Origin of the sequence: Neobacillus sp. NPDC058068 (assembly GCF_042885335.1) — a bacterium.
In the GTDB taxonomy this organism is placed as follows: Bacteria; Bacillota; Bacilli; order Bacillales; family Cytobacillaceae; genus Neobacillus.
Genome location: NZ_JBHVSI010000021.1, coordinates 1 through 57671 on the forward strand (window position 1 = coordinate 1; position 57671 = coordinate 57671).

The 57671-nt window shown below is 40.4% G+C and carries 51 protein-coding genes and 1 tRNA gene (1 of these 52 running past the window's edge); 43 read left to right on the plus strand and 9 right to left on the minus strand.

The window, feature by feature from the left end; translation table 11 throughout:
- The first annotated feature begins 415 nt into the window (after positions 1-415).
- The 9 genes from rny to ACFVSW_RS21895 all read left to right on the plus strand — a co-directional run bounded on the left by rny (position 416) and on the right by ACFVSW_RS21895 (position 9838).
- Positions 416-1978, plus strand: coding sequence for a ribonuclease Y (rny, locus tag ACFVSW_RS21855; protein ID WP_387318731.1), 1563 nt, complete (start codon positions 416-418; stop codon positions 1976-1978).
- A gap of 108 nt (positions 1979-2086) precedes the next feature.
- Positions 2087-2884 carry a TIGR00282 family metallophosphoesterase gene (locus ACFVSW_RS21860; RefSeq protein ID WP_387318732.1) on the plus strand — a complete coding sequence of 266 codons (798 nt, stop codon included), beginning with the start codon at positions 2087-2089 and terminating at the stop codon, positions 2882-2884.
- 157 nt (positions 2885-3041) lie between these two features.
- Entirely contained in the window at positions 3042-3302 is a 261-nt protein-coding gene (spoVS, locus tag ACFVSW_RS21865; protein WP_003211281.1) for a stage V sporulation protein SpoVS, read from the plus strand.
- Between the two features lie 447 nt (positions 3303-3749).
- Entirely contained in the window at positions 3750-5486 is a 1737-nt protein-coding gene (locus ACFVSW_RS21870; RefSeq protein ID WP_387318733.1) for a 2-oxoacid:acceptor oxidoreductase subunit alpha, read from the plus strand.
- On the plus strand, positions 5487-6353 hold the full coding sequence (locus ACFVSW_RS21875) for a 2-oxoacid:ferredoxin oxidoreductase subunit beta (RefSeq protein ID WP_387318734.1): 867 nt from the start codon (positions 5487-5489) through the stop codon (positions 6351-6353).
- 191 nt (positions 6354-6544) lie between these two features.
- Positions 6545-8089 (plus strand): tRNA (N6-isopentenyl adenosine(37)-C2)-methylthiotransferase MiaB, encoded by a 1545-nt coding sequence (miaB, locus tag ACFVSW_RS21880; protein WP_387318735.1) that lies wholly within the window; start codon positions 6545-6547, stop codon positions 8087-8089.
- 1 nt (position 8090) lies between these two features.
- Positions 8091-8546 carry a YlbF/YmcA family competence regulator gene (locus ACFVSW_RS21885; protein WP_387318736.1) on the plus strand — a complete coding sequence of 152 codons (456 nt, stop codon included), beginning with the start codon at positions 8091-8093 and terminating at the stop codon, positions 8544-8546.
- A gap of 449 nt (positions 8547-8995) precedes the next feature.
- Positions 8996-9541 (plus strand): outer spore coat protein CotE, encoded by a 546-nt coding sequence (locus tag ACFVSW_RS21890; protein ID WP_024028281.1) that lies wholly within the window; start codon positions 8996-8998, stop codon positions 9539-9541.
- 96 nt (positions 9542-9637) lie between these two features.
- Positions 9638-9838: a hypothetical protein gene (locus tag ACFVSW_RS21895; protein WP_387318737.1), complete on the plus strand. Its 201-nt coding sequence runs from the start codon at positions 9638-9640 to the stop codon at positions 9836-9838.
- A 12-nt stretch (positions 9839-9850) separates the two neighbouring features.
- Here the strand turns inward: ACFVSW_RS21895 and ACFVSW_RS21900 are convergent, their stop codons facing one another.
- Positions 9851-10405: a GNAT family N-acetyltransferase gene (locus ACFVSW_RS21900; RefSeq protein ID WP_387318738.1), complete on the minus strand. Its 555-nt coding sequence runs from the start codon at positions 10403-10405 to the stop codon at positions 9851-9853.
- A 210-nt stretch (positions 10406-10615) separates the two neighbouring features.
- Between ACFVSW_RS21900 and ACFVSW_RS21905 the strand changes: the two genes are divergently transcribed.
- From ACFVSW_RS21905 to ACFVSW_RS22030, 26 genes are all read left to right on the plus strand, one after another.
- Positions 10616-11359: a prolipoprotein diacylglyceryl transferase gene (locus tag ACFVSW_RS21905; RefSeq protein WP_387318739.1), complete on the plus strand. Its 744-nt coding sequence runs from the start codon at positions 10616-10618 to the stop codon at positions 11357-11359.
- A complete protein-coding gene (locus ACFVSW_RS21910; RefSeq protein ID WP_387318740.1) occupies positions 11352-12773 on the plus strand; it encodes a radical SAM protein in 1422 nt (473 codons plus the stop codon). The genes ACFVSW_RS21905 and ACFVSW_RS21910 overlap by 8 nt, the downstream gene beginning before the upstream one ends.
- A gap of 27 nt (positions 12774-12800) precedes the next feature.
- Positions 12801-13082: a hypothetical protein gene (locus ACFVSW_RS21915; RefSeq protein WP_387318741.1), complete on the plus strand. Its 282-nt coding sequence runs from the start codon at positions 12801-12803 to the stop codon at positions 13080-13082.
- A gap of 16 nt (positions 13083-13098) precedes the next feature.
- On the plus strand, positions 13099-13563 hold the full coding sequence (locus ACFVSW_RS21920) for a flavin reductase family protein (protein ID WP_387318742.1): 465 nt from the start codon (positions 13099-13101) through the stop codon (positions 13561-13563).
- Between the two features lie 458 nt (positions 13564-14021).
- On the plus strand, positions 14022-15218 hold the full coding sequence (locus ACFVSW_RS21925) for an MFS transporter (protein ID WP_387318743.1): 1197 nt from the start codon (positions 14022-14024) through the stop codon (positions 15216-15218).
- Between the two features lie 416 nt (positions 15219-15634).
- Positions 15635-16480, plus strand: coding sequence for an alpha/beta fold hydrolase (locus ACFVSW_RS21930; RefSeq protein ID WP_387318744.1), 846 nt, complete (start codon positions 15635-15637; stop codon positions 16478-16480).
- Positions 16481-16636: 156 nt separating this feature from the next.
- Positions 16637-17290, plus strand: a complete 654-nt coding sequence (locus ACFVSW_RS21935) for a GntR family transcriptional regulator (RefSeq protein WP_387318745.1) — start codon at positions 16637-16639, stop codon at positions 17288-17290.
- 54 nt (positions 17291-17344) lie between these two features.
- Positions 17345-18538 carry an acyl-CoA dehydrogenase family protein gene (locus ACFVSW_RS21940; protein WP_387318746.1) on the plus strand — a complete coding sequence of 398 codons (1194 nt, stop codon included), beginning with the start codon at positions 17345-17347 and terminating at the stop codon, positions 18536-18538.
- Positions 18539-18605: 67 nt separating this feature from the next.
- Positions 18606-19559 carry a VOC family protein gene (locus ACFVSW_RS21945; RefSeq protein WP_387318747.1) on the plus strand — a complete coding sequence of 318 codons (954 nt, stop codon included), beginning with the start codon at positions 18606-18608 and terminating at the stop codon, positions 19557-19559.
- A gap of 60 nt (positions 19560-19619) precedes the next feature.
- Positions 19620-20099 carry a flavin reductase family protein gene (locus tag ACFVSW_RS21950; RefSeq protein ID WP_387318748.1) on the plus strand — a complete coding sequence of 160 codons (480 nt, stop codon included), beginning with the start codon at positions 19620-19622 and terminating at the stop codon, positions 20097-20099.
- Positions 20100-20187: 88 nt separating this feature from the next.
- A complete protein-coding gene (locus ACFVSW_RS21955) occupies positions 20188-21177 on the plus strand; it encodes a fumarylacetoacetate hydrolase family protein (RefSeq protein WP_387318749.1) in 990 nt (329 codons plus the stop codon).
- Between the two features lie 29 nt (positions 21178-21206).
- Entirely contained in the window at positions 21207-23075 is a 1869-nt protein-coding gene (locus ACFVSW_RS21960; RefSeq protein ID WP_387318750.1) for a V4R domain-containing protein, read from the plus strand.
- 204 nt (positions 23076-23279) lie between these two features.
- Positions 23280-24602, plus strand: a complete 1323-nt coding sequence (locus ACFVSW_RS21965; protein ID WP_387318751.1) for an MFS transporter — start codon at positions 23280-23282, stop codon at positions 24600-24602.
- A gap of 226 nt (positions 24603-24828) precedes the next feature.
- Positions 24829-25668 carry an alpha/beta fold hydrolase gene (locus ACFVSW_RS21970; RefSeq protein WP_387318752.1) on the plus strand — a complete coding sequence of 280 codons (840 nt, stop codon included), beginning with the start codon at positions 24829-24831 and terminating at the stop codon, positions 25666-25668.
- A 14-nt stretch (positions 25669-25682) separates the two neighbouring features.
- A complete protein-coding gene (locus ACFVSW_RS21975) occupies positions 25683-26636 on the plus strand; it encodes a VOC family protein (protein WP_387318753.1) in 954 nt (317 codons plus the stop codon).
- Between the two features lie 60 nt (positions 26637-26696).
- Entirely contained in the window at positions 26697-28202 is a 1506-nt protein-coding gene (gene tcuA / locus ACFVSW_RS21980; protein ID WP_387318754.1) for an FAD-dependent tricarballylate dehydrogenase TcuA, read from the plus strand.
- Positions 28203-28265: 63 nt separating this feature from the next.
- Positions 28266-29438 carry an acyl-CoA dehydrogenase family protein gene (locus tag ACFVSW_RS21985; RefSeq protein ID WP_387318755.1) on the plus strand — a complete coding sequence of 391 codons (1173 nt, stop codon included), beginning with the start codon at positions 28266-28268 and terminating at the stop codon, positions 29436-29438.
- Positions 29439-29501: 63 nt separating this feature from the next.
- On the plus strand, positions 29502-30371 hold the full coding sequence (locus tag ACFVSW_RS21990; protein ID WP_387318756.1) for an adenylyltransferase/cytidyltransferase family protein: 870 nt from the start codon (positions 29502-29504) through the stop codon (positions 30369-30371).
- Between the two features lie 49 nt (positions 30372-30420).
- Positions 30421-31308 carry an isocitrate lyase/PEP mutase family protein gene (locus ACFVSW_RS21995; RefSeq protein ID WP_387318757.1) on the plus strand — a complete coding sequence of 296 codons (888 nt, stop codon included), beginning with the start codon at positions 30421-30423 and terminating at the stop codon, positions 31306-31308.
- 24 nt (positions 31309-31332) lie between these two features.
- Positions 31333-32754, plus strand: coding sequence for an FAD-binding protein (locus tag ACFVSW_RS22000; RefSeq protein ID WP_387318758.1), 1422 nt, complete (start codon positions 31333-31335; stop codon positions 32752-32754).
- Between the two features lie 28 nt (positions 32755-32782).
- Positions 32783-33520 carry an SDR family NAD(P)-dependent oxidoreductase gene (locus ACFVSW_RS22005; RefSeq protein WP_387318810.1) on the plus strand — a complete coding sequence of 246 codons (738 nt, stop codon included), beginning with the start codon at positions 32783-32785 and terminating at the stop codon, positions 33518-33520.
- A 23-nt stretch (positions 33521-33543) separates the two neighbouring features.
- On the plus strand, positions 33544-33981 hold the full coding sequence (locus tag ACFVSW_RS22010; RefSeq protein ID WP_024028305.1) for a GlcG/HbpS family heme-binding protein: 438 nt from the start codon (positions 33544-33546) through the stop codon (positions 33979-33981).
- Positions 33982-33996: 15 nt separating this feature from the next.
- Entirely contained in the window at positions 33997-35370 is a 1374-nt protein-coding gene (locus ACFVSW_RS22015; RefSeq protein WP_387318759.1) for an FAD-dependent oxidoreductase, read from the plus strand.
- 37 nt (positions 35371-35407) lie between these two features.
- The gene (locus tag ACFVSW_RS22020; RefSeq protein WP_387318760.1) at positions 35408-36253 is read left to right on the plus strand and encodes an aspartate/glutamate racemase family protein; all 846 of its coding nucleotides are present in this window, start codon (positions 35408-35410) and stop codon (positions 36251-36253) included.
- Positions 36254-36310: 57 nt separating this feature from the next.
- Positions 36311-37105 (plus strand): electron transfer flavoprotein subunit beta/FixA family protein, encoded by a 795-nt coding sequence (locus ACFVSW_RS22025; protein WP_387318761.1) that lies wholly within the window; start codon positions 36311-36313, stop codon positions 37103-37105.
- 11 nt (positions 37106-37116) lie between these two features.
- On the plus strand, positions 37117-38097 hold the full coding sequence (locus tag ACFVSW_RS22030) for an electron transfer flavoprotein subunit alpha/FixB family protein (protein ID WP_387318762.1): 981 nt from the start codon (positions 37117-37119) through the stop codon (positions 38095-38097).
- 159 nt (positions 38098-38256) lie between these two features.
- On the opposite strand, the gene ACFVSW_RS22035 is transcribed toward ACFVSW_RS22030, so the two are convergent.
- On the minus strand, positions 38257-38892 hold the full coding sequence (locus tag ACFVSW_RS22035; protein WP_387318811.1) for a LysE family translocator: 636 nt from the start codon (positions 38890-38892) through the stop codon (positions 38257-38259).
- Positions 38893-39004: 112 nt separating this feature from the next.
- Positions 39005-40474: a 4-hydroxyphenylacetate 3-monooxygenase, oxygenase component gene (gene hpaB / locus ACFVSW_RS22040; protein WP_387318763.1), complete on the minus strand. Its 1470-nt coding sequence runs from the start codon at positions 40472-40474 to the stop codon at positions 39005-39007.
- A gap of 270 nt (positions 40475-40744) precedes the next feature.
- Between hpaB and ACFVSW_RS22045 the strand changes: the two genes are divergently transcribed.
- Positions 40745-41626 (plus strand): SCO family protein, encoded by an 882-nt coding sequence (locus ACFVSW_RS22045; RefSeq protein ID WP_387318764.1) that lies wholly within the window; start codon positions 40745-40747, stop codon positions 41624-41626.
- Positions 41627-41757: 131 nt separating this feature from the next.
- Here ACFVSW_RS22045 and ACFVSW_RS22050 read toward each other — a convergent pair whose 3' ends face one another.
- The gene (locus ACFVSW_RS22050; RefSeq protein WP_387318765.1) at positions 41758-42657 is read right to left on the minus strand and encodes an NADPH:quinone reductase; all 900 of its coding nucleotides are present in this window, start codon (positions 42655-42657) and stop codon (positions 41758-41760) included.
- Positions 42658-43935: 1278 nt separating this feature from the next.
- On the opposite strand from ACFVSW_RS22050, the gene ACFVSW_RS22055 reads away from it, so the two are divergent.
- A complete protein-coding gene (locus tag ACFVSW_RS22055) occupies positions 43936-44559 on the plus strand; it encodes a hypothetical protein (RefSeq protein ID WP_387318766.1) in 624 nt (207 codons plus the stop codon).
- Between the two features lie 53 nt (positions 44560-44612).
- Here ACFVSW_RS22055 and ACFVSW_RS22060 read toward each other — a convergent pair whose 3' ends face one another.
- The gene (locus ACFVSW_RS22060) at positions 44613-44834 is read right to left on the minus strand and encodes a hypothetical protein (RefSeq protein ID WP_387318767.1); all 222 of its coding nucleotides are present in this window, start codon (positions 44832-44834) and stop codon (positions 44613-44615) included.
- Between the two features lie 362 nt (positions 44835-45196).
- Here ACFVSW_RS22060 and ACFVSW_RS22065 point away from each other — a divergent pair, with 362 nt between their 5' ends.
- From ACFVSW_RS22065 to ACFVSW_RS22075, 3 genes are all read left to right on the plus strand, one after another.
- On the plus strand, positions 45197-46426 hold the full coding sequence (locus tag ACFVSW_RS22065; RefSeq protein ID WP_387318768.1) for a YHYH domain-containing protein: 1230 nt from the start codon (positions 45197-45199) through the stop codon (positions 46424-46426).
- A 248-nt stretch (positions 46427-46674) separates the two neighbouring features.
- Positions 46675-48393, plus strand: coding sequence for an alpha-keto acid decarboxylase family protein (locus ACFVSW_RS22070; RefSeq protein WP_387318769.1), 1719 nt, complete (start codon positions 46675-46677; stop codon positions 48391-48393).
- A 245-nt stretch (positions 48394-48638) separates the two neighbouring features.
- The gene (locus ACFVSW_RS22075) at positions 48639-49274 is read left to right on the plus strand and encodes a GDSL-type esterase/lipase family protein (RefSeq protein ID WP_387318770.1); all 636 of its coding nucleotides are present in this window, start codon (positions 48639-48641) and stop codon (positions 49272-49274) included.
- Positions 49275-49325: 51 nt separating this feature from the next.
- Here the strand turns inward: ACFVSW_RS22075 and ACFVSW_RS22080 are convergent, their stop codons facing one another.
- Complete coding sequence (locus ACFVSW_RS22080; protein ID WP_387318771.1) at positions 49326-50705, minus strand: catalase; 1380 nt, start codon at positions 50703-50705, stop codon at positions 49326-49328.
- 198 nt (positions 50706-50903) lie between these two features.
- The gene (locus ACFVSW_RS22085; protein WP_387318772.1) at positions 50904-51749 is read right to left on the minus strand and encodes an SDR family oxidoreductase; all 846 of its coding nucleotides are present in this window, start codon (positions 51747-51749) and stop codon (positions 50904-50906) included.
- Between the two features lie 293 nt (positions 51750-52042).
- Between ACFVSW_RS22085 and ACFVSW_RS22090 the strand changes: the two genes are divergently transcribed.
- On the plus strand, positions 52043-52324 hold the full coding sequence (locus ACFVSW_RS22090; RefSeq protein WP_387318773.1) for an FAD-dependent oxidoreductase: 282 nt from the start codon (positions 52043-52045) through the stop codon (positions 52322-52324).
- Positions 52325-52599: 275 nt separating this feature from the next.
- Here ACFVSW_RS22090 and ACFVSW_RS22095 read toward each other — a convergent pair.
- Positions 52600-52673: transfer RNA gene (locus ACFVSW_RS22095), tRNA-Arg, on the minus strand.
- Positions 52674-52746: 73 nt separating this feature from the next.
- Complete coding sequence (locus ACFVSW_RS22100; RefSeq protein WP_387318774.1) at positions 52747-53484, minus strand: YwaF family protein; 738 nt, start codon at positions 53482-53484, stop codon at positions 52747-52749.
- Between the two features lie 279 nt (positions 53485-53763).
- On the opposite strand from ACFVSW_RS22100, the gene mutS reads away from it, so the two are divergent.
- Together mutS and mutL are read left to right on the plus strand one after the other, a co-directional pair.
- Positions 53764-56352 (plus strand): DNA mismatch repair protein MutS, encoded by a 2589-nt coding sequence (gene mutS / locus ACFVSW_RS22105; RefSeq protein WP_387318775.1) that lies wholly within the window; start codon positions 53764-53766, stop codon positions 56350-56352.
- 13 nt (positions 56353-56365) lie between these two features.
- On the plus strand, positions 56366-57671 hold the 5' portion of the coding sequence (gene mutL, locus ACFVSW_RS22110) for a DNA mismatch repair endonuclease MutL (RefSeq protein ID WP_387318776.1). The gene runs 632 nt beyond the window's last position; only the first 1306 of its 1938 coding nucleotides appear in the window; its start codon is at positions 56366-56368; its stop codon lies off the right edge, out of view.

The window sequence follows — 57671 nt, forward strand, 5'->3', positions numbered from 1 at the left end:
CCCCGCAGGCGCTTTAGCGCCGAGGAGGCTCACCGCCCGCCCCGCGGAAAGCGAAGCGCCTGGAACGGAAATCAACATTCACTTTTAACAGAGCCATTAATTTAAGCAAAGCCCGAAATTGGGTTTTGCTTTTTTAATAAAAAGAATATTTATAAGCTATAATTAATAATTATTCACAAAAAGGTAATTGAACCAACGAATTTATAAAGGGATTTCTAAATATTTGAAAAAGCCAATTGGACAAAGCCTTGACAATGAATATTCCCACCTTTACAATTAAACATGTATATTTTACATTTTTGGAAATATTACAATTCGAAAAAGCCTTGGTGCTTGCTGTATGTTGAGTCTAAACAATGTACATGCCGACACTTAAAAAATGTAACACAAGTTCATAGCAAGAGGAGGTGTAACGATGGACACAATTACTATTATCATCTCCATTTTGCTTGGCCTATTCGTCGGTGCCGTTGTTGGCTATTTTATTCGTAAATCCATTGCTGAAGCAAAGATAGCAGGAGCAAAGAATGCTGCAGAGCAGATTCTAGAAGATGCGAAACGTGATGCTGATGCATTAAAAAAGGAAGCCCTGTTAGAGGCAAAGGATGAAATTCACAAGCTTCGAACAGAAGCTGAACGTGAGGTTCGAGAACGAAGAAATGAACTGCAAAAACAAGAAAACCGTTTACTGCAAAGAGAAGAGAATTTAGATCGAAAAGAAGAAATGCTTAATAAGCGTGAAAATCTTTTAGAAAAGAAGGATGATTCTCTAAACCAAAGACAACAGCATATTGAAGAGATGGAAAGCAAAGTGGACGAGTTGGTAAGAAGGCAACAAACTGAACTCGAACGAATATCGAGCCTAACGCGCGAGGAAGCGAAAACAATCATTATTGACAAGATGGAGCAGGAACTTACTCACGACACGGCGATAATGATTAAGGAAAGCGAAAATCGTGCAAAAGAAGAAGCCGACAAGAAAGCAAAGGAAATTCTTTCGCTGGCAATCCAGCGTTGCGCTGCTGACCATGTAGCGGAAACGACTGTTTCTGTCGTCAACCTTCCGAATGACGAAATGAAAGGCCGGATCATTGGCCGTGAAGGACGTAATATCCGTACACTTGAAACGTTAACGGGAATTGATTTGATTATTGATGATACTCCTGAAGCTGTTATTCTATCAGGCTTTGACCCTATTCGTCGCGAAACTGCCCGCTTAGCACTTGAGAAATTGGTCCAAGATGGGCGCATCCATCCTGCACGAATCGAGGAAATGGTAGAAAAATCACGACGCGAAGTGGATGAGTACATCCGTGAAGTGGGTGAGCAAACCACCTTTGAAGTGGGGGTACATGGACTTCATCCAGATCTGATTAAAATTCTTGGCCGCTTGAAATTCCGTACTAGCTACGGACAAAACGTCTTAAAGCATTCAATGGAAGTGGCACAGCTTTCGGGCTTGCTAGCCGCTGAACTTGGTCAAGACGAAACGTTAGCTCGTCGCGCAGGCTTACTACACGATATTGGGAAAGCAATTGACCATGAAGTGGAAGGAAGCCATGTAGAAATCGGGGTTGAACTTGCAACGAAATACAAGGAACACCCAGTGGTAATCAATAGTATCGCCTCCCATCATGGAGATACAGAACCAACATCGATTATCGCCGTTCTTGTTGCTGCAGCAGATGCCTTATCAGCTGCAAGACCAGGTGCACGAAGCGAGACTCTTGAGAACTATATTCGCCGACTTGAGAAGCTGGAAGAGATTTCTGAATCCTATGAAGGCGTTGAGAAATCCTTTGCAATTCAAGCTGGACGTGAAGTGCGTATTATTGTAAGACCAGATACGGTAGATGATCTTGCCGCACATCGATTAGCACGCGATATCCGTAAGCGAATCGAAGAAGAGCTTGATTATCCTGGACATATTAAAGTAACAGTCATCCGCGAGACACGGGCTGTTGAATACGCGAAATAAAGCGGTGCGAAAGCACCGCTTTATTTGTTGGGCTCTGATTCGGTTAAAGACCGGGGATTTGTGATACAATTTAAACAAATAAATATTTTTTTGACGAAAGGAAATCAAATGAATCTACTTTTTATCGGCGATGTCGTCGGCTCACCAGGCCGTGACATGGTGAAGGAATATCTGCCAAAATTAAAAGAGAAATACCGGCCGCATTTTACAATTATTAATGGGGAAAACGCAGCTGGAGGCAAAGGAATTACGGAGAAAATTTACCGGGAATTTTTAGGGTATGGAGCACAAGCTGTAACCCTTGGAAACCATGCCTGGGATAATCGCGAGATTTTTGAATTTATCAATTCGGCGAAAAATATGGTCAGACCGGCGAATTTTCCAGAAGGAACTCCTGGTAAAGGATTGGCATTTTTTAAAGTAAATGAGCTGGAAGTGGCGGTTATTAATCTGCAGGGGCGAACATTTATGGCTCCTTTGGATTGCCCGTTTAGAAAGGCTGACGAATTAGTTGAAATAGCTAAAGAAAGAACACCATTCATTTTTGTCGATTTTCATGCGGAAGTGACGAGCGAAAAGCAGGCAATGGGTTGGTATCTTGATGGCAGAGTATCTGCTGTTGTCGGGACACACACACATGTACAAACAGCCGATAGCCGGATCTTGCCTGGGGGAACAGGCTATTTAACTGATGTAGGGATGACGGGGCCTTACGATGGCATTCTTGGAGTAGAAAGAGAGGCAGTATTGACCAAGTTTCTTACTAGCCTTCCTGTACGCTTTGAGGTCGCAAAATCGGGCCGTAATCAGCTAAGTGCAGTTTATATCGAACTTGATAGAAAAAGTGGACAGTGTAAGAAAATGGAGCGCATTTTAATCAACGACGATCATCCATTATATAGTTAAGAGAAACCTTCCAATGGAAGGTTTCTTTTGCTTTTTTTTGTCCAAGCCGGAATATGTCACTTGACAACTGAATATAGTAGCAGTGGAATGTTATAACCTGATTTGTGTTCATGAAACTGCTCATGCGGGATCGGGATTTTCTAAGGGGGAGCTAGGAATGGAAATATTAAAAGTTTCAGCAAAATCTAATCCTAATTCTGTAGCTGGTGCACTTGCCGGAGTTCTGCGTGAAAGAGGTGCAGCAGAAATACAGGCAATTGGTGCGGGTGCATTGAATCAAGCCGTAAAGGCAGTAGCAATTGCACGAGGATTTGTAGCACCTAGCGGAGTTGATTTAATCTGTATCCCTGCGTTTACCGATATTTTAATTGATGGGGAGGAACGCACAGCCATTAAGCTTATCGTAGAGCCGCGGTGAAAGAGATAGACTATTGATAAGTCATTTAAAACGATTTCTTAATCTCCTGCTTGTTGTGTATCTACAAGCGGGTTTTTTCTCGTTATTTAATTATAAATATACTATTCTGATATATAATGAAAAATTGCGAAAAAGGAAAATTCATTGCCGGCTAATAAGGTTAAATAGCATTAGACCGTATGTTCAAACCCCTATGCTGCCTTACTTTTTCGAATTGAAAAAAAGCTGATTTCAAATAATAAAAAAATATTCATATTTTAGACAATATTTCGCTCCAAAGGGTTGCAATTTTAAGAGCATAGGTCTAGAATTGTAAGCGTTTAGTACATATCTGAGGAATTGCTTTTAGTCTTTAAAGCGTAAAAAATAGCGATGTACTCGGAAAAGTGCTACACTATAAGAAGATTCAAACTACTTATTTTTTACATATCCAAAGGGGTGTAAGTCATGATCAATCAACTTTCGTGGAAAGTTGGCGGACAACAAGGGGAAGGTATTGAAAGTACGGGGGAAATCTTTGCAATCGCACTGAATCGAATGGGATATTACTTGTATGGTTATCGGCACTTTTCGTCTCGAATTAAAGGCGGTCATACAAACAATAAGATCAGAGTAAGTACAACAGAGATTCGTTCGATTTCTGATGATCTGGATATACTTGTTGCGTTTGACCAAGAAACCATCGATGTAAATTACCAAGAGCTTCATAGCAAAGGAGTAATCCTAGCTGATTCAAAATTCAATCCAAAAAAACCAGAAGATACTTTGGCATCGTTGTATGCGGTTCCATTTACGGAAATTGCCACTCAACTAGGAACTTCTTTAATGAAGAACATGGTAGCAATCGGTGCAACTTCTGCAGTATTAGACCTAGATATTCAGGTATTTGAAGTAGTAGTCCGCGAGATTTTTGGCAAAAAGGGCGACAAAGTTGTTGCGAAAAATATGGAAGCCATTCAAGCTGGCTATGATTATATGAAAGAGCAAATGGAGGCAAATGTGCCAACAATGGTTCTTGAAAAAGCCGATGGCAAGCGCCGTATGTATATGATTGGTAATGATGCCATTGCACTGGGCGCGCTAGCTGGCGGCTGCCGTTTCATGGCTGCATATCCAATCACACCTGCTTCTGATATTATGGAATATTTGATTAAGAAGTTACCTGCACTTGGCGGGACTGTTATCCAAACAGAAGATGAAATTGCAGCGTGTACCATGACAATTGGAGCTAGCTATGGCGGCGTTCGTGCGATTACAGCTTCTTCAGGTCCTGGCTTATCTTTAAAAATGGAAGCAATCGGCTTGGCTGGTATTACGGAAACTCCGCTTGTTATTGTTGATACACAGCGTGGCGGTCCTTCAACAGGGCTACCTACAAAACAAGAACAGTCAGATTTAATGGCAATGATTTATGGTACACATGGAGAAATTCCGAAGATTGTTATGGCTCCAAGTACTGTACAAGAAGCTTTCTATGATACGGCTGAAGCGTTCAACCTAGCTGAAGAATATCAGTGTCCAGTTATTGTATTATCCGACCTTCAATTATCTCTAGGAAAACAAACAGTTGAGCCGCTTGATGCTTCTAAAGTGGAAATTAGACGCGGTAAGCTCGTAACTGAAGAACTTCCAGAGATTGATAACAAAGGTTATTTCAAACGTTATGAAGTAACGGAAGATGGTATTTCACCACGGACGATCCCAGGGATGAAAAATGGTATTCACCATGTTACTGGTGTTGAGCACGCTGAAACGGGTAAACCATCTGAATCGGCAGCAAATCGGATTGCCCAAATGGATAAACGTTTCCGTAAAGTTGAAAGTATTCGTTTTAATACACCTGTATATAAGAATGCACCACACGAAGAGGCCGATTTGTTAATCGTTGGTTTTAACTCGACTCGTGGGGCGATTGAAGAAGCAATGATTCGCTTAGAAAAAGACGGCTTGAAAGTAAATCATGCACAAATTCGCTTAATTCATCCATTCCCAACCGACGAGGTGCTTCCACTTGTTCGTTCTGCGAAAAAAGTAATTGTCGTGGAAAACAATGCAACAGGTCAGTTGGCAAATATTATGAAAATGAATGTTGGACATGCTGAAAAAATCACTAAATACCTTAAATATGATGGAAATCCATTTCTACCACACGAAGTTCATTCAAAATGTAAGGAGTTGTTCTAAATGGCCACTTTTAAAGACTTTCGTAACGATGTGAAACCGAACTGGTGCCCTGGCTGTGGCGACTTCTCCGTACAAGCGGCAATGCAGCGTGCGGCAGCAAATGTTGGTTTAGAACCACAAAATTTAGCAGTAGTTTCCGGAATTGGCTGTTCAGGCCGTATCTCTGGTTATATTAATTCATATGGCTTCCATGGCATTCATGGTCGCTCACTTCCAATCGCCCAAGGGGTTAAAATGGCCAACCGTGATTTGACAGTTATTGCTTCAGGCGGTGACGGTGACGGTTATGCAATTGGGATGGGGCATACCATTCATGCGATTCGTCGTAATATTGACATCACTTACATTGTCATGGATAACCAAATCTACGGGTTAACAAAGGGGCAAACATCTCCTCGTTCCGCGGTAGGATTTAAAACAAAGTCCACGCCAATGGGATCAATCGAACAATCGATTTCCCCAATGGAAATGGCTTTAACAGTAGGAGCAACCTTTGTTGCACAAAGTTTCTCGACCGATTTAAAAGACCTAACAGCATTAATTGAAGCGGGTATCAACCACAAAGGTTTCGCTTTAATCAATGTGTTCAGCCCATGTGTAACCTATAATAAGGTCAACACATATGATTGGTTTAAGGAAAATCTAACAAAGCTTGGTGATGTAGAAGGATATGACTCGTCAAACCGTGAAATGGCGATGCAGACATTAATGAAGCATAACGGCTTAGTTACTGGACTTATTTACCAAAACAATGAGCGTCCTTCTTATCAAGAATTATTGACTGGATACTCCGAAGAACCGTTGGTAGATTCAGAATTAAACCTTGATCAAGCACACTTTGATAAATTAGTTGCTGAATTTATGTAATCATAAAAAGCTAAACATCCCGGGGATCAATTCCCCGGGATTTTCTATTGTTTTCACCCGCTGAAACCTTTATACTATTATAATGTGCAGATAGGGCACATACTCCTTTACTTTTATAGTAAAGGTAATAAATTACATTATTTATTTTAATAGAAGCTTACGTTAATTCGGTTGAAAGGAGATTTATCCCAATGAATGAAAAACAACGTTTAGATAGTAACCTAGTTGAAGCTGCCAATTCTTCGGACAAAAAATCCGCCAAGGATTACAGCAAATACTTTGAGCAGGTTATAACTGCACCTTCTTTAAAAGAAGCGAAAAAACGTGGTAAAGAAGAAGTAAAATATCATAATGATTTTGCGATTCCTGAAGAATTCCGTGGAATGGGTGAAGGTCGAAAGTTTTATATTCGTACCTATGGCTGCCAAATGAACGAACATGATACGGAAGTGATAGCGGGGATCTTTTTAGCTCTAGGCTATGAGCCGACAGACAGCACGGAGGATGCGAATGTTATTCTCTTAAATACTTGTGCGATTCGTGAAAATGCCGAAAACAAAGTTTTTGGTGAGCTTGGCCACTTAAAGTCATTAAAACTGGAAAAGCCTGATTTACTTATAGGTGTTTGCGGCTGTATGTCACAAGAAGAATCTGTTGTCAACAAGATTTTAAAAACGTACCAGCAGGTGGACATGATTTTCGGTACCCACAATATACACCGCTTACCAAACATTTTGAATGAGGCATATATGTCAAAAGAAATGGTTGTTGAAGTGTGGTCAAAGGAAGGCGATGTCATTGAAAACCTTCCAAAAGTACGCCGTGGCAAGATTAAAGCCTGGGTTAATATCATGTATGGCTGTGATAAATTTTGTACGTACTGTATCGTCCCTTTCACACGTGGGAAGGAACGAAGCCGTCGTCCTGAAGAAATTATCCATGAAGTACGTCAATTAGCAGCACAAGGCTACCAGGAAGTCACTCTCCTTGGGCAAAATGTTAATGCGTATGGTAAAGACCTAGAAATTGAAAACTATGGTCTCGGTGAGTTGATGGATGATTTACGTAAAATCGATATCCCGCGGATTCGTTTCACCACTAGCCATCCACGAGACTTTGATGACCGATTAATTGAAGTCCTTGCTAAAGGCGGCAATTTAATGGATCATATCCATTTACCAGTTCAATCAGGGTCAACAGATGTGTTAAAAATTATGGCTCGTAAATATACAAGAGAACAATATTTAGAGCTTGTGAGAAAAATTAAAGCTGCGATTCCGAATGTTGCCTTAACAACAGATATTATCGTTGGCTATCCAAACGAAACGGATGAACAGTTTGAAGAAACGATGTCCCTCTATCGTGAGGTTGGTTATGAATTGGCGTATACCTTCATTTACTCACCGCGGGAAGGTACTCCAGCTGCAAAAATGGAGGATAATGTCCCAATGGAAGTAAAGAAAGCACGCTTACAGCGTTTAAATGCGCTTGTAAATGAACTTTCTTTAGAGGCTATGAAAAAGCATGAAGGTCAAATCGTTGACGTTCTTGTTGAAGGGGAAAGCAAAAACAACCCTGAAGTCCTTGCTGGGTATACCAGTAGAAGCAAGCTGGTAAACTTTGCTGCTCCAAAGTCAGCAATTGGCAAAATTGTCAAAGTGAAAATTACCCAAGCAAAAACATGGTCATTAAACGGAGAAATGGTCGAAGAATTACAACCGGTAGAGGTGAAATAAAGTGGCGAAGTATACAAAAGACGATATCGTCGCTCGTGCTGCGGATTTAGCACGGATGATTGCAGAAACTGAGGAAGTGGACTTCTTCAAACGGGCTGAAGCTCATATTCATGATAATCAAAAGGTGAAGACGTTAATTGCTGATATTAAAGGATTACAAAAACAAGCGGTAAATCTGCAGCACTACGGAAAACCGGAAGCATTAAAAAAGGTAGAAGACAAAATCGCTTCCATTGAGCAGGAGTTAGATGAAATTCCTGTTGTTCAGGATTTCAAGCAATCTCAATTAGAAGTAAATGAACTGCTGCAGTTGATTGCTTCAACCATTTCTAATACGGTTACCGATGAAATTATTGTTTCAACGGGTGGAGACGTATTAATGGGTGAAACAGGTTCTAGCATGAAGAATGGCGGCGGGGCATGCGATGGCCACGACGATTGCGATCACGAACATTAAAATCTTGAGCCAGGCTTTTAACGAAGCCTGGTTTTTCTTTTTATTAGGCTGTGTTAAAAGTGAATGTTGATTTCCGTTCCAGGCGCTTCGCTTTCCGCGGGGCGTGCGGTGAGCCTCCTCGGCGCTAAAGCGCCTGCGGGGTCTCACCTGTCCCGCTGCTCCCGCAGGAGTCTCGCGCCTTCCACTCCAATCAACATTGTGCTCAAAATCAAGCATGTTCTTTAACACAGCCTTTTATTAATTAAACCTTTCTAAGCAAATCCCTAAAGAGTACTTCTAATCATGGTTCCCTCCGTTTTAAGTACAGGCATACAAGGCACACACCATTAAATCCCGCATAAAATGAACTATGACTAAACATTTAACCAGTATTCACAAAAATATTTTTCACACTAGTCTACAAATTAGCATAGGATGAAATGAAACTGAATGAGGAGGGTTCGCGCGTAATGGGAGAATATAGAGAGATATTAGCAAAGGCGGTAGTAGCGAAAGGACAGAAATTCACCCAGTCCAATCATACGATAAGCCCGGCACATAGTCCGACAAGTATTCTTGGCTGTTGGATCATCAACCATAAATATAACGCGAAAAAAGTCGGCAAGACTGTAGAGATACATGGCTCGTATGACATCAACGTTTGGTACTCATTTAATGATAATACCAAAACAGAAGTGGTAACTGAACGTGTTCAATATACAGATGTCATTAAGTTAAAGTATCGTGATCCAGACTGTATCGATGACAATGAAATTGTTGCGCGGGTTCTGCAACAGCCAAATTGTTGCGAAGCAGTCATCTCCCCAAATGGTAATCGAATCATCGTCCATGTCGAAAGAGAATTTCTTGTTGAAGTAATCGGTGAGACAAAGATTTGCGTTCGCGTCAATCCTGAAGGACTCAAAGACGATGACGATGAATGGGGAATGGATGTAGACGACGAAGAATTCGAAGAACTAAATCCCGATTTCTTAGTCGGCTCAGAAGAGGAATAACATGAACTAGGAGGTTTTTACTTCCTAGTTTTTTTCTTTTATTCAGCGAATTTTTTTACGGAAAACAAGCACCTTAACTTTAGGAGGTGTTTAACATTGGAACCAAGACAGCCTGGAAGTAGAAAGATGCCTGATTTTGATAAATTAAATGATCGAATGATTGCAGAAAGTCCGACTTCCCCCATGTTAGTCATTAAAACGAATCTTGACCCAAAGGATGCTGTAGAAAATAACCCCTACTATCATGAAAAAGAACCGCAAGATCCAAAAGAGTTTAAAGCATATTTTGAACAGTAAAAAGCCAGGATATCATTCTTCCTGGCTTTGTTCCCATTCTGGCCGCAATAAAGACAACACATGGGTATCATGAAATTGTTCATTTTGCTGGATATAACCGCGCAGTAAACCTTCGTTTGTGAACCCCAGCTTCATAAGCAAATTGATGGAGGCCTGATTTTCCGGGTAAACCACGGCCCCGATTCGATACAATTCCAATTGATGAAAGCTAAAGCGGAGCACTTCTTTTATTGCCTCTGAGGTATACCCCCTCCTCCAAAAAGAAGGATGGAGTTCATAGCCAATCTCGGCGCGTTTATTTTTTAGCTGCAAGCCATTCAGACCAATCGTTCCAATGATTCTTTGATTTTCTTTTAACTTGATTCCCCAGCGGATTCCTCGCTTTTCAAGGAAGTTCTTGTGAAACATGTCAATTAATCTGGATGCTTCAACATGTAAAGTGAACCGATCGGTGCCATAAAACCGCGTCACCTCTTCTAAAGAGAAAATCTCGTAAAGGCTATTAGCATGTTGATCTGTTAATTCAATTAATTTTAGTCTTTTTGTTTCTAAAACAGGAAAATTCACGGTATCAGCTCACTTTTAATCATAATGGTTGGTATTAACTTTATTTTCCTCATAGAAAGGAATCTAAGTCAATAGCAAATTATCATTAATGTGTTTATCAGCTGTATTTCGTTTCTATGAAAGGTAAAAAAAGTTAATTAAATAGAAGTTTTCTTTCTAATATTCTGATAATATAGAAACATAGCTCGATTTTAGAAAGGAGAGACAAAGATGAATTTCCCTTTCTATATATTTGGAATCCATCCGCATCTGTTATTAGAAGCACTAGCTTACTTTATCGGCTTCCGAGTGTATTTATTTACGAGAAATAAGGAACGAATCCCGATGGATAAAGCACTTTGGGTGGTGGTTGGAGCCACATTAGGCGCAGCCTTTGGTTCGAAGATTCTTTATTGGTTCGAGGACCCCGGAAAGACAATAGAAAATTGGAATAACTTTATCTACCTTCTAGAAGGCAAAACGATTGTCGGCGGGTTATTAGGTGGACTAATTGGTGTAGAAACAGCCAAAAAACTAATTGGCTGGACACGTTCGACCGGAGATGATTTTGTTCTGCCCTTAGCAGTGGGGATGATGATTGGGAGAATCGGCTGTTTTTTAACGGGGTTAGATGATCATACATACGGTGTGGCTACTACTTGGTTTACAGGTGTTGACTTCGGCGATGGAATTAAACGGCATCCCACCCAGTTATACGAAAACTTCTTCTTGCTTGTTCTCATTATTGTCCTCTATCAAATGAAAAGAAAACAAGTTGGATGGGAAGGGCTATTATTCCAGTTATTCATGCTAAGTTATTTATCGTTTCGCTTGATGATTGACTTTATAAAGCCAACGCCGCACCCTTACTGGATACTTAATAACATACAGCTTGCAAGTTTGCTGGGTATCACGTATTACCTCTGGTTGATTAATAAAAAACAAACAGAAAGAAGGAGAGAAGTCCATGCCTAACCGTCCTTATTTATTTTATGAATTAACGAACAGTATTTGTTCAACCTGCTTGCGTAAAGTCGAAGCAAAGGTCATTATCGAAAATGAAAAAGTCTATTTGGTAAAGAATTGTATGCAGCACGGGCGGGAGAAAGTGTTGATTTCGACTGATGTTGATTATTATAAATGGTGCCGCGAGTTTATTAAGCCTTCGGAAATGCCTTATCGCTGGAATACACCGATTAAGTATGGCTGCCCATATGATTGTGGACTATGTCCCGACCATGAACAGCATAGCTGCTTGACGCTTTTAGAGATAACCGAGAGATGCAATTTAAAATGCCCGATTTGCTATGCAGAATCCTCCCCGCAAAAAGGGAGCTTCCGCAGTCTGGAAAAAATTGAATTTATGCTCGATAATATTATAAAAAATGAACGGCATGCAGATATCGTTCAAATCAGCGGCGGCGAGCCAACGATTCACCCGCAGTTTTTTGACATTCTCGATATGGCAAAATCAAGACCGATCCGGCATATAATGGTGAATACGAATGGACTTCGAATTGCCAATGATAAGGAATTTGTGAAACGGCTTGCCAATTACTCTCCGGGCTTTGAAATTTACCTGCAATTCGATAGCTTTGAAAAGGTAGCCCTTGAAGAATTAAGAGGTGTAGATTTACGAGACATCCGCCAAAAAGCGATCGAGAACTTAAATGAGTATAATATTTCCACTACCCTGGTGGTGACACTGAAAAAAGGATTAAACGATCATGAAGTTGGAAAGATCATTCAGTATGGCCTGCAGCAGAAATGTGTGCGAGGAGTAACCTTCCAGCCCATCCAAGCGGCCGGGAGATTGGAAGAATACGACCCATCGACGAATCGCTTAACACTGAGTGAAGTGCGGCAGATGATTATTGACCAATCGAATGTATTTGGACCAAAGGATATCATCCCTGTTCCCTGCCACCCAGATTGCCTGGCGATGGGATACGCCTTAAAACAAGATGGTGACGTCACACCGTTAACAGGTTTAATTGATCCGAAAATACTTTTAGAAGGGGAACGGAATACGATTGTATTTGAGCAGGATGACAATATTAAAAATATGATCTTCAAACTGTTTTCGCTAAATCACTCACCAGATTCGTCGGCATTATCATTGCAGGATTTATTATGCTGTCTGCCGAAAGTCGCTATGCCTAGCCAAATTGGCTATGACAATGTATTCCGTGTAATTATCATGCAGTTTTTAGACGCCTACAATTTCGATGTCCGCTCTGTGAAGAAATCATGTGTTCATATTGCCCATCCAGATGGCCGCATCATTCCGTTTGATACGTACAATTTATTTTATCGCGATGAAAAAGAACAGGAGCTTAAGAAAATTCAGGCAGAGCTTGAAGGGCGAACTTTCATGCAAGTGGAATAGTATTTATTCGGATAGGAGGGATATTTATTGGATCAGAATAAGGGGAAAGATGGATCATTAAAAGACCTTTGGCTTGGGATTGGAATCTCTCTTGGAATTTACTTATTAGGTATATTAATATTATTTATGTTTGCATCTATCTTTTTTGCTTATTTGTGTATTGCAATCATTGGTTTAATTCTGATTCCTATCATAAGCTTCGCGAAGAAAAGGAACCGGTTAGGGCAAGGGGCATTAATTGGTCTCGGGTTAAATATATTGTTATTTACCGCCTGCTTTGGAATCTTAATCACAAATCTGGGTGGATGAAAAGGAGGTTATCATGTTGGATGATCGTCAATTTCGAGATGCGATGGGCAAATTTGCGACAGGGGTAACAGTCGTGGCGACAGAGGTTGACGGAAATATTCATGGTATGACCGCCAATGCCTTCATGTCCGTTTCACTCAATCCGAAACTTGTCGTGGTCTCGATTGCGGAAAAGGCACATATGCTGGGAAAAATAATGCAGAGCGGGACATTCTCCGTTAATATCCTTGCTGCTGACCAGCAAGAGCTATCAATGATTTTTGCCGGGCAGGTAAAAAATCACCAAGAAGTGGTGTTCGAACATCTAAACGGAGTTCCGGTGTTGCCAAATTCAATGGCGCAAATTTCCTGTGAAGTCTCGGCTGCACATGTTGAAGGGGACCACACGTTGTTTATTGGCAAGGTTAGGGACATTCGGGTTGAAGATTCTGAACCACTTATTTATTATCGTGGAAAATATCGACGGTTGGCAGGGGATTAATCGAAGAATCAAGACAGTTAGATAGTTTTTTATGGTTTTTTAATTGCGATTTTACAAAAGCTATCCATTTTTTTAAGATTAGTAGTAAAATTTTACTTGAATTAGGATTACAAAAAAATGCGCTGAATTTTTCAGCGCATTTTTCTGTGTTTTCGTAAAATAATACTTAATTTTTAAAAATAAAAAATATTCAGAATACGTTGACAAGTAATATTTACCTATGTAGAATTACAGTTAGTAAAGAAAGGCGCCTTTTTTACCGAAAACGGATTCAAAATTGTAAAATTTATTATGTTAAAATTTTACTAGGATTTCAACTGGAATTTTAGTCTATTGTTTTTGATGGCCAACAAAAGCGATAGACCCGGTTCAGACATTTGATTTTTATGAAAGCGGATTCATTTGTTATTTTCCACATTCACCGTTTTGATTTTATTGAATAAAGGGAGGTTTATTCATTGGCAGTAAAAACAATCAGCAGAAATTTCCTCAAGTTTTTGGTTGTCATTCTTGCATTCCAGGATGTAGCTGCAGGGGTAGCCGGATCAATAATGGCGGACATTATTGAGGCATTTCCACAATATGACCCGACCATCGTTATGCTAGTTGCGACCTTTCCTGGATTAATTCAAATATTTCCGGCACTCTTTTACGGCAAACTCACCAAAATTTTCAAGAAGCGGACACTTTTGTTTATCGGCTTAAGCCTATTTATTATCGGTGGAGTACTCCCTACATTTATTGATAGTTTACCATTGATTATTGTAATGAGAGGTATTTTAGGGCTTGGTGTTGGAATCACTATGCCATTATCGGTAGATGTGATTACCGATTTCTTTGATGGCAGAGAAAGGGATTTCTTAATCGGCTTTGGAACTTCAACTATCGCATGTATTGGAGCGATCTTCTTTCAATTAGTTGGTGGAATTTTAGCAGATTCTTTTGGCTGGCACTATGGTTTCTTAACCTATCTATTCCCAATCTGGATACTAGCTGTTACAATCCTTTATCTTCCAGAGCCTGAAAAGAAACAGCATACTAAAACAGAAGGATCAGCGCCTAGCCAAAAGGTTAAATTACCGAAAGCAATCTATTGGGTATGCTTAGGACAGGTATTATATTCCGGTTTGATTTTTGGCTATGTCACGAATATTTCCGTTGTCATTCAAGCCGATAAATTGGGTAATGCAACCGAGGCTGGTCTGGCAATCTCAGTTTTTACATTTGGAACACTGCTTGCGGGGTTCTTATTTGGAAAAATAAAACACAGACTTACAAACTATTACTTACCGGTCGCTGTTTTAGTAACGGGAATAGGCATGGCCGTCTGTTATTTTTCCCCAAATTTAACGATGATTTTTGTTGGAAGTCTTGTAGGAGGCTTTGCAATGGGAATCGGTCTCCCAGGTGTTTTTACTAAAGTTTCTGAACTTTCCCCTGTTGGTGCATCAGCCGTGGGATTAGTCGTTGTAGGTCAAGGTCTCGGTGGAATCTTGGGCCCTTTTGGATTTCAGCTTATCCAAACCTTATTTAAACAGGATATTGGTAGATTTCCGTTAGCTGTAAGTGCGATTGGATTAATAGTGTTGGCATTGATTTGGTCGATGTCAGTGCGGGTTACAAAAAGGGATTTGGAAGTTAAAGTAGGTCAATAAATTTGTAAAATAGAGCTAAAATGATGAAATGAATTTTTGTCATTTTAGCTTCTTTAAATTAAGGCTCTGTTAAAAGTGAATGTTGATTTCCGTTCCAGGCGCGAGCGGTTCGCGGGGCGGGCGGTGAGCCTCCTCGGCGCTAAAGCGCCTGCGGGGTCTCACCTGTCCCGCTGCTCCCGCAGGAGTCTCGCGCCTTCCACTCTAATCAACATTGTGCTTTAACACAGCATAAATTAAAAATATTTATAATTTATTGACAAAGTGAAATATTCAGATGTAAAATTATAGTCAAGGTAAGAAAGCGCTTTACTTTGGTTATTTACCACTATTTTCACATTATAAACACCTAACTAAAATTTTAGTTAGGGTGACCTAGGAGTTTTTAAATTATTTTTGAAAAGTGGGGTTATAAAAGAATGGTGGAAATTTTATCTAGAAAAGCTCAAACAGGAGACTATCAAACATTTTTCCATGAAGGCGGTGTGCCATCCGCGGAAACGATTATTTTTCTACATGGCAGCGGCCCTGGAGTAAGTGCAAAGTCAAATTGGCAGCACATATTACCACATTTCAAAGAGAATTTTCATGTTGTGGCGCCAGACATATTCGGATTTGCCAACACTGACCATCCTGAAACCTACCCGAAAAATGGGGCAGAATGGATGAATGAAAGGATCAAACAAGTTCTAGCATTAATGGACGAATTAGGGGTTGAAAAAGCACATTTAGTCGGTAACTCTCTAGGAGGGGTCATTGCCCTGCATCTTCTCATGTATGCTCCGGAGCGGTTTGACCGTGTTGTATTAATGGGGGCAGGCGGAGGCTTGACAGAACCAACTCCAGAACTTGCAAAATTAGCAAACTTCCATAAGGATCCAAATCCAATTGCATTTAAAAATCTATTAAGCTGGTTTTTATATGATCAAAGCGTTCTAGAAGATGAGCTTGAGGCAATTGTTGCGGAGCGATTGGAGTTATTTTTGAAGCCAGAAGTCCGCAGATCCTATGAAGAAAATTTTTCGAAATCACATTTAACCGATATGCTTGTTCCACCATCCGCACTAAAACAAATGGATCATTCTATTTTACTAATTCATGGCCATGGAGATCGATTTGTACCGCTTCAAAGCAGTCTATTTGTAATGGATCATTTGCCAAATGCCCAACTTCACATCTTTAAGCGTTGTGGACATTGGGCACAAGTAGAGCAAAAAGAAAGATTTATCAAACTAACATCGGATTTTTTCAACGGTGAACTATAGAAAGACTATGAAAATGAAGCATTAAAGTACTTGCTAAATACACCGTTGATTCCCTATAAATATGGCGGCATATTGTATAGTTGGTAGACTTCTACTAATGAAATGCCATAATATAGGGATAAAACAAGAATACTTGAGAATCGAAGGTGTATGAACATGAAAATAGATAAGGCTTATCGTTATATTAAAAGACAAATTATTGAGGGCAATTGGGAACCGGAAGCAGCTATCAATGTGAATGAACTGTCTGAAATATTAAATATTAGCAGAACGCCAATCCACAAGGCATTGTCGAAGCTTGAGCAAGAAGGGTTTCTTACTATTATTCCTCAAGTAGGGGTGTATGTTAAAAGACCAGATCCAAATGAAGTTATCGAGCGCTTATTGGTTTGTGCAAATCTTGATGCATTGATGACGGAGCAAGCAGCCTTACATTTGACTGATGAAGACTTTCATTATATGGAAGCAACCTTAAAGAAAATGGATAATCCAAAGCTGTCAGCCGATGATTATTCCAGCCTGAATATTGATTTTCACCGGACAATTTATCGAGCTTCCAAGTTAACCTACACGTTTAATTTAGCCAATCAGCTTTGGGATTACTTGAATTTTGTTGGGAATCCGGAAGACTTATTTACTGATGGACGCAGAAAACAATCCCAAACAGAGCATTGGATTATTTACTATAGTCTGAGAGAAAAAGATAGTAAGATGGCAAAAAGATTGATGGAAAAGCATATGCGCCGGGTGTCTCAGATAGTAGGGGAAAAATATCAGAACATAGAAATAAAACAGAGAGTGTTTAACTAGTCATGATTATGGAGAAGAAAAGGAAAAAATCCAATTTGCGGGAGGTAATTTTTTATGGAACAGGGTGTGCTGGAAACTAAAAGAGAATTGGTGGATAAGGCCCGGTCTTTAATCCCGAAATTACGGGAATATAGTGAAGAAATTGAAAAAACAAATACATTACCTAAGACCATTATTGAGGATTTGCAAAAAGAAGGTACATTAAAAGTTTTACGTCCCTATCTTTTTGGCGGTTTTCAGACAAATATGCGCACTTATACAGAGGTTGTAACCGAAATTGCCCGAGGCAATGGGTCTGCAGGCTGGTTTGTTGCACTAAGTAATATTAGAGATTATATGATTTCGTATACCTTTGGAGAGAAAGCATTAAATGAAATTTATAAACCGGGAGAAGATGTCGTTTTAGCTGGGAACTTTAAACCTATTAAGTGTGATATCAAGAAAGTTGACGGCGGATATTATATAGAGGAAGCACAGTGGCCGTTTGTATCAGGAAGCCCGCATGCTGATTGGTGTTACTTTGGTTTTCCAATCGTAGATGATAACGGCGGCGTAGAAATGGCGATTATGGTAATTCCACGTGACGAATTAGAAGTTTTTGACGACTGGTATGTAATGGGGTTAAAAGGTTCAGGCAGTAATAGCTGCAAAATCAAAAATGTCTTTGTCCCTGATCACCATGTATCTTTGGACCGCTTAGCAAGCAAAGGCCACTATTTAATTGAGCCGTTAAAAGATGTTGCATTGTATCGTTCTTCCTTTGTACCGTCGCTTACATTGTCAATTGTTGCACCTGCATTAGGACTCGCTCAGGCGGCAATGGATTTATATATGGAAAGACTCCCAAAGGCAGGTATCGGAAATACCTTCTATAGAAAACAAAGCGAAGCAGCTGTAACACACCACCAGGTAGCACAAGCACAACTTAAAATTGACTCCGCTGAGCTTCATCTATATCGAGCTGTCGACAAAATCGACGCATATGCTGAACGAGGAGAGGTAATGGATACGGCCGAAATTATTAAAGTGAAAGCTGATTTTGGCTATGTTAATCAATTATGTAAAGAAGCAATTGATCTCTTAGTAGCTGGTGTCGGCTCGATGTTTACCTATGATACAAACTCACTTCAAATAGTCTATCGAGATTTCCTAACAATGCATTTACACGGTTTCATCACACCTTCAAGTTTGATTGAAACGTATGGAAGAGTCCTTTGTGGACAGGAACCGAATACTTATTTTGTTTAATTGATTAAAATGAACTAAGCTTGTCAATAGTTTTCAAATTATTCAAAAATAAAGGGAGGCAATTTGGATGAGTTTACCTGAAATCGCAAAGTTAGGACATGTTGCATTAATTACGACAGATCTTGAAAAGTCACTTTGGTTTTATAAAGAAGTGATTGGTTTAGAGGAAACAGAAGTAGTAGACGGTACCCATTATTTACGCGCTTGGGGAGATTTCGAACACCATACCCTTTCCGTAAAAGCTGGCGAAAAACCACAGCTTGATCATATTGCTTGGCGGGCAAAACGTCCTGAAGACGTAGAAGGTTTTGCTAACCTCTTGCAGGAAGCCGGTACCGAAGTAACATGGGTTGAAGCTGGGGAGGAAGCAGGGCAGGGAAGAGCCATTCGTTTTCAATTGCCTAGTGAGCATCGCTTTGAAATTTATTATGACATGGAAAAAACATTAGCTGATCCATCTAGACGTTCCGTATTAAAAAATCAAACCTATAAATCCTGGGCACGCGGTGTTTCACCAAGAAGAATTGATCATGTCAACCTCTTAACATCATTGAAAGCAAATGTCATTTCAGATTATCTTCAAGAAAAATTAGGATTTAAAATGCGTGAGTACGTAAAAGCACCTGATGATTCTTTAGTTGGCGCCTGGTTAAGTGTTACACCTTTAGTACACGATATCGCCGTCAGCCATGACCCATTCGCGCCAACTACACATCAAATTCATCACATATCTTACTGGCTAGATAATGCCCAAGACCTTCTACGAGCTGCAGATATTCTAAAAGAACATGATATTTTCTTCAAAGGACCTGGTAAACACGGTATTTCTCAAGCAATGTATATTTATGCGATTGATCCTGGAAGCGGACTGCGCGTGGAATTATTCACAAATGGATATTTAATCTTTGAACCTGATTGGGAACCAATCGAGTGGACCGTAGATGAAATGGATATCGGTTTCACCTTCTGGGGGGATCAAATGGATACGCTTCCAGAAAACAATCCAACAATTGAGGCATAATAGATTTAATAGAATAGTAGAATTTTGACATATTATAAAAACAGAAAGGGGAACAAGAAAATGGATGATCGTCAATTTCGCACAGCGATGGGGAAATTTGCAACAGGTGTAACCGTTATTGTTACAGATGTGGAAGGTGATGTGCATGGAATGACAGCTAATGCCTTCATGTCTGTTTCACTTAGTCCAAAGCTAGTTGTCATTTCTATAGGTGAAAATGCTCGCATTCTTGAAAAAATAAAACAAAGTAACACATTTTCAGTAAATATTCTTGCTGCGCACCAACAAGAACTGTCGATGATTTTTGCGGGACAGATAAAAGAACCTCGTGAAGTGGCATTTGATCGTCTTGATGGAAAGCCAGTTTTGGCTGGTGCTGTTGCACAAATTGCCTGTGAAGTTTCAGCGGAACATGTAGAAGGCGACCATACGCTTTTTATCGGCAAAGTTACCGATATTCACCTAGAAGATGCAGAACCTCTGATTTTTTACAGTGGACGATACCGGGCACTTGCCGAAGAAACGGCAGTTACTATTTAAGTAATATCATTTGTAATTTAATAATAGGAAAGACTCCTTTTCTTACGGTTAGGAGTCTTTAGTGTAAAAAAAATCTGGAGGTGCCAAAATGGGAATCAAAGTTGTTAGATTTGAAAAAGAAAACCAAGAACAATGGGGTGTTCTATCGGGAGAGGAAATACTTATTCTTGAAAATACATATGCGAGTTTAGCTGAATTTTTGGAAAAAGGGAAAGAGGAAGCAAAATCGATTCAAGCAAAGATAAATGTTGAAACCATTCCGTTTAATGAAGTGACTATATTAAGTCCGGTAACAAAGCCGGCACGAATTATTTGTCAGGGGGTTAACTATTCCACGCATCGTTCCGAGACAGGAATGGAAGCATCCAGACCTCCATATAACATGATATTTAGCAAAGCTGATAGTTCACTATCTGGGGCATACAGTGAAATCAAGAGACCTCCTCATGTAAAATTACTGGATTATGAATTAGAACTCGGACTTGTGATTGGAGCAGATATTTCGGAAGCTGTAGATGTAACTAATGAAAATCTTCATCAGTATATAGCCGGTTTAGTAATTGTAAATGATGTTTCTGCACGGGATGTTCAACTTCCTCAAGGTCAATGGTTAAAGGGAAAGAGCTATCGGACTTTTTGTCCAACAGGTCCTTATCTTTACCTGCTCGATAAGGAAGAACTGCCATTCATAAATGACCTAGAGCTTAATCTATGGGTGAATGATGAACTAAGGCAATCCGCTAACTCCAACCAGCTTCTTTATAAACCGGCCGAAACGTTAACAGACCTTTCAGAAGTGATAGATTTATCGCCAGGGGACCTGCTTTTAACTGGAACTGCAGGAGGGGTAGCGTTAAATCTTACTCTAGAGGTAAATTCAATCATAGCAAACCTGTCGATTCCTTATCAACAGAAACTAGAATTATTGGTGGAAAATCAATTAAAAAGTGGAAAATACTTAAAAGATGGCGATATCATTCGCTGTCAAATTAAAAGTGCGGATGGTGTAATCAATTTGGGAGAACAAATGAACAAAGTAGTCATGAATAAAGAAAAAAGTCTGATTGATTCCAAGTAGACCCTATATTCACACTGGAAATTTAAGAAATGGGTGAGATTATGAATAGTAATCTAGCTAATATATTGGAAACAAGCAGCCCAGATGATGGTAATAAAAAAATTATAACGACTACTAGTGCTTTTGGAATTTTGCGAAAAGGAATCATCGAAAATTTAGGAACGAAGCGAGCAAAAGGATTTCTTCTCCGCTATGGTTGGAGCTTAGGTGTTACCGATGCGGATGAAGCGATGAAAACCATTTCCTCAATAGAAGATCTCCTTAATCAGGCATCCATCCTTCATTTAAGGTCAGGTCAAATTAAAGACATAAAGTCCGAAAGAATCATTGAAATGAGTGATTCGGAAACGATTAAATCGATACTTGGAAAAGGAAAATGGATTGACTCGTTTGAAGCAAATGAGCACCTTAAGCATCATGGTACATCTGCCATTCCGGTTTGCCATACGTTGACAGGCTATGCAAGTGGTTATATGACATCAGTTTGTAAGAAGAGCGTCATTGTTAAGGAAATTAGCTGCATTGCTAAAGGGGATGCTGAATGCTGTTTCGAAGCAAAGCTCCAGGAGGACTGGGGAAGTGAAATTCAGGAGGAGTTAAAATTCTACAATGAATCAAATATTATTGAAGAGTTAGAGTATACGTACGAGCAATTGTTAGAGCAGCGGAATTATATCGAAAAGGTTTCAAAATTTCATAAGAAATTAACGGAAAGTGTATCGAATGGGAGCAATTTGCAGGATATTGCTGATACCACCTTTAAATTATTTAGAATTCCAATTTCGATAGAGGACTTGAGTTTTCAAAAAATAGTTTTCTCAGGGATGGACGAAGAAGAGTATTGTCGGCTTAATCATGAATTGAAACAGAGCCTAATTCGCAAAAACAGGAGAAATAACAACATCCTGCCACTATTTAATGAAACCACTAAATTGAGAACAGAAAATCAAGAACGTCTTATAACACCAATCATTGTTCAAAGAAAGGTAATTGGCTATTGCAGCTTCCTTTATAAAAAGAATACAGTGAAAAACATGGAGAATAATATTATGTTTATCGAGCGGTTTGCCAATGCCGCTTCCTTATACCTTTTAAATGAAAAAACCAGTTTTGAGGCATTGGAAAAAATGAAAGGGTATTTTTTAGAACAAATTATAAAAGGACAATATTCTTCTAAAGAGGAAATCATCAACCGCGGACGATATATGGGATTTGAATTGGTAAAACCATTTTATATTGCTGCAATTAACTATCAAGAGAGAGGAAAGGCAGCTAAAAATCATATTGATCACTATGATCAGGTTTTAGAGACCATCGCAAAATATCTTGATATCCAAGGAGATAAAGTGTTAATTGGCCTGTATGAGGGTCAAATAATTATGCTGATTCCTGAAATGAAAAATCTACTTCTAAAAATGGAGAAAATTTTAAAACATGTAGAAACTACTTATCCTACCTACCGATATAAAATCGGCATTAGTGATAAATCAGAAGAAATTGAGTGTATAGTAGATTACTTAGAAGAATCATTAATAGCATTGAGGATGGCGACTGAAAAGAAAATAATCAGTTTTAAGGATTTAGGAATTGTTGGGGTACTAATTAATTCAAAAAATGTCAGCGGTATCAAAAAAATTGCCAAACAAGAATTAGGACCGCTCTATCAGCAGAAAGACGCAAAACAAAAAGAATTAATCAAAACACTATATGTTTTTTTGGCGAATGGTGGAAAACTCCAGCAAACCATGGATGACCTTTCTTTGTCAATGAGTGGACTTATGTATCGGATTAATAAAATTGAAACGTTAATCAATAAAAATTTACGAGATTCTTCACAAAGTTATCAGCTTTTACTCATTCTTGATTCTCTGCTGGCTTTGGGAGAGCTTGAGATATAGAAAAAAAGCAGTCCTAGCCTTGGATTGTTTTTTTTTGCATTGTTCCGGAGCAAAAACCAATAAAAAGTTACGAAAAACAGAAACCAATATAAACCGCTTAAATATAGTGAAAACTTAAATAGGTTTTCCTCTAGAATAAAAATAGTGAATTTTCTAAAATTTATTAATGTAAGGGCTTTCAAATTATTTTAAGGGGGAATTTATTTGAAACAAGCTCCATCCATTCATGCTCTTGAAAAAAGTACGGTTAAGAAAACAATGAAAAGAATCCTGCCATTTATTTTACTTCTTTATGTTGTTGCCTTCTTGGACAGGATTAATTTGGGTTTTGCCGCGTTACAGATGAATGCAGATTTGGCCCTAACAGCAGAAACATTTGGTTTATTGTCTGGTTTATTCTTTATCAGTTATTTTCTCTTTGAAGTTCCAAGTAACTTAATTTTGCACAAAGTAGGTGCCCGCCTGTGGATCGCCAGGATTATGATTACATGGGGAATTGTGGTTATTTCGACTGGGTTTATCCAATCCGTGACACATTTATATATTTTGCGCTTTTTACTCGGTGCAGCTGAGGCTGGTTTTGTCCCTGGGATTATTCTTTACTTAACCTATTGGTTCCGTGCTAGAGAGAGAGGAAAAGCAACGGCCCTATTTTTTGTAGCCTTGCCAGTAAGTGGTTTAATTGGTGCACCATTGTCAACTTGGATCATGGATAATATCTCATGGAACGGTTTAGCTGGCTGGCGATGGATGTTTATTATGGAAGGGATTCCGGCCGTCATTTTAGGGATTGTCGTTTTATTCTACTTGTCGAACAAACCTGCCAACGCCAAATGGTTAACGGCAGCTGAAAAAACCTGGCTTGAGGGTGAATTAGAAAAGGAGCGACAGGTAAGTGCGAAAGTAAACAAAACTTCCCATACTGGTATGTTAAAGGATTCAAAACTATGGAAATTATCCCTATTTAATATTGCTGGTTTTATCGCTGTGAATGCCCTGTCCTATTGGATGCCAACGATTATTAAATCTTTATCTTCTTCTTCAACTACTAACCTGCAAATCGGCTGGCTTGCGATGATTCCTTCAATTATTGCTATTCCTTCTATCCTTTTTGCAGGCTGGAATGCCGATCGAACAAATTCACATAAACTCCACTTAGGCATTTGCGTATCAGTTGCAATGATTGGATTCATTGGTTGTTCATTTGCAACTACCGTACCGTTCATGGTCTTAATGCTTTCGATTACTTCTGCAGGTTTATATGGCATTTCTGGTACCTTCTATGCTTATATAACCTTCTTCTTTTCGGAATCAACTGCACCTACCGGAATTGCATTAGTAAGCACTCTATCCTCTTTAGGCGGTTTTGTTGGACCAATGATCATGGGGCTATTCAATTTTACACAAGCAATGTACATCATTGCAGCCTTCTTGCTAGTTAGTTTGATTACGCTCTTTAGCATAAAATTAGTAAAAAATGATCAGAAAGATACAATAGATGCAGGAACCTTGGAGATTCCAAATTAATATCCCTCCTACTATTTCCAGTTGATGTTACCGGGTCTAAATAACCCGGTTTTATTTATTTTTAGGTAAAAACCAATAAAAATTACCGAAAAAGTAGTGGGAATCAAATAGTTTTATCTCTAGAAACAGAATAGTGAATTTTCTAAAATTAAAGTAAGTTAGAGTTTTATTCGAAAGTAATTGGAAAGGCTTTCAATTTTCGGGAATAAGGAGGAACAAATCTAGGATGTCAAATATTACGCAAAAATTAATTAAAACGAATAACTATGAAACGTATTTAAATCGATCAGGTGAAGGCAATTCTGAAGTTATTTTATTTTTACACGGTTCCGGACCTGGTGTATTCGCCTGGGCTAATTGGCGATATGCTTTGAATGCATGCAGTGAACAGTATGACTGCCTGGCACCGGATTTGCTGGGCTTCGGAAATAGCAGTCATCCGAATCCAATTCCAAAGAATAGACAGGGATGGATGGATCATTGGCTCAATCAGTTGATTGAAATGTTAGATGTGCTTGGTATTCAAAAAGCCCATGTTGTCGGGAACTCATTAGGCTGCTCCGTTGCACTCGAACTGCTCCTGGAGTATCCTGAACGTTTCGGGAAAGTGGTTCTAATGGGACCAGGTGGGACTCCTAATACAAAGCTTAGTACGGAGCTTGCCCGTGCTAAAGGTTTTTACGACAATCCATCCGAAAAGAAAATGCGTCAAATTATGAGCTGGTTTGTCTATGATGATGAAAGACTGGCACCGGAAATTGACGCTCTCGCACATACTCGATATGAAACAGCCATGCGATCTGAAATCCACATTTCCAACGAATCTATATTTGCAACAGCTACAGTTCCTGTCCCAGTAACGGCTCTTAAGCGAATCAAAAATCCAGTTTTGCTTGTACATGGCCGTGATGACATGGTTTGCTCAGTCGAGTCCAGTTATTATCTATTATCCTATTTGCCGAATGTGCAGCTGCATATTTACGGGCAAACCGGCCACTGGACACAAATTGAACAACGGGATAGCTTTAATTTTTTAATTCAAAATTATTTCTCTAGTAAACTCTAATGGAGGTAGGAACTATGTCTTTACCAGAGATTGCGAAGCTAGGACACGTGGCACTTGTCACACCAGATCTTGAAAAATCACTTTGGTTTTTCAGGGATGTGATTGGATTGGAAGTAACAGAAGAAAAAAATGGAACTTTCTATTTACGGGCTTGGGGAGACTTTGAGCATCACTCACTGTCCTTAACAGCCGGTGAACGAGGTTATGTTGATCATATCGCCTGGAGAACAAAGCGGCCCGAGGATGTTGAAGGATTTGCCCAGCTGCTTGAAAAAGCTGGGACTGAAGTGAGGTGGATTGAAGCAGGTGTTGAGACGGGACAAGGCAGGGCGATCCGTTTTAAACTGCCTAGCCAGCATTCCTTTGAAATCTACTATGATGTGGAAAAACCAAAAGCGGATGAAAAAAGAAGATCTGTTTTGAAAAACCAAACGTATAAGGCATGGGCCCGCGGCTGTTCACCTCGAAGGTTTGACCATGTCAATATTGCGACCTCCATGGATGTCGGTGAAATTCTAGAATATTTGGGCAGCCAATTAGGGTTTAAGCTTCGTGAATATGTAAAGTATCATCAAAAAACGGTTGTCGCTGGTTGGATGAGTGTCACTCCATTAGTTCATGATATTGCGGTCATTTCTAGACCCCAGGCAGAAACGCCAAATCAACTTCATCATATTTCTTATTGGCATGATAATGCCCAGGATATATTAAGGGCTGCTGATATTTTAAAAGAAAACGGCATCAACTTTATCGGACCTGGAAAGCATGGTGTTTCTCAAGCCTTTTATCTTTATGTAATCGATCCGGGAAGCGGCTGCCGTGTTGAATTGTTCAGCGGATCCTACTTAATCTTTGAACCGGATTGGGAACCTGTTGAATGGACAGAAGAGGAGCACTCGATTGGCAACACCTATTGGGGTGATTCCGTGATGGATAAAGAAATGAATAAACCAACCATTGAAGCTTAAATAAAGTGCTGACTCAACACCAAATTGAGTCAGCTTTTTTAAAAAGAAAGGAAGAGGTCTGTGACTGAAATTAGAAAGTATGAAACAGACATAGTGGTCGTTGGAGCAGGAAATGCTGCGATTTGTGCTGCTATTTCGGCACGTGAAAATGGTGCATCGGTCATGGTATTAGAAAAGGCACCAGAAGCGGAAAAAGGTGGAAATAGCACATACACACATGGTTCGATCCGGTTTGCCTATGATGGCAATGAAGATTTAAAACAAATCATGCCTGACCTAACAGCGGAAGATTTTGCAATCACAGACTTCGGATCCTACACGGAAGAGGAATTCTTTCATGATATGTGCCGTATGACAGAATACCGCACCGACCCAGAGCTCGCTTCACTCCTAACCGGTAATAGTTTTGAAACGATGAAATGGCTTGTCTCCCATAAGGTAAGATTTTTGCCGATTTATGGCCGTCAAGCCTTTAAAGTGGACGGGAAATTCAAATTTTGGGGCGGAATGATTGCTGAGTCGGCCGGCGGAGGTCCAGGCTTAGTTGGGGCATTGCACGAGGAAGCAGCAAGACTAGGTGTGCAGGTATTATTCGATGCCATGGCGACCGAACTGATTCATGATGACGATGGGGTTCATGGAGTTATTTTCAAACATAAAGGGAGAACGACAGAAGTCCGTGCCAAAGCAGTGATCTTAGCTTCTGGGGGCTTTCATGCCAATCCAGAAATGCGAACGCGTTATTTAGGTCCGAAATGGGATTTAGCTCATGCAAGAGGCAGCCGTTATAACACGGGCGAGGGGATTCAAATGGCATTAAATATTGGTGCGATTGCCTGTGGAAATTGGTCAGGATGCCATGCTGTAGGCGGGGATCGCTATTTACCGGAATTCACTGAAGGCTTTCAAAAGCTAAGCTATCCATTTGGAATCATGGTTAATGCAGAAGGAAAACGCTTTGTCGATGAAGGTGCAGACTTTCGCAATTATACGTACGCAAAATATGGAAAGCTGATTCTTGAACAGCCCGGCCAATTTGCCTGGCAGATATTTGATCAAAAGGTGTCTGGACTTCTGCGTGAAGAATATCGAGGCAAACAAGTTACAAGAGTAAAAGCGAATACATTAGATGAATTGGCAGAGAAACTTGAAGGTGTTGATAAAGAAGAATTTTTACGGACGGTTAAGGAATACAATGAGGCTGTCACTAAAAATATCACCTTCAACCCGAATGAAAAAGATGGACGGTGTACAGAAGGATTAGCGGTCAAGAAATCTAACTGGGCCAATACCTTGGATGAAGGCCCATTCGAAGCATATGCCGTTACGTGTGGGATTACCTTTACATTTGGTGGCTTAAAAACAAATGCAAATGCCGAAGTGCAAGATGTATTGTATCAGTCAATTCCCGGATTGTACGCAGCAGGTGAACTTGTGGGCGGGTTATTTTACTTTAATTATCCTGGCGGCGCGGGCTTAATGGCCGGAGCTGTATTTGGAAAAATTGCCGGTGAAAATGCTTCACGTTATATTCACCAAGTAAAAGAAAAAGAAGAGATGGTTTGAAGGTATAAGTTAGGTGATTCATTAAAATAAACCTGTAGATAAAATGAAAAAGGGGTGCAAAATATGGTAAACAATGTAGTGGATGAAAACAAGGCCGATTTGAGCCTATTACTAAAAGGAGCAGAAAGGGTAGGAAAAATTGCAGAATCGGAAGCACTAGAAGCAGATAAAAACAAAACGGTTTCAAAAAATGTCATTGATGCGATTAAAGAGGCTCGATTATCCAAGTTATTACTGCCAAAAAAATATGGCGAGCCACAAGTAGATTTAAGGGATTATTCAAAGATTATCCGCACGGTTGGAAAATATAATATTTCTGCTGCTTGGTTAACCTTTCTTTATTCCATTCATAATAGTTTAGTAGCTTATATGACGAAAGAAGGAGCAGAAGAAGTTATTAATCAGGGAGGATTAATAGCAGATATTTTTGCTCCAATAGGAAAAGTAGAAAAAGATGGCGAAGGTTATCGGATAACCGGCAAGTATAGTTTTGTAAGCGGTATCTTATATAGTGACTGGGTGGCTCTTGCGGTGAAAATAAAGTTGGACGACAGTGAGGAACCAGAACTATGCATGTTGACATTACCGATATCTGATGCACAAATAATTGAAAATTGGGATACGTTAGGACTTAGAGGTACTGGAAGCAACGAAGTATTTGTCGATCATGTCTATGTGCCAAAGCACCATTTAATACGGCTTACTGTTGCAGATCGTACAGGCAGACCTCCCGAAGGCTATGATAAAGACTATCCTCTTTATGATGTTCCATTTTTCTCATCTTTTTGTATCGGATTCCCTATGGTAGCGCTGGGTGGTGCGGAGCGTTTACTGGAAGAATTTAAGAACCGAACGGAAAAGCGGGTTCGATTAGGAGGAAAATCCGCTAAGGAGTCCCGACATCAAGGGGTATTAGCTGAATTAACGATTAAATATTATGAAGCGGAAGGTTTGTTAGACAAATATATTTCTTTATTGGAAAACTATGAAATGGGAAAAGAAGATAAACGTGGTGAATTCGCCGCAATAAGGGCAAAAATCACGAAGCATGTATCGGACATCGCGGTGAAAGTTTTATTGACACTTGGCGGATTTTCCGTGTTTAAAGGAGATCCAATTGAAATGCTCGTACGCGATATTTTAGTAGTATGCACACATCGATCCAATCTTTACGAAGACTCGGTTGAAGCATTTGGAAAGACACAATTTGGCTTTGATGTATCAATTAATGGGTAATGAGGAACCAGCAGGAAAATAATATTACGATTGAGGCATAAATGTATTAAAGGAGACAGCTGTATGGAAACGATTTATTTGAATCCCGGAAATCTGCCGTACTGGCAGCAAAAGGCAAAACAGAGTGTCATGGCGCTTGGATTTTTCGACGGCATTCATAACGGACACCGTGAAGTAATTCGGACAGCTCTTCAGATAGCCAAAGAAAAAAATTTACCCTTAACTGTTATGAGTTTCTTTCCACATCCCAAAACAGTGTTATCGAATGGAAAAACAAAGGTAGATTATCTAATGCCGCTTCCTGATAAAGAGAAACTCTTTTTTGAACTTGGTGTTGATATCTTTTATATTGTTGAATTCGATCGGGAGTTCGCGTCGCTGCTGCCAGAAAAGTTTGTTGCTAAATATTTACTGGATCTCGGTGTCGTCCATGCAGTTGCAGGTTTTGATTATACTTATGGCTTTCGCGGTGAGGGGAATATGGAAAGATTGAAAAGTGATTCAGGAGGAATCCTCGAAGTAACGAAAGTTAATAAAGTTGAATGTCGCGAGGGGAAAATTAGCTCAACCTGCATCCGTGAAAAATTGTCAAATGGGAAAGTTGAAGATTTACCTGCCTTTTTGGGCCGACCCTATGGGATTAGCTGCACATGGGATGGCAGCGCTTTAAAGGTTAAGCCTTACTATACATTACCTGCCCCCGGGAGATATGCTGTTACGTTAAATGAAGGATATCAATCACAGGAAATGGAAGTGATTGTGACGGGGGAAAAAGAACTGATTCCGCTTCTAAGTATTCCGGATATAGTCACAAAAAGTGATGCAGATGTCTCCATTACTTGGAACCAACGGATCTTGGAAGAGGTGAAATCTTCAATCAATGAAAATAAATGGATCCACTCTTCGAAATTCAGTTTCGTTTGGAGCGGTTGAAAATAATAGAATGATAAATTAATTTTTTTATAAAAGGGGACTGTAAGTTGTGAATAAGTCAAATGAGTTTCAAAAGCTAATAAAAGAACCAGGTTCCTTTATCTTGCCTGGGGCTTATGATGCCATGTCTGCTAGATTAATAGAAGAAATAGGCTTTAATGCGATTTACGCCACGGGTGCTGGAATATCTAATGCCCAATTAGGGTGGGCTGATGTAGGTTTAACTACCTTAAAAGAAGTGGCCGATATCGTTGCCCGGATGACAGATGTCACGACCATTCCGATTGTAGTGGATGGTGATACTGGATTTGGCAATGCCATAAATGTAATGCGTACCGTCCGTGAATTTGAACGTGCTGGAGTGGCAGCGATTCAAATGGAAGACCAAGTTTCACCAAAGAAATGTGGTCATTTCAATGGAAAAGATGTGATTTCTAAAGGTGAAATGGTGGGGAAAATCAAAGCTGCGGTGGACACGAGACATGATGAAAATCTAGCCATCATTGCTCGCACAGATGCGTTAGCCGTTAATGGCATGGAAGATGCTTTAGACCGTGCACATGCCTATAAAGAGGCTGGAGCAGATATTATCTTTGTGGAAGCGCCTACAACAATTGAACAATTAAAACAACTTACTAGTTCTTTAAAAGGGATTCCTCAAGTTATTAACCTTGTAGAAGGCGGCAAAACCCCGCTCATTTCTTTAAACGAAGCTGAAGAAATCGGTTTTAAAATCATGCTTTGTGCGAATACCGTTCTTCGTTCAGCAATCAAAGGAATCACGGAATCATTAAAAATTTTAAAGGCAGAGGGTTCACAAGAAAATGTCTACAATTTGATCTGTACGTGGGAAGAAAGACAATCACTCTTTAAACTCAATCAGATCAAAGAATGGGAGGAAAAGTACTCAGAAAATCAAGCGCTGCCAAATAGGTAAATAACTTTAGAGGAGGATACTGATATGGGTAGAGAAGTAGATTATGACATTGTAGTAATTGGCTGTGGGGTAGCTGGAACCTCAGCTGCACTATCTGCGGCGGAATCAGCCAAAAAAGCAAATAAAAGCGTTAAAATCGCCATCTTAGAACGGGCTGATTATGACCATAGAGGCGGAAATTCAAGATGGACGGCCTCCTATATGCGGATGAAAAATCTCGATGAGGTTGCTGACAACTTTGTCGAAGACATGCTGGTTTTCTCAGACAACTATTCTGATAGAGAGTACATAGAAACTCTCGCCAAGGACGCCGGCAGCACCTTAAGGTGGGTAGAGGAAAAAGGTGTTGAATTCGACTACCTGCCAACGATGTTTTTAACGGCATCACGGCCGCGTTTACTGCCAGTAGGCGGGGGGCGTGCGATTGTTGACACTTTATCCCGCCGGGCAAGCGGACTTGGTGTAGAGATAATTTACCAAGCTACGGCATGGAAATTGCTGCTTGACGAAGAAGGGGCAGTTAATGGGCTAAATGTACGTGTAAAAGGTGGAACGTCTCTTCAATTAAAAGTAGGTGCTGTTGTGCTTGCTGCTGGTGGCTTCCAAGGAAACCAGGAAATGATGGCACAATATATTGGCAGAGATGCTCATAAAATCCGGACCGTTGCGGAGGGTGGCTTATACAACAAGGGTGAAGCGATTCGGATGGCAATGGAGATTGGTGCCAAAACGGCTGGCCAGTTTGATTCCTTCCATGCTGAACCGGTTGATCCAAGAAGTAAACGGGAAGAGGCTGCTGTTATGACATTCCCTTATTTTATTTTGGTCGATCAAAATGGCAGGCGCTTCGTGGATGAGGGGAAAACGACGATTGATGAGCAATATGAAGAGGTTGCTCGAAAGATTTTCTACGATCTTCCTGGTCATGTGGCCTATATGATCGGCGATCAAAAAATGTATGAAATACCAAATTATGAACGGGCAGTAGAGACAGATAAACCTGCTATTGTTGCAGATACGCTTGAAGAACTGGCAGAAAAGATTGGGGTTCCAGCGGAGCGGCTGACTGCGACTGTTAAGGAGTACAATGCTGCTGTTCAGCCTGGAGAATTCAAGTGGGATAAAAAGGACGGTAAACAGGCTGTTGGTATTACGCCGCCGAAATCAAACTGGGCGATTCCAATTGACAAGGCTCCATATATTTCCTATCCGATTGTCTGTTCCAATGTATTCACAAATGGCGGATTAGCTACTGATACAAACGGGCGGGTCTTGTCACAAGACGATGATGCTATCCCAGGATTATATGCAATCGGGGAAACAGCTGGTCTCTATTACGGAAAATATCCTGGCGGAACGTCTGTGCTTAGAGGGTTGGTATTTGGTCGTCGTGCCGGCACACATGCCGTATCATATGTAACGGATTCAGCGAAGCTTGAGGTTTAAACGGCAAGCATTGCTTTCAAGGAAAGGGGTGTTCTATTTGGAATTAAAAGATAAGGTAGCCTTTGTTTCGGGAGGCGGTAGAGGAATTGGCAGGGAAACCTGTATTCTATTGGCAAAACAAGGCGCTAAAGTCGCTGTTTTTTCTAATAAACAATCTGAAAGTGAAGAAACAGCCAGCTATATTTCCACAGAACTTGGTGGGGAAGCCATCTCTCTCGTTGGAGATGTTCGCAAAGAAGACGATGTAAATAAGGCAGTCCAAGAAACACAAGAAGAATTGGGTTCGATCGATATCTTAATTAATAATGCCGGTGTGATGCTTCTGAAATCGTTCCATGAAACAACTGTGGAAGAATGGGATTTTGTTCAAGATGTTAATATTCGCGGGGTGTATTTATGTGCCCGGGCAGTAGTCCCGCAAATGCGAGAAAAAAGAGATGGAGTGATTATCAATCTTTCATCCATCTGGGGAACAAAAGGCGGCCCTGACAGAAGCGCTTATATTGCTTCAAAATATGCAGTCATTGGATTTTCAAAAGCCTTAGGTGAAGAATTGAAACCCGACAAAATTCGAGTAAATGCAGTTTGCCCAGGTCCAGTTGATACGAAAATGATGGAGGAGCTTGCACCGGATGTGAATAAAGAAAATTGGCTGCAGCCAATTGACCTTGCGAATGTAATTGTTGATTTATGTCTGCCGAAGTTGAAAGCCGTCACGGGCACAGCAATTGAAGCATTTGGAAATGGACGTCCAGTGAATCTATAACAAAATGAAAAGGGGATATAAAAATGGAAAAGTTAAAAGCAGCAATTGAATCTAAAAATATTAGTCTTTCATTAGCGCAAAAAATGTTGGAAGCAGCCTTGGTTAAGGGAGAAGAACTAGGAATGCCATTCAGCATTGCCATTGTCGACCGGGTGGGCAATATTAAAGCATTTGCTGCAATGGATGGTGCACCCGTGCTAAGTTTAGAGATTGCTCAAAACAAAGCATTTTCAGCAGCTACCTATAATAGAGCGACACATGAATGGTACGACAGACTCAAAGATGATCCGCCATTATTACATGGTATTGTCCACACACCTAGATTAGTTATTTTTGGTGGTGGTTACCCAATTAAAATCGATAACGAACTCATTGGCGGTGTAGGAGTAAGCGGAGGACACTATACTCATGATATGCAGGTATGCGAGGCGGCCTTAGAAGTGCTAAAGACATTAGAGTAAGAGGTGTGATTACCGATGGAAACCTATGATTTAGTAATTTTAGGCGGAGGATTAGCAGGGATGTGTGCGGCAGTTGAGGCTGGTGAGCTAGGTGCACATGTTCTTCTGCTTGAGAAACAGGATGAACTTGGCGGCAGCACGGTGCTTAGTTCAGGATATATGGCACTAGCTGGAACGGATATGCAGGAAGCGGCAGGGATCATTGATTCCCCTGAATCCCTTTTGGATGACATGATTGAAGTAGGAGGAGGCGTGAATGATCTTTCATTGGTCAATACCTATGGACGTTACCAGCTTGAGACCTATTCATGGCTTGTGGAACATGGCATTGAATTCCGTGCACTGGAGGCAGTAAGCGGCCACAGTGTTCCAAGGGGGCACATCATTGATCCGCACCAAGCCATTCAGTCACTATATCGAAGGGTGAAGAATCTTCCAAACGTAGCTATTCGTTTTTGTGCACCGGCCAAACGTTTATTGAAGAACAATGATGGAAGAATCAATCAGATTATTTATGATTTTAATGGTGTAGAGCAGACTGTTCTAGCCTCAAAAGGAGTAATTCTAGCTTCTGGCGGTTTTGCAAAAAATGAGGATCTGCTGCATCAATTTGCCCCCCAGTTGAAAGGAGCACTTCGGATTGCCGGTGGTGGCAACCAAGGGGAAGGTCTAATGATGGCTTGGGAGCATGGTGCCTGGATGCAAGACCTGCCATACTTGAATGGTACATACGGTTTCCATCCAACGGCAACAGGTGCGGTTAAATCCCAGGGGCTTGCTTTTTACAAGGGTGGAATTATCGTGAATCAGCTTGGAAAACGCTTTGTCAACGAATCGATTTCTTATAAGTTATTGGGTAAAGCGGCATTCGAGCAGCCGGAGCAAATCAGCTATCAAGTTTGGGACCAAACGGTAATGGACAAGAGTGTGTTTGACGACCCGCTTTATGATTTTGAATTACTGCGCCGCCGCCGCCTTTTATATGTGGTTGATACATTAGAAGAATTGGCAGATTGCATAGATGTTCCTCTGGAAGTTCTAGAAGATACCATTTCAAGATACAACCAAGGGATTCAAAACGGAGAGGAACCAGACTTTGGCCGGAAGACATTAACACATAATTATGGGAAGCCGACTCCGATTGAAAAAGCACCTTTTTATGCATTTGAATCGACAGTTGCCATGCTGGCGACCTACGCCGGAATAGCTGTAAATGCTGCGGGGCAGGTTATCAATCCATATGGCGAGACAATCCCTGGTTTGTATGCGGCTGGTGAAATAACCGGCGGATTCCATGGTGCCGGGTATATGACTGGTAGCTCGCTTGGGAAAGCTGCTGTCTTTGGGCGACTTGCCGTTCAATCTGCTTTAGTCGAGGTAACTATTTAACTGACCTAGTAAAAATACTAAAAGGAGGGTACATGAGATGAAAATCTGGCATCAAAGTCTTACCACGATTGATCGGGTGCCGCAATATCGTGATGCGATTATGAACCATGTAAACCGGATTGCTCGTCCTGACGTAGAGGTTGTTTTACATGGGATGACAGAAGAAACGTATCCTACCCATTATCCTGGAATCTTTATCACCCATGCCTACTTGCAAAACCTGCACCGCGAACAGTTTGTCAGGGCTGCTCTTACGGCTGAAGCGGCAGGCTATGATGCGATGTTCATCGCAACAATTCCTGATGTAGGTCTCTTAGAGGCACGAACACTGGTGGATATCCCTGTAGTAGGGTATGGGCAAGCATCTTTCCATATGGCTTCGATGCTTGGCGATTGTATAGGCGTCGTGAATTTTCTGGCGCCGCTTGCAGATGAACTCCGGCAAAATGCTGCGCGGTATGGTCTTGGCGGCAAACTAGGACCTATTGTTCAAACCGAAGCCGGGTTTGATGCAGTATTAGCCGGATTTAATAATCCAGAGCCTGTCATTGCCTCATTTAAAAAGGCTGCCGAAAAGGCAATCTCCGAAGGGGCTGATGTAATTGTACCTGGAGAAGGCCCAATGAACGTCTTCCTCGCTACACATGGAGTTTCAAGAATTGGGGATGTGCCGATTGTCGATTCTTTTGGCGCGGGAATTAAAATGTGCGAGTCGCTGGCAGATTTGCGGAGAGTGTCCGGGGTGTATATGACCAGACGCGGCTATTTCAATGCAAAACCGCCAGCTGACGCAGTTGCGAGACTAAGAGAAATGTATGGACTAGAGCCGAATCCAGATCCCAAAAATGATCGAGGGCTGTCTGCCAGAGCTCTGGAAATATAATTCTTAGATTCTTAACTTTATAGATTAAGATAAACTTGGGAACGAGGTGAACCAGAAATGCATATCGTTGTATGTCTAAAACATGTTCTTGACCCGGAAATCACGCCACGTAATTTTAAGATAAATCCCGTGACAAATCGACCTGATGCCAGCGATTCCGATATGGTGCTGGATTCCTTCGCTGAAAATGCGCTTGAGCTTGCCATTCAACTGCGGGATAAAACACCGGGCGCCACGGTTACAGCTCTTTGTCTGGGAAATGAGGACTCAGAGGAAATACTGCGCCGGGCTCTTGCGTTTACAGCCAATGCTGCTGTTCGAGTTTGGGAAGAAGAATGGGAAGATCTCGATGGTCAGGCAGTTGGTCATATCCTGGCTCGAACGATCAAGAAACTTGGCGGAGCTGAGCTAGTTTTGACCGGATATCAAGCAAGTGATATCGAGGAGGGCTTAGTTGGTCCAATAATGGCGGAAGAGCTAGAGAACCCCTGTGTAACTCTTGTCTCCGAGCTTGAATTAGATGGGGATCGTGTAAAGGCTTCATGTGAGGCGGAAGGCGGGTATACCGTGGTAAGCGTTCCTTCCCCGGCTGTCTTTACTATTATCAGCGCTGAATCAAATGTCCCGCGACTACCGAAGGTCAAGGATATTAGAATTGCTAGAAGTAAGCCGATTACAGTTTTAGAAAGTGAAGATCTTGATTTAGATAGTGAACGAAGTCAACCAGGAGCCAGACTGGTTAAAGCCTACGTGCTGAAAACAGAAGTGAACTGTGAGGTATTGCCTGGCAATGATGGTGATGAACTTGCAGGCAGGCTGGCTGACAAACTCGTTGCACTGAAGATTTTATAGGGGGTGCCGACATGGCCAATATTCTTGTTTTTGCACATCAACAGGGTGATTCCTTAACACCGGGCGGCAGAGAGGCACTGGGATTTGGCTCCCGCGTAGCTAGTTCCATAGGTGGAGAGGTCCGTGCTGTCTTATTAGGTACCACTTCTGAACAAAGTGCCAAAGAGGCCATTGCTTGTGGGGCGAGTATTGCATACAATGTGCAAAATCCGCTGCTCGCTGAATACGATGTAGAATTATACGTGAATTGTCTTTACAATGTATTCCAACAAACGAATGCCGAGATGATGGTTGTTTCGTTTGACAGGATGGGGAAGGATTTGGTTGGCCGCCTGGCCGCCCGACTAAACGCATCGGCCATTACAGAGGTAGTCGACTTCAAAAATGTTGACGAAAAACTGACATGGATTCGCCCGATTTATGGTGAGAAAGCCTTTGGTGAATACGAAACAACCCGGGATAAAGCGGTAGTGGGCATTCGTCAAAAAAGTCAAGATATACCTGAACTAACTGATAATCACATCGGGGAAATCATTCCTTTCGAATATACAGCATCAGAAGAGGAAATTGTGACCAAGCTCGTTGTGAAAATCCAGGCAGCCCTGTCAGATATCCGGCTTGAGGATGCCCGGATTATCGTTTCCGGCGGACGCGGCATTGGCGGTCCTGAGGGATTTGGTGAACTGCAAACCCTTGCCAGCTTGCTTGGAGGTACTGTAGGTGCATCACGTGCTGCCTGTGACGCCGGATGGGTTCCCTCTAACCTGCAGGTAGGGCAAACTGGAGCCGTTGTCGCTCCAGACCTCTATATTGCTGTTGGTATTTCCGGGGCAAGTCAGCATCTGGCAGGCATCACAAGTGCAAAGACCGTTGTGGCAATTAACACTGATGCAGAGGCACCAATTTTTAAGCGTGCTAACATTGGCGTGATTGCTGATTACAAGACAGTGATCCCAGCCTTAACGGAAAAACTAAAAAAAGTGCTTGTTTAAAAATACTATCCAAAGTACATTGTCAAAATGCAAGTTGAAGAAGCCCTAGAGAAATGGGTTTCTTTATTTATTGCAACTTTGTCAAAATTACAATATGTTAAAAGAAATTACAAAGGAAAAAGGGCCTCGATTTTCCGAGGTCCTTTATTAGTGGCGATATTATGGATTAGATTTTTCAAAAGCTAGTTTCAGTCCAAATCCTAACAGTGCCGCACCAGTTATCCCTTGTACAACCTTTTGTGTGGATGGTTTATTCATAAATGAACTGATTTTGTTGATTAAATAAATGTATGGGATAAACCAGATTGCCGTTAATAATGTGTACGTTACACCCATTAAGAGAAAGGGAAGAAGCGGTTTTTGTCCGGGATCGACAAACTGTGGCAAAAAGGTTAGAAAAAAGACAGCAACCTTTGGGTTAAGCAGATTCGTTAAAAAGCCTTGGCGAAAACAATTTGTTTGCGCATATTTAGGTGTACTATCTGATTCCGAAGATATGGCCGCTTTCGTTTTCCTTAATGCCCATAACGTTTTAAACCCGAGGTAACCTAAATAAACGGCTCCGATATATTTAATAATTGAGAACAGCGCAGCTGATTTTACGATAATCGCAGAAAGACCAATCACCGCCGCCAATGTATGAATTAAAAGCGCACAACAAGTCCCGAACAATGTTTTAAAGCCTCCCGATTTTCCAATCGTCAGAGTATTCTTTGTTGCCATTGCGGTATCCGGCCCAGGTAAAATAATCAGAAAAATACACAAAAGAACAAATAAGTAAAAATGCTGCACAATCATTTTCTCCTTTCTTCTGTTTTTTTTAAAATTCAATTTATTTTTAATTTTACACAATAGTTTACCTTTTTGAAAGGAGAAAATAAAAGGCTAATCCATTGATATCGATGGATTAGCCTTTATCTTTAAATTCTGATCGATTCCCCTTATGATTCAAGAAATCGACTATCCGCTTTACATACTCATCTTTTGAATAACTTTTATAGAATTGGCTTGATAGCCGGATTGGATCTCCAAAGAAGTATCTTTCATATTGGGTTTGTCTTGTGCCAAATGAACTCATCGTTAAATCCCATGCTAAGCGAAATAGTTTTACACGGTCCAGTGCGGATGCGTTGGCTCCCTGAAGATACTGGTCCAAATCTGTTCTTAATTCCGAATCAAAGTCTTTTTCAGTCGGTAAGGATACCAAACCGCTCGCCCCGATAATTTGAATAATTTCACTGAATCTCGGATAAATTTTTGGGAAAATATTACTAGCTGTCTGAAGCGGGATTAAATAAGGTCTTATGTTGCCAAACTCATCTAATTTTGCTTCTGCTTCGGATTTAGCTAAAAGGGCCTTCATCGTTTCAAGACCAATCATGATTTCCGAAAGCTTTTCCTGGACATGCTGATATTCACTAATATTAATCGTCTCGACAAGAAGCTCAGCAACACCTAAAAGAAATTCTGTTTTTACAATTTGTCTGGTTATTACCTGGTGGAAAGCGAAAGAATAAAAGGAACTTTGGAGTATGAACTCGTTAGCCACTTCAATATTTTTGTAAAAAAACACACATTCCCATGGAACTAACACATTGTCAAAGACAAGAATCGTATCCATTTCTTCGTACCGTGAACTTAACGGATAATTAAAAGAAGATTCCCCGCCGACAAAAGATTCACGGCAAATAAATTTTAAACCTTCCGTATCAGTTGGGATTGAAAAAGCGTATGCCTCTTCTTCACTAAAAACTCCCCCTGCAGAGTACACGAGCACTTCATCGGTTAAACCTCCTTGTGTAGCCAGCAAACGTGCACCTTTAATAATGATGCCTTTTTCATTTTGACCAATCACTTTGGCGGCAATCGGCTCCTTCGAGGATTCAAAATGGTATTGTGAACGGTTTACCTGCGGTGTGATAAAGGTATGAGTAAATGAAAGGTCCTTTTTTTTAGCCCTTTCATATAATGATTGGATATTTTCTGGAAAGCAATTTTCCTTCCCCTCGAGGAGGGCTGTGGAGGAGGCAAAGGCCATAACAGTCGTGTTCATATAATCAGGACTTCTCCCCATCATCCCATTTGTATGTTTTGCCCAAATTTCAATCATCGTCCTTCTTTTCTTCAAATCTTTTTTGGTTTTTGGCTGCAGATAGGACATTCCGATTGTTTCTCCTGTATCCGGATCATGATTTGTCAACTTGGACTTTAAGTTTGGTTTGCTCTGCAAATCATAAAGCGATGCTTTGCTCCGAATGAGTCCTTTGAAGGCAGGATGCTCAGATAGTTTTTCTCCAATCTTTTCTCCGTCCAACCAAATATCAGAATTAAGTCGATTTATCCGCTCTATGAACTCTTTCCCGTTGATGATTCCCATATGGCCACTCCTTAAATGCAATGGGTCATTTCTTAGTAGAATAATTAGCTAGTTTTATTTTATTGGAAAAGGTACCAATTTGTTCTTTATTTTCGCGTCTAAAAATAAATAGGGCTAAAGTGAACGCTGAAGAATGCGATGAATTTTTTTATATTTTTCGATGATGGCAGGTTGATAAGTGAAGTACTTCACAGTTAAAAAAATGCTGAGGTACTATAATAAACAAGCAGATGAAAAATAATCAATCATTTTTCTGAAAGGTCGAGCAAAATGAAAAGAATGTCTATTTTTATAATAAGCGTATTTCTAATCCTAATGGCTGGGTGCAGTAATTCAAATCCCTATAGTGTGAAGCTTTCGACACCAAAAACATTTACCCCGGGAAAAACGATGGCAATGCAGTTTAAGGTTGTCGATAAACAAGGAAAACCCGTAAATGGTGCCAATGTAAATGCTGATTTGAATATGAAAAATATGGACCACGGAACACTCCCGATTCATGCAGAAGAAATTGGCGATGGCAAGTATATCGGTTCAGTCAATTTGCCGATGCAAGGTGACTGGGTGGCAACTATTAGCGTGGAGCATAATGGGGCAAAAATCGAGGTTGAAAAGCAGTTTACAATCGAGGTAAAGACAGCAGAGAACGCCCATAAAGTCACAAACCAGATTGCGTTACCGGACTTTACATTACTAGACGAAATTGGGGGAACAGTGTCGAAAGAAAATCTCTTAGGTAAAAAAGTCGTCATGACGTTCACGTATTTAAACTGCATCGATCCAAATGCCTGCCCAATTTTATTGGGGAATTTCAGCAGCCTGCAGCAGGATATTAAAACGAACGCGCTAAATCCGGATCAACTTTTACTTGTGTCAGTTTCGCTAGATCCTGAAAAGGATACCCCGGAAGCGCTGAAGCTCCATGCGCAGAAGATGAATTTCGATATGTCCTACCTTAAAATGCTGACAGGCAATATGAGCGAAATACAAAAATTAACGAATACTCTTGGTGTTCATTTTGAAAAAAAGGATACAGAAGTTTTGCATGATAACAAAACGTTTATTTTTAATGAGGATGGAAAGTTAACACATGAATTCACTGGGAGTTTTATTGACAGGGAAGAATTGTTGCAGGTGGTAACCTCAGAATAATAAAAAAAGACCGCTTTTAAAATAATAGCGGCTTTTTAGTTAAAAAGTATTAGGAACCTTCACTTGGTCTAATTCCTAAGCCAACCCGTTGAATGATCGAATTTCGGCCAAACCGGCTATCAACTTTTCCGTTAGTTTTTTCCGATTTCCAATACCATTTTACCCTTGGCGTTGCTGCTTAAAATCTGGATATGTGCATTGGCTGCTTCTTCAAGCGGCAGGATTGTTCCTACGAATGGCTGAAGTCCACCGTTTTTCAGTGCAGCTTCAACTGCAATCAAGCTTTCATTAAATTCATCTAATGGTGCATTCCAAACGGCCATTCCAAGGACATCGGCTTCTTTGGCCATTATCAACCGGGGATTGAAATCCAATGATCCGCGATTGCCTACTACGACCACCCGGCCGAACTTGTTCACCAGCTGTAAATCCTCTTCTAGATTGACATTGGCCAGCATTTCAATGACAACATCTACCCCAGCACCGTTTGTAATGGAAGGGATTGCTTCCAAATAACCAGTCTGATTGTGGTTAAGGACGGCGTCAGCACCAGATTTTCTTACGATATCCATGCTTTCTTCTGTGCCGGCAGTTCCGATTACTTGAGCTCCTGCATATTTAGCCAGCTGTACAGCTAAAGTACCTACACCGCCGGAAGCTCCATGAACTAATACCGTTTCGCCCGGTTTTAAATGTGCCCGGTGAAAAAGGGCGCGGTATGCAGCGGTGACAGGAATGCCAAGTGCTGCTCCCTGCTCAAAGCTTACTGATTCGGGCAATTTATGTACAGCTTCCACATCACAAACTACTTTTTCCGCATATGTTCCCGTCTTTCTTTTTGCCATAGTGGATGCGACAAATACCCGATCGCCGGTCTTGAGCCTAGTGACACCCGGTCCAACCTCATCCACCACACCGGCACCATCAAATCCAGGGATATAGGGCATGTCCGGATTGAAAAAGGCATAACCTCCCGCACGTATATATGCTTCAGCTGGATTGACACCGGCATAATAAAGCCTTACCCGCACTTCGTTTTCCGCCGGAACCGGTTCTTTCACGTCTAAAGTTTTAACACATCAGGTTCCCCAAAGGACGACATTTGAATAGCTTTCATTCGGCTTCCCCCTTGTTTAAAGTAAAATCACATCTTCTTTATGATAGACTATCTCCTTGGGCAAGCAAACCTTTTTGGGAGAAATTAAGACCGATTCTTATATTTTTTGTAACGAACCTTATGTTTGGTAAAGTGCTTGAAAAAAGAAAAATTATATAAATAAGTAACGGGTTTACTTTGAGGTGCAAACTACTAAATAGCAGCCAAAGTCACAGTATTCTTGATTGGTCTTTCGCAAAACAATTAACATTATAAATCACAATTAAAAGGCTTAGAAATATTTTATTATAGGGTTCCGTTTTGAGGTGCTTTTCTTAAAATACGTCCCGAAATGATAGGCGTATTGTCACCGTTATTGGTATATAAAAAATCACACTTACTTGTGAAACGGTTCACCGTAACACATCAAAATGGGGTGCTTTTGCATTTTTGAGCTAAAACTCTTCTAAATCAGATGTCTTGTACTTAATCTAGTACCAGCAAAAGTAAAATAAGCGGAGATTTTCCGGTTAGTTGCAGATTGGAGCTCGTTTTGGGGTAAATAAGGGGAGATTTTCCGATTATGCCAAGCAAAATCCCCTCTTTTTCGAATTTTTCAAGTCAATAGGCGGAATCTTTCCGTCTATTTAAGCCTTTTTTAACAGCAATTCCTAATTAAGCGGAAGTTTTCCGTCTATTTATCAGATCGGGTGCTTAACCTGATTCCCCCAACCGATAAGTGTGGACCCTCTTGATTCTAGATGCGAGAATCAGCAGCTTTTTATCGCCCAGCTTATAAAGATCAATAAAATTGGTACTCAAAACGGCACTGCAAATGACAGAAGTTTTGGCCCTTTTTTTAATTGTACAATACTTATTGTCCATCATAAATAATGATGTCAATTACTATGTCGAATTCGCAGAAACCTTGATAAATAAAGAAAATGACGGATGCCAATTCATACGTCAATTCTTGTGTCTTTTAATAAGAAAGCACCCGAAAACGGAACCCTTTAATATTTTATCTCTAAGCCTTTTTTTAAAAAAATTGAAGCGTTATAGTTGTTATTTTTCTTCCACTATACTGTTTGAAAGTTTAATTAGAAATTTTCCAATTAATTACAATTTTAAAACAAAAATTTAGAAGGATATTTTTGGTTATGTTAAAATGATTTAAGCTGTGCATTTAAAAAAAGAGATTGGAGCTGTAAAATTGAAGAAAAGTAAAATTTTTATCGTGGCAATTTTATGTGTTTTTTTATTAGTCGGAATGTCTGCTTGTAGCAATTCTTCATCTGATGTTACATCAACCAAGAACCAGTCAATACCTGATAACATATCACAAAAGACAGATCATTCTTCTCAATCAAATGATTCATCTACCGACAGCACAGCGAAATCTGATAATAGCAGTAATAATGATTCGGATAGTACATCTAAAAATAGTAACTCAAATGTAAGCTATAAAAAAGATGAAGAGAAACTATCGCAGAATTCTAATAAACCTGATGTTGATACATCAACCAAAAATCAGTCAAAACCTGATAATACAGCGAAAACTTATAATAACGGTGCAAATAGCAAAGGAGAGTCAACTATTGGTGACAATGATACATATATTTCAAGTGGAGAAGAAGCTGTTCAATACTTAAAGCAACACCTAAAAGAGGGAACGGACGATGATGTTTCGTTTGGTGTAGATGAAACACTTCGAACGGATGACAACGGAACATATTATACGATACAACTTGTTTCCATATCTACACGTGTATCTGGCAAAACTGGAACTTTAGGTTACTACAAGGTTTATCAAGATGGCACTTATAAGCTCCTTTAGGAGTGGCCTTTTACTTAAAGAGGGTAATTAATACTAAAGAAGGGACAAATTTTTTAATTTCGACCTACTGGTGCTGCTATACCTACTGGTGCTGCTAGTGGGACAGCAGGAGCTGTTAGATGAACTAATGCAGTTCCGATTGTAGTATATCCAGCAACAGAAGAGACACGTTGAGTTATACCAGCCCCACAACCAATTTGTAATACTCCAGCATTGGCAATTATGCCGATTTTCAAAAAATTCACATCAAATGTTTGTTTAAGATGTTTATCCATTTCATTCACCTCATATTAATATATGATCAAAAGTTAGGTTCATTACTGATAATAAAAATAATCCCAAAAAGTATACGAGAAATTACCTCATATTGAAAGGTGAGATAGTGAAAATTTTTTGTAGTTATGCTGAGGAGAAAAATTGACTTAGATAAACCAGACCAAAATCAGTGTAAAAAGTGTGGTGCAATTCTGAAATAATTCCGTTTATCATGAATTTAAAGCGAATAAAAAAGGTATTTCTCAAATATGAAGGCATATTTAATATATTTCTTCATTTACTATTTCCATATTTCTACTATTCCACTATACTGTAAATGTATTGGAAAAATAGAAATAATCAATTAAATTAGGGGGAGAAGATGAAAAAATCACTGGTTGCTTTTATTTGTTTTTTTGTTTTAACATCACTACCGATTTCGGCCTTTGCTTCACCAGGAAAAGTTGATTCGAATGGTGGTCATAATTGTTGGACTAACTGTTCACAGTATGGGCTGAAAAATGGAGAATACCATTATCATAATGGCGGAAATAGTGGAAAAAGTACTGTAAAGAATGGTTGGCAGAATAGTGGTGGTAAATGGTATTACTATTCATCAGGTAAATTACATAAGGGCTGGCTAGCTTATGGTAACAACTGGTACTATTTAGACGGAAATGGAGTAATGAAAACTGGTTGGGTCTATTTAGGTAGTAAATGGTACTATCTAACTTCTTCAGGTGCTATGGCAAAAGGGTGGGTTAAAATTGGTGGTACGTGGTATTACCTACAATCAACTGGTGCTATGAAAACTGGCTGGTTAAAAGACGGAAACAAGTGGTATTACCTACAATCAACTGGTGCTATGAGAACTGGATGGTTAAAAGACGGAAACAAGTGGTATTACCTACAACCAACAGGTGCTATGAAAACTGGATGGCTAAATGACGGAAACAAGTTTTATTACCTTAAAAACACCGGGGATATGTCAATAGGTTGGGAACGCGTTTCCGGTCAGTGGTTTTATTTTGAAACTTCGGGTGCTATGAAAACAGGGTGGCTGAAGGACGGTTCTAATTGGTACTACTTAACCCCTGATGGTGCAATGAAAACTGGTTGGCTACAGTTAGGTAAGGATTCTTATTATTTCTATCCAAACGGAATAATGGCTCTTAATACTTTTATTGATGGAGTAAAGATAGGTCCAGATGGTAAAGCAGAATTTTATGATACTGAATTAATTAACAAAATAAGTTCAGTAGCATCTCAATTTGGTTTTACAATCGAGACTGATAATTACGGATTGAACTTAATCTATGATGGTGACGAATTCGTTGGAGTTGTAGTACATGATTATGTTGGTGGATATGGTAAGTACATTGATTTTCTTTCTGCAGTTTCTTCAACAATAGGAGCTCCAAAGACATCTCAAAATATTAAGGATTACTTTACTCAAATCAGTGATCCAAGCAATCCGGATTATTACGAAAGTATAAACTTTTTTATGTTTTATGATCATGAAGAAGATTGGGTTGATATTATCTGGGGAAGCAATTTGGGATTTAATAATTTTGATAAAAGTTCTATAAAGACAAAAAGAAATTTACATTAGTCCGAGAATGAGAGGACACTGATTGAATGGCACTATAGTGCTGTTTAAATCGGTGTCCTTACTTATTTTTATCTACCTACCATTAACCGTATAGAAACAAAAAAGGCTGTAGAAACTGCATTGGAAAAGTATCGCTCATCGCGGCATTCGCTCCGAACGCGGGATAACCTGTTCAATGAAGGGGTACTATTAATAAGGGTACTGTAAAAGAGAACAAGTCTAAAAAATGGATAAGGAGAGAGATAGAGATGAATAACATGATGCCTGTGGACAACTCTGGCACGCAAACCGGAACGCCTCAAAAAACGGTTGGCCAGTATTTGTTCGATTGCCTGAAGCTGGAGGGCATTACCGAAATTTTCGGCGTCGCAGGGGACTATAATTTTACATTGCTTGATACTTTGGAGCGGTATAACGGCATCCGGTTTATAAGTGGACGGAATGAACTAAATTCGGGTTATGCCGCGGATGGCTACACAAGAATTAAAGGCATCTCCGCTCTTATTACGACCTTCGGGGTCGGGGAGCTCAGCGCCTGCAATGCAATAGCGGGAGCCAACAGCGAGCATGTGCCAATAATTCACATTGTGGGTGCGCCTCCTGATAAGGATCAAAAGGAACACAAGCTGATGCACCACACCCTAATGGATGGAAATTTTGATGTCTTCCGCAAAGTGTATGAGCATATTGCGGCTTATACTGCGGTGCTTACGCCGGAAAACGCCAAGATTGAAATTCCGAATGCGATTCGAATTTCGAAGGAAAAGAAAAAGCCGGTATACCTTGTTGTTGCCGATGATTTAGTGACCAAGCCGATCACTGCCCGTGAAGAGCCGATGCCGCCGCGTCCAATGTCCAACTTGAAAACCCTTCAGGCAGCGGCAGATCATGTCCGAAAGCTGTTGGAGCGTGCCCACCGGCCGGTCATTTTGGTGGACGTCAAAACGATGCGTTTCGGCCTTCAGACAGCAGTTCGGCAGCTGGCCGACGCCATGAACGTGCCTGTTGTGACGATGATGTTTGGGAAGGGAGCATTCGACGAAGCCCATCAGAATTATATCGGAATGTACCTAGGCTCTTTCGGAAGTTCCGAAGTCCAAAGCACGGTAGAAAATGCAGACTGTATCATTGCGATCGGCATGGTATGGGCGGACACCAACACTGCAAATTTTACCGCAAAGCTGAACCCACTGGTGACTGTCAATATTCAACCGGATATGGTCAAGGTCGCTGAGGCGGAGTATCCGAATGTTCTGGCAACCGACATGCTTCAAGCAGTGCAGAAAGTGGGTTACAAGGGTAAAGGGTTGGCAGGGAAATTGTCATTTCCTTACGATCAAGTCAAAGCTAGTGCCGACGAACCTCTAATGGCGGCAGGCTATTATCCCCGTTTTCAGCGTATGCTGAAAGAGAGCGATATTGTGATCGTCGAGACCGGGACTTTCTACAATGGAATGGCGGAGGTGAGACTGCCGAGCAATGTAACATATATTGGGCAAGGAGGCTGGGAATCCATCGGTTACGCCACACCATCGGCCTTCGGTGCCAGTATCGCCGCGCCGGAACGCCGGGTGCTACTGTTTACGGGTGACGGCTCACTTCAGCTGACAGCCCAAGAGATCAGTTCCATACTTTATTACGGCTGCAAGCCCATAATCTTCGTCTTGAACAACGATGGTTATACGATCGAGAAATATTTGAATGTCAAAACAGAGGATCAAAAGTACAACCAAATCCCTCGATGGTCTTACACCAAGCTGGCAGAAGCCTATGGTGGCAACGCGTTTACCGTTACGGTTCGGACCTTTGGAGAGCTTGATCAGGCTATAACCCAAGCTGAAAAGGAACGTGCCGAAAGACTCTGTATCATTGAAATGATCGCCGGGAATCCGATGGACGCACCCGAATATATGCGACGGATGCGCAGTTATATGGAGAAACAGGAAATGCAGCGCAGACAGAAATAGTCCCGAATAACAAGAGTTTTCCTGAAAATGGATCTGAACTTAACCATTCGGGCGCAAGAGTCGAAGATCCAGCCATAATGGTGGCTTTTTCTTTTTGTGCTAAAGGGTATAATTTTTATTATTAATTCTTTGTGACGACAATTGCTATCTTTGTCTTGGCATCGTTTGCCCATTCTTTTTTAATGCTTCGCCATTCATCTTTTACTGAATAGTATAAGAATATAACTAATTAGTTGAGGTGAAATATGGATTTCAATCATTTACGGTATCTTGCGATAGGCGATTCCCTTACTGTGGGTATCGGTATTCCGGTTTTGGACCCTGGATTTGTTGAAAATTACAGATATCTAAGCCAGAAAATTTTAAAAAAGCGTATTTATTTGCAAAAATATGCATGGTCAGGAGCAACGACAAAGGATGTATTATTTATGCTCAATGCCCCGTTGGTTACGGAAGCTGTAAATTGTGCAAATATCATCACGATAACAGCTGGAGGGGATGATTTAATAAACGCTGCTAAAGGTTATTTAATTAATAAAAACGAAGAAAGTATATCCCAGGCTATTAAACAATCAGGGAATAACATCTCAAAAATAGTAGAAAAAATTCACCATCTAGACAAACAAGATAAATATATTTTACGCATAATGAATTTATACAATCCATTTATCAATATTCCTATCGCAGATGAGGCGATTAGAGCGTTTAATTCATTGATTAACCGTTTTGGTCGGGAATTGAATGTTAAAATAGCTGATATCTATAGTGTATTTAAGGGGAATGAAAAAGTTTTATTATCATCAGGAGGAGTTCATCCTAATAGTAGGGGATACTATCAAATGGCATTAGCTTTTAGTAGGCTCGGATATTCCCCGTTATAGGGCTAAAGGCTGTAAGTATAATCGTAATAATGACGTTTTTTAATCTTCTTATCACTTTTTCATTTCAATCTCAATTCTCTTTGCTAAGTCAGATGATACTTTATTGAAATACTCCATAACTTTCTTTCTAATATCATCAGATATGACTTTCAAATCACTAGCTAAATTTTCGACAAGATGTTCTTTTTCTATTTGAGTTAACCTCGTATAGAATTCACCAGCCTGCCCAAAATCGTCTTGCTTTGTTATAGAAGTTCTTTCTAGTTTGCCTTCAACATATCTTCCATCACCACTTGTAATTTGATTAGCTGGTGTCCAATTTTGCTGTTGGTTTACCGGTAATTTACGAAATTCAGCTCCAATTCTTCTTCTTTGAGAATCACTATAAATATTTGCACGGCCCTGCAGTATTTTATCATCAGATAATTCTGCGCCGTCTAGTAAATTAGAAGGGGAGAAGGCGACTTTTTCTACTTGTTCCATGTAATTAGCAGGATTTTTATTTAATACCATTTTGCCTACTGGTATTAGGGGATATTCTTTTTCATCCCATACTTTTGTATTGTCTAAAGGATCATAAGAAAGATTTGCTTCATCCTTTGGGTCCATGAGCTGGACATATAAGCCATATTCCACCGGTTTACCACCCGCAATCGCATCGTATAAATCTTTACCAGAGTAATCAGGATTTTCAGCGGCTAGTCTATTTGCTTCTTCGCGTCCAATGTATTGTACACCTTCAAATGGGTACCAATGGTATTTAACGTACTTTCTAATACCTTGAGCATTTCTCCAAATATATGTATTTACACTATGTCCTGGAATGTGGCGAAGACTTTTTACCGTACCAGCATCAGAGTATAAACGTACAATAAAATGAATCGATTCAGGCGCTCTTGCTACAAAGCTCCAAGACTTATCAGGATCAATTAAATTATTTTTTAGTGAAGGTAAGAATGCTTTAATAAACTCCGGAAATCGTATCGCATCACGTACAGAAAAGACAGGAATATGATTACATAAAAGGTCAAAAACACCCTCTTCTGTATAAAATTTTGTAGCTAAACCACGTACATTTCTAGATGTATCAGGTGTTCCTTTTGTACCGACAGCTAACGAAAAGCGAACCATAACAGGAACTTTCTGATTAGAATTTTGTAAAAAGCTCAGTTTTGTATGTTCGGACATCGAATATATCGTTTGAAAATAACCAAATGCACCAAATCCTTTTACATGAACAGGTCTTTCTAAAATCTTTTCATGAATAAATTCTTGTAAGGTTTCGTGTAGTACACCATCTTGTTCCAGTACAGGTCCCCCAGAGCCAATCGTCTGGGAATGAAGTTTAGCTGGCTCATTGGAGAGGTCTCGATTTTCATCCTGGCTTTCCTCTAATAAAGTTTGCCTCTGTTTATGATGTTTATCATTCATTATTATAGCCTCCAAAATTTAATATCCATCAATCGTTACTAAATATGATTTTTAAGGTTCGAATATGTATCTTCTTCTTTTATTTTCAACATTCATTAGAAATATAGTTTCTTAAAGTTAATAGAAGTAACTCATCCAAAAGTGTTGGGTAATTAGACTGTTTGGATAATAATAACTAAGATTATTTTTGTTAAATATTTAACCGTTTACAATTTTTCCACCATTCACGTGCAGAATTTGCCCTGATATGTAAGATGCATCTTCGGATGCCAAGAATACATAAGCAGGTGCCACTTCAAACGGTTGACCGGCTCGCTTCATAGGAACATTGTCTCCAAATGTGGCAATCTGCTCTGGAGGTAAGGAAGATGGAATTAATGGAGTCCAAATTGGCCCTGGGGAAACACCATTGACTCGAATCCCTTGTGATGCCAGTGACAATGATAGCGAACGTGTAAAGGAAACAATGGCTCCTTTTGATGCCGAGTAGTCAATTGAATCTTGATCTCCTAGATAGGCACTAATGGATGTTGTATTTATTATTGAACTCCCTGAATTCATGAATGGCAGAGCTGCTTTCGTCAAAATAAACTGCGAGAAAATATTTGTGTGAAAAGTACTTGCTCGTTGATTCGAATCAACATCCAGTAGACTGTTTTGTATGTAAAGTACGCCGGCGTTATTCACCAAAATGTCAATACGGCCAAATTGGTGAATGGTTTGCATTACAGCTTGTTGGCAAGGTTGCTCATACCCGATATCGCCTGGAATGATAATGCAACGACGCCCGTACTTTTTAACATAGAACTTCGTTTCTTCTGCATCGCTGTGTTCAATCAGGTATGAGATTGCAATGTCTGCACCTTCTTTCGCGAAAGCGACTGCTACAGCTCTCCCAATTCCACTATCACCACCAGTAATGAGAGCTATCTTATTCATGAGTTTACCGGCTGGTTTGTAATTGGGGTTATCAAATATAGGTCTGGGTGTCATTAATGATTCAATACCAGGTTTACTTTGTTGCTGAGGCGGGAAACCCATCAAATCCACTCCTCTCGGCTTTTGCTGATAATAAATGAAATTCTGATATAGGTTATGATTGTTGTTATGAAAATATATCCTTGAAAAAAGTTAAAGATAAAGCATTCACGGTTCTTTCTATTTTTTATTTGGAATAAGAGAATTAATTCTTTCTCTTAGGAAAAGTTAACCACAGGTTCAATATTAATTTTGGAGGTCTACATATGGGGGCATCGGCAAATGACCATTAATTTTCAACAACTTATTGGCGTGATATAGAGCTGCCCACTTTTAATACACTAAATAAAGATTTATCGGTGGATGTTGCCATAATCGGGGCAGGAATTGCAGGAATTACCTCGGCTTACTTACTCTCGAAAGAAGGCTTGAAGGTTGCAAGCATTGAAGCTCGGAATGTCCTTAACGGCACAACAGCACATACAACAGCTAAGCTGACAGCACAGCATATCTTAATTTACGACCACTTAATAAAATATTTTGGCGAAGAAAAAGCCAAGCTTTATTTTGAGTTTAGTTCAAATGTTATCCCATTTGTTGAGAATACTTCAAGGGAAAAAGGAATCGACTGTGATTCCTGAGGCAAGATGCATATGTTTATGCTGTAACAGATTAGTATGCTAAAAATATTGAGAAAGAGTGGACAGCCTATCAAAAGTTAGGAATCACGGGTGATTTAAAGGATACGATCCCGTTTAATCTCCAAATAAAAAATACTATTAAGATGGCACGTTCGGGATTGCTGTTTAATGGTAAAAAATAAATTCTGTCCAAATCCGAACCCTATTACAGAAAATAATTATCTTTTTAAAAGTTAAAATAAAAAGAAACCCTTGATAAATAAGGGTTTCTCGTACGTCCCAAAGAGGATTCGAACCTCCGACCTACAGTTTAGGAAACTGTTGCTCTATCCTGCTGAGCTATTGGGACAAGTATCCAATTGATTAGAACGTTTTCTATTATAATCAGTTAATCGAAAAAGGTCAATAAAAAGTTGATTTTATTAAAGCGGCAGGTTCCTCTCCACTGCTGTTTTTTTCGCTTCCTTTCCACGGAAAATCAACCAAACAATTAGGCTTAGCGTTATTAATAAACCTTCCATGGATAAGATATACCATGGATAGGGACCAAGAACATCTAATAAACTGGCGCTGTCAGGTTTATGACTTAAGAACATATAATTGCCGTCAACCAGCTTATTAATGACGATAATAATCGGCATCAAAGCATTTAGGCAAATAAATAATTTTAATACCGACCAGATAGTTGGTCGGTACCCCTTTGCCCAAGTAAAATAGAGCGGCACCCAAATGATCATTAAATGAGTATAAAAGAAGTGGAAGAATCGAAAATGCGGAAAGTCATAATTTAATAGTGGGGTGATTAATGCCTGAGATGCGCCAAGTAATGCTGTAAATAATAAAATCTCGTAAATGATTTTTTTCCTTGTCAACAATAAGAGGACTGTTAATATCAGGCTGATGCTGCATAACTCCAATGGAATGGCGTCGCTGACATGCCAGCTGCCATTTACAATCAGCCATAAGTGATAAGCAGTCTCCATTATTATTAGCGAAATAGCGACACCGATTTCAGTACCTCTCCATTTTTCAGCACTTAACTTATCTCTCAATAAAAATATTGCTAAAGAGCATAGAATTAAGATGGTTAGGATAACAAAGTGACTTGCTGAAAACAACTGAAAATCATAATTTTTGTAACTCCCGCTAAACCACTCCATAATTTCCACCATCCTTTTTTGTATTTTATCATAAAATGGTGAGCGAAATTTGAATTTTTGGGAAAATCACGAGTGATTCGTTCCTGTCCATTTCTAGATTGAAGGAATTGTTTTCGGATCTAAGAAGATGAACATAACACATTTATATGAGTTAAAGAATTAATTATTTCAAATAACTTAAAGATTTGTCAGCGAAATCGACGAGTGCCTGACACCATCATTTTGTGATATAATAGTTTGTCGAAGATACTCGAAATGAATTTAACCCTGGAGGTCATTATGGCAGGATACACGCCGATGATACAGCAATATTTAACCGTGAAGGCAGATTATCAAGATGCCTTTTTATTTTTTCGCTTAGGCGATTTTTATGAAATGTTTTTCGATGATGCGATAAAAGCATCACAGGAATTAGAGATAACCTTAACAAGCCGCGGAGGCGGTACCGATGAACGGATTCCGATGTGCGGAGTCCCCTACCATGCGGCCGCAAACTATATTGAACAGCTTATTTCAAAGGGCTATAAAGTAGCGGTTTGTGAGCAAACGGAAGACCCGAAACAGACAAAAGGAATGGTCAAACGGGAGGTTGTTCAGTTAATCACTCCGGGTACGGTGATGGATGGCAAAGGTTTATCGGACAAAGAGAACAACTATATTGCCTCGATTACAGCGTTTGATGACCAAACCTATGGATTTGCTTATAACGATATTTCAACAGGTGAGAGCAGCGTAACCTTGCTTTCTAGTAATTTTGATGAGGTATTGAATGAACTGTCGGTCTTAAGTGCCAAAGAAGTAGTGGTTGCTAGTAATTTTGACGGAGAGCTGCAAAAGAAGATGCGGGAACGCGATGTGCTGGCGATTTCGTTCGAAGATAATAGTTCGCTAGAGATGAATTATGCCCATCTGCTGGAGGAATTAAATCAAGATAAATTGAAACAAACAACTGCAAGGCTATTTAACTATTTATATCGCTCGCAAAAGAGAAGCCTTGACCATCTTCAGCCAGTTACCACCTATCAAATTCATCAATATATGAAAATAGATTATTTTTCAAAGCGTAATCTTGAGTTAACCGAGACGATTCGCTCAAAAGGAAAAAAGGGCTCGTTATTATGGCTTCTTGATGAAACGATGACCGCGATGGGCGGAAGAATGTTAAAAACGTGGATTGACCGGCCGCTGATTAATCAGGCTGGTATTGAACAGCGTCAAGCGATCGTTGAAGTCCTAATGAGTCATTACTTTGAACGCCAAGAGCTTCGCGAAAAATTAAAAGAGGTATACGATTTAGAACGTTTAGCAGGGCGTGTTGCCTTTGGAAATGTGAATGCCCGTGATTTAGTCCAGCTAAAACGTTCTTTAATGCAGGTGCCGTTTTTAAAACAAATTTTGCAGGGGATGCAGAATGAACAGGTGGAAAAAATCGCCGGACTCCTTGATCCGTGTGAAGAGGTCACCGATTTATTGGAGCAGGCAATTGTTGAAAATCCGCCGCTTTCCTTAAAAGAAGGCAATATCATCCGTGACGGGTACAATGCCCAGCTTGATCAATATCGGGATGCCAGCCGAAACGGGAAAACATGGATTGCTTGCCTCGAACGGGAAGAGCGGGAGAAAACCGGGATTAAATCGTTGAAGGTAGGCTATAACCGCGTATTTGGCTACTATATTGAAATCACACGCGCTAACCTGCATCTTTTAGAAGAAGGACAGTATGAACGGAAGCAAACTCTATCGAATGCCGAACGTTTTATTACCCCGGATTTAAAAGAAAAAGAAGCGTTAATTTTACAAGCGGAAGAAAAATGCGGTGAGCTTGAATATGAATTGTTTAGCGAAATCCGTGAAATTGTGAAGGAGCAAATCCCGCGTCTCCAGGCGCTGGCGAAAACGGTCAGCGAGCTCGATGTTCTGCAATGCTTTGCCCAGGTCAGTGAAGAACGCCGCTATGTGAAGCCGCAATTTTCTACTGAGCGTCGTGTAGCCGTTAAGGATGGCCGCCATCCAGTGGTCGAGAAGGTATTAAACGCTCAGGAATATGTACCAAACGATTGTCATATGGACAGCGACCGGGAAGTTCTATTGATTACAGGCCCGAACATGTCGGGTAAAAGTACGTACATGCGCCAAATTGCCTTGACGGCTATTTTGGCGCAAATCGGCTGTTATGTTCCGGCTTCTGAAGCCGTGCTGCCGATTTTTGATCAGGTGTTTACACGTATCGGTGCGGCAGACGATTTGATCTCTGGTCAAAGTACCTTTATGGTTGAAATGCTCGAAGCGAAAAATGCGATCACAAATGCGACTCAAAACAGTTTGATTTTGTTTGACGAAATCGGCCGCGGCACCTCAACCTACGACGGAATGGCATTGGCGCAGGCTATCATTGAATATATTCATAAGCGGATTGGGGCGAAAACTTTATTTTCAACCCATTATCATGAGCTGACCGTTTTAGATGAAGAGCTTTCGAAGCTAAAAAATATCCACGTCAGCGCGATTGAACATAACGGCAAGGTTGTTTTCCTTCATAAAATTAAAGAAGGACCGGCCGATAAAAGCTACGGAATTCATGTCGCACAGCTGGCTGAACTACCAGCTGAATTAATCAGCCGGGCAAATGAAATTTTAACAGCCTTTGAGCATTCCGACGTTCAAGCTGCTGTTCCCGTGAAAGCGGAGGTAATCGAAGAAAAGCCAGCTCAATTATCCTTTTTTGATGAACCGAAGGAAACGAAGAAACAAGAGCTGACTTCTAAGGAAAAACGAGTTTTAGAGAAAATTAAAGAAATAGAGTTATTAGAGGTAACACCACTACAGGCGATTAATATGTTGTACGAGCTCCAGAAAAAGTTAAAGTAGGGGTTGAAGGCGAATGAGAAAAATTATTCAATTAGATGACGCCCTATCGAACAAAATAGCGGCGGGAGAAGTAGTCGAACGCCCCGCCTCTGTTGTCAAAGAGCTGGTTGAAAATGCGATTGATGCCGGCAGTACCGTGATTGAAATTGAGGTGGAGGAAGCGGGACTCGCGAAAATTCGAATAACCGATAATGGGTACGGAATTGACGAAGAGGATGTATTAATCGCTTTTCAACGCCATGCTACTAGTAAAATTAAGGATGAAAATGATTTGTTCAGGATTCGGACCCTTGGATTCCGAGGCGAAGCCCTGCCGAGTATCGCGTCCGTTTCCAGGCTTGAAATGAAGACTTCGACCGGAGAAGGTGCCGGAAACCGAGTAGTCATTGAAGGCGGGAAAGTCGAAACGTTTGAAAAAGCCTCAAGCAGACGCGGCACGGATATCTTGATTACTGATTTATTTTACAATACGCCCGCCCGCTTGAAGTATATGAAGACGATCCACACTGAGCTTGGAAATATCACGGATGTGGTCAATCGGCTTGCTCTGTCCCATCCGGAGGTAGCATTCCGGCTCATTCATAATGAGCGGAAGCTGCTGCAAACGAATGGAAACGGCGATGTTCGTCAGGTGCTGGCATCGATCTACGGAATGGCCATCGCCAAGCAGCTTGTCCCGATAACCGGTACCTCGCTTGATTATAAAATTAGCGGATTTGCTTCGATGCCGGAGGTTACAAGAGCATCAAGAAATTATATCTCGACGATGATTAATGGTCGTTTTATCAAAAACTATCCGTTAGCGAAATCGATTCAGGAAGGGTACCATACATTGCTGCCCATCGGCAGGTTTCCGATTGTCCTCCTTAATATTGAAATGGACCCGATGCTGGTGGATGTCAATGTTCATCCATCGAAAATGGAAGTGCGCATTAGTAAAGAAGCGGAACTGAATGAACTGGTCACAACGATTATCAAAGAGGCGTTTAAATCAAAGGTGTTAATTCCGACAGCCTACACTCAGGTGAAAAAAGAAGCGCCAAAGTCTGAACAAACTGCTTTCCAGCTTGATGAGGGCACAAATGATGATCAAGAAATTCATAGGGAATGGTCTGGTGCGGTGCAAACCGTTCAGGAATATGTGCAACCGACGCCTGCGATAACGCAAACCGTTCAGGAAACCCGAACGATGCCTACGGTGCCATTTGCTGATTTTCCTGTTCGAAGTGAAACAGCGGTTGTTGCAGAAACTGAGGAGTCTCCAAGATCTGTTTTCGATCCAACTGAATCTTTTGCTCCTAAACAACAGGTCGATCTCA

What these genes read in the sequence shown, in the direction of transcription:
- rny (WP_387318731.1), top strand. Translation starts at nt 416, where the DNA reads ATGGACACAATTACTATTATCATCTCCATTTTGCTTGGCCTATTCGTC.
- ACFVSW_RS21860 (WP_387318732.1), top strand. Translation starts at nt 2,087, where the DNA reads ATGAATCTACTTTTTATCGGCGATGTCGTCGGCTCACCAGGCCGTGAC.
- spoVS (WP_003211281.1), top strand. Translation starts at nt 3,042, where the DNA reads ATGGAAATATTAAAAGTTTCAGCAAAATCTAATCCTAATTCTGTAGCT.
- ACFVSW_RS21870 (WP_387318733.1), top strand. Translation starts at nt 3,750, where the DNA reads ATGATCAATCAACTTTCGTGGAAAGTTGGCGGACAACAAGGGGAAGGT.
- ACFVSW_RS21875 (WP_387318734.1), top strand. Translation starts at nt 5,487, where the DNA reads ATGGCCACTTTTAAAGACTTTCGTAACGATGTGAAACCGAACTGGTGC.
- miaB (WP_387318735.1), top strand. Translation starts at nt 6,545, where the DNA reads ATGAATGAAAAACAACGTTTAGATAGTAACCTAGTTGAAGCTGCCAAT.
- ACFVSW_RS21890 (WP_024028281.1), top strand. Translation starts at nt 8,996, where the DNA reads ATGGGAGAATATAGAGAGATATTAGCAAAGGCGGTAGTAGCGAAAGGA.
- ACFVSW_RS21905 (WP_387318739.1), top strand. Translation starts at nt 10,616, where the DNA reads ATGAATTTCCCTTTCTATATATTTGGAATCCATCCGCATCTGTTATTA.
- ACFVSW_RS21910 (WP_387318740.1), top strand. Translation starts at nt 11,352, where the DNA reads ATGCCTAACCGTCCTTATTTATTTTATGAATTAACGAACAGTATTTGT.
- ACFVSW_RS21930 (WP_387318744.1), top strand. Translation starts at nt 15,635, where the DNA reads ATGGTGGAAATTTTATCTAGAAAAGCTCAAACAGGAGACTATCAAACA.
- ACFVSW_RS21935 (WP_387318745.1), top strand. Translation starts at nt 16,637, where the DNA reads ATGAAAATAGATAAGGCTTATCGTTATATTAAAAGACAAATTATTGAG.
- ACFVSW_RS21940 (WP_387318746.1), top strand. Translation starts at nt 17,345, where the DNA reads ATGGAACAGGGTGTGCTGGAAACTAAAAGAGAATTGGTGGATAAGGCC.
- ACFVSW_RS21945 (WP_387318747.1), top strand. Translation starts at nt 18,606, where the DNA reads ATGAGTTTACCTGAAATCGCAAAGTTAGGACATGTTGCATTAATTACG.
- ACFVSW_RS21950 (WP_387318748.1), top strand. Translation starts at nt 19,620, where the DNA reads ATGGATGATCGTCAATTTCGCACAGCGATGGGGAAATTTGCAACAGGT.
- ACFVSW_RS21955 (WP_387318749.1), top strand. Translation starts at nt 20,188, where the DNA reads ATGGGAATCAAAGTTGTTAGATTTGAAAAAGAAAACCAAGAACAATGG.
- ACFVSW_RS21960 (WP_387318750.1), top strand. Translation starts at nt 21,207, where the DNA reads ATGGGTGAGATTATGAATAGTAATCTAGCTAATATATTGGAAACAAGC.
- ACFVSW_RS21970 (WP_387318752.1), top strand. Translation starts at nt 24,829, where the DNA reads ATGTCAAATATTACGCAAAAATTAATTAAAACGAATAACTATGAAACG.
- ACFVSW_RS21975 (WP_387318753.1), top strand. Translation starts at nt 25,683, where the DNA reads ATGTCTTTACCAGAGATTGCGAAGCTAGGACACGTGGCACTTGTCACA.
- ACFVSW_RS21985 (WP_387318755.1), top strand. Translation starts at nt 28,266, where the DNA reads ATGGTAAACAATGTAGTGGATGAAAACAAGGCCGATTTGAGCCTATTA.
- ACFVSW_RS21990 (WP_387318756.1), top strand. Translation starts at nt 29,502, where the DNA reads ATGGAAACGATTTATTTGAATCCCGGAAATCTGCCGTACTGGCAGCAA.
- ACFVSW_RS22000 (WP_387318758.1), top strand. Translation starts at nt 31,333, where the DNA reads ATGGGTAGAGAAGTAGATTATGACATTGTAGTAATTGGCTGTGGGGTA.
- ACFVSW_RS22010 (WP_024028305.1), top strand. Translation starts at nt 33,544, where the DNA reads ATGGAAAAGTTAAAAGCAGCAATTGAATCTAAAAATATTAGTCTTTCA.
- ACFVSW_RS22015 (WP_387318759.1), top strand. Translation starts at nt 33,997, where the DNA reads ATGGAAACCTATGATTTAGTAATTTTAGGCGGAGGATTAGCAGGGATG.
- ACFVSW_RS22020 (WP_387318760.1), top strand. Translation starts at nt 35,408, where the DNA reads ATGAAAATCTGGCATCAAAGTCTTACCACGATTGATCGGGTGCCGCAA.
- ACFVSW_RS22025 (WP_387318761.1), top strand. Translation starts at nt 36,311, where the DNA reads ATGCATATCGTTGTATGTCTAAAACATGTTCTTGACCCGGAAATCACG.
- ACFVSW_RS22030 (WP_387318762.1), top strand. Translation starts at nt 37,117, where the DNA reads ATGGCCAATATTCTTGTTTTTGCACATCAACAGGGTGATTCCTTAACA.
- hpaB (WP_387318763.1), bottom strand. Translation starts at nt 40,474, where the DNA reads ATGGGAATCATCAACGGGAAAGAGTTCATAGAGCGGATAAATCGACTT.
- ACFVSW_RS22045 (WP_387318764.1), top strand. Translation starts at nt 40,745, where the DNA reads ATGAAAAGAATGTCTATTTTTATAATAAGCGTATTTCTAATCCTAATG.
- ACFVSW_RS22060 (WP_387318767.1), bottom strand. Translation starts at nt 44,834, where the DNA reads ATGGATAAACATCTTAAACAAACATTTGATGTGAATTTTTTGAAAATC.
- ACFVSW_RS22065 (WP_387318768.1), top strand. Translation starts at nt 45,197, where the DNA reads ATGAAAAAATCACTGGTTGCTTTTATTTGTTTTTTTGTTTTAACATCA.
- ACFVSW_RS22070 (WP_387318769.1), top strand. Translation starts at nt 46,675, where the DNA reads ATGAATAACATGATGCCTGTGGACAACTCTGGCACGCAAACCGGAACG.
- ACFVSW_RS22075 (WP_387318770.1), top strand. Translation starts at nt 48,639, where the DNA reads ATGGATTTCAATCATTTACGGTATCTTGCGATAGGCGATTCCCTTACT.
- ACFVSW_RS22080 (WP_387318771.1), bottom strand. Translation starts at nt 50,705, where the DNA reads ATGAATGATAAACATCATAAACAGAGGCAAACTTTATTAGAGGAAAGC.
- ACFVSW_RS22100 (WP_387318774.1), bottom strand. Translation starts at nt 53,484, where the DNA reads ATGGAGTGGTTTAGCGGGAGTTACAAAAATTATGATTTTCAGTTGTTT.
- mutS (WP_387318775.1), top strand. Translation starts at nt 53,764, where the DNA reads ATGGCAGGATACACGCCGATGATACAGCAATATTTAACCGTGAAGGCA.